Here is a 56,702-nt window from a genome sequence, read left to right on the forward strand (position 1 = left end):
GCGCCATTTTGTTTCATCGCGGCGTTTGTGCGATCTCGCGCCTCGCCTGCGGGCAAAATTTCACTTCCTGCGCCCGCCGCGATCGCAGAAATTTTAAAATTTTCATCTCGCTCATCGTTTGCGCCTGTCGCCTCATCGCTTACGTAAGCGAGCAGATAGGGGTATCTTTGCAGCGTTTGCTCGATGCGCTCCGCAAATTCCGCGGCGCCGGGCATGTCGTATTCGAAGCTGATCGCCGTTTGCTTTACGTAAGGCGCGTAAATTTCAAGCAGCGCGTCCGCATCTTGCGGCGTTGCGAGCCGCAGTTTTATCAGCACCCGATCTCCTTTAAATTTAGCCGTTTTTGCATAATTTCGGTTTTAAGCTTATCTAAATTTACCGCCGCGACCGGCTTTTAAATTTAGCGGGAATTTTATCTCGCGCGCAAAACGGCTAAATTTCAGAGGCGTGTTTAAGCGCGTAAATTTTAAAATTTAACCCGCGCCGTCTATTCGCCGAAAAGCCTCCAAAACTCGGGCGCAAATTTCGTCGGCGTAAATTCTATGATCTCGTATTTTGCGACGCCGTTTTGAAAGAACGGATCTTGCGCGATGATCTCATCAAGCTCCGCGCGGTCTTTGGCGTTGATTAAGATGATGCCGCCGGTGCGAGGGACTTTGCGCCCCGAGCAGATAAATTTATTTGCCGCATAAAATCGGTCTAAAAACGCGTTGTGCTCGTTGATGAAGCGATCGATTTCGCTAATTTCTTTAACGTAGGTGAGGTTTGCAATAAACATTTTGATCCTTTGTGAGATTTGAAGCGCGATTTTAGCATAAAATTCCAACGGATAAAATTCCCACTGGAATTTTCGCGCGCTACGTTATAAAAAATATCGGCGAAATTCCGATTATCGCGCACGCAACTGCTGCGTAGCGAAGCTTAATCGCAGCAAGCGCGCAGATGTTTGCGAGCGCGAAAAGAAGCGGCGAAATTTGCGCCTGAAAGCTCGGTAGAGCAAAGTTTAAAAACGCAAGCAGCGGCGTATCGAGCGCGCCGCCAAGACCTAATAGATGCAAAAATATGCTTAGCGGATAAAAGATCACGAAAACGTATCCCAGCGGCATGACGCTAAGCTGCTGTAGCGAAGCGGTCGGGAAGAAATAATAGACCGCTACGTTCATGCTGAGCCAAACGTAGAGATTGAAAAGTATGACGTTTTGCCAGAGTTTAAATTTAGGCGCGAAATGGTGCAGGTAGAGGAAGATATACAGCACGCCGAGGCAGGAGAAATAAAATCCGATCGAAAAGGCTAGGTGCGGGAAAAACGCAAGCAGAAGCGCGATGGTGAGAAAAAGGTTCGTAAATTTAAGTACATAGAAATTTCGCATCGCGAGGTAAAACCCCACGCAGCACATCACAAGCGAGCGCAGAAAGCTCGGCGTGAAATCAAGCACGAAGAGATATCCGCTCATCAGCACGATCACAAAGACGCTAAGATCGCGCTTGGCGCTGCGGTACGGAAAGTAGCGATCCTGAAAATAGCGGTAGATCGGCATTGCGAGCAGAAAGACCGTGCTAAAGATGATGCCCAGATGAAAGCCGCTGATCGAGATGATGTGCGCTATGCCCCAGTTCGTCACGCTAGCGCGCAGCGGTTTTGAAATTTCGGTCGCAAAATACAGCGCGGAGTAAAGATCCGCCGTCATCTCATTTTCGTGCTGGGCTCGGACGAACTCTATGGCGCGCCATTTTGCCCCGGAGGGCGCGGTCTCGGCTGAAATTTTAAAATTTGGCGCGTAAAAGCGCTGCTTTAAAAAATCTAAAAATTTTACGTTTTTCGTTACGATGCCGATATTTACGCGAGCGAAGCGGTGAAATTCCCGCCCGAGTCCAGCAGTCGTGTAGAGAGTGAAATCCGCCGTTTTGAGCTTTAGCACCGTGTAGGTGCGGCCGCGCTCGTTCGTTTTGGCGTAAGCGTTTAAAATTTGCGCGTCGTAAAAAGCGTAGTTTTTCGCGCGAAATTCTCTGAATTCATAAAATTTAAGACCTAAATTTAGCGATAAAATTCCAAGCAAAATGAGCAGAAAGTATAAAATTTCACGTTTGCGGTAAAAGAGTTGAAGCTTCACGGGCGGTATCTAAGTTCGCGCGACGGAATTTTAAAAGCTCGCGCGCGGCGAAATTTTAAAATTCCAAGGCTCTATGCCGCACCGTCTCGTAAAAATCGGGCGGCGCGGCATAAAATAAGCCCGTCTTAGCACGAATAATTCGTCGCAAACTCAAACGGCGTAGGGCGCGCCTCGTAAGGCCAAACCTGAGTTTCAAATTTAAAATGCTGATAGGTCTCGATAAAAAGCTCGCTCATTATCGGGCGCAGATACTCGTTATCGCGGATCACTGCCTCTAGACTGCCGCGAAGCGTGTGCGGAAGCTGCTCTATGCCGCGCTCGCGGATTTCGTCAAGGTGCAGCTTGAATAAATTTTCATCCATCGGCCCCACCGGCTCGGTTTTGTTTTTGATACCGTCGATTCCAGCCATCAGCATCGCCGCGAACGCCAAATACGGGCACGCCGTGCTATCAGGAAAGCGCATTTCCGCGCGCACCGAGTGCTCGCCGCTGCCGTAAGGGATGCGGATCGAAGCGGAGCGGTTTTGGCTAGAATAAGTTAGAATGGATGGCGCCTCAAAGCCCGGGATTAGGCGCTTATAGCTGTTGGTACTAGGATTCGTAAACGCCGCGACGCTGCGCGCATGCTTTAGCACGCCGCCGATATACCACCTCGCCGCGTCGCTTAAATTTGCATAGTTGCCCTTTTTGTAAAAGGTGTTTTTGCCCTTTTTCCAGATTGATTGGTGTACATGCATTCCGCTGCCGTTATCGCCGTAGAGCGGCTTTGGCATAAAGGTCGCGGTCTTGCCGTTTAGGTGCGCGACCATCTTTACGACGTATTTGTATTTTTGCACGTTGTCGGCGGCCTCGACGAGAGTGCCGTATTTGACGCCGATCTCGCCTTGTCCTTGCGCTACTTCGTGGTGGCAGATGAAGGTCTCAAGCCCGATCTGTTCTAGCACTTTTAGCATCTCGGCGCGCAGATCGACCATCGAATCGACGGGCTGGACGGGAAAGTAGCCGCCCTTTACGCCCGGGCGGTGGCCGCTATTAAAGCCGTCTTTGTAGTTTTTGCCGCTGTTCCAATGCCCCTCTTCGGTATCTACCTTAAACATCGCGCAGTTCATATCGTCGATGATCTTTACATCGTCGAAAACGAAAAATTCATTCTCCGGCCCGAAATAGCAGGTATCTCCAAGACCCGTGGTTTGTAGAAACTGCTCGGCTTTTTTAGCGATCGAGCGCGGGCATTTTTCGTAAAGCTCGTTTTTGTAGATATCGTAAACGTCGCAGATGACGATGATCGTAACGTCCGCGGTGAACGGATCCAAAAACGCCGTTTGCACGTCGGGCTTTAGCATCATATCGGATTTATCGATTGGCTGCCATGCCGCTACCGAGCTTGCGTCAAATGGAATTCCGTCGGCGAAGTCCTTCGGCAGGCGCTTGTAGTTGTAAGCGACGTGGTGCCAGGTACCCTTTAGATCGGTAAATCTAAAATCCACGAACTCGACCTCGTTTTCATCGCAAAATTTAAAAAATTCCTTCACGTCATTAACAAATTTTCCCATATTTTTTCCTTTTTTCCGCCCGTATTTGGGCTAAATTTAATGGCGGATTTTAACATTATTTAGTTGAAATTCGACTTTATCTGCGCCGTTTTGCGCGCCGCGATTTTTAAAATTTTGCGCCATCGAAGTTTTTGAAATTTGAAATTTTCACGCCGCCGAAGCTTTTGAAATTTTAAAATTTCTCGCCGTCCGTGCCTTTTAAAATTTAGCAGAGAGCGGCTGCCGTTAAAATTTACGCCAGCTTTACGAACTGCCGTTCGCGGTTTTTGAAAACGGCGATCCGCTCGTAGCCGAACTCGCGCGCTTTGGCATAAATTTTATCGTAATTTAGCGCTACTTGGGCAACCGAGTGCGCATCCGAGCCAAGCGTGATCGGCACGTCTGCATCCGCAAGCACCTCTAAAAGCGCGTCGCTCGGATAAATTTCATTTGCGGGCTTGCGAAGCCCCGCGGAGTTTAGCTCCACGACGATGCCGCTTTTTTTGATCGCATTTATCGCGCCGCCTGCTAAAACTCTGATATCTTTTTTTGGAGTAAATTTAAAAATTTTAATCAGATCCATATGCCCTAAAATGTCAAATTTGCCGCTTTTGCACAGCGCGCAGATCAGCGCAAAGTATTCGCGATAAACGTCGTCTATTTCGCGCCCGCTCCACTGATCTAAAAATTCCTCGTTATCAAAGCCCCAGTTGTTTAAAAAATGCACCGAACCGATGAGATAATCTACCTCGCGCGCGAAAATCCGCTCATCCATTAGCTCTTTTTTCGTCATAAAATCGACCTCGTATCCCAGCCGCACGTCGATCCGCCCGCTAAACTCATCTCGCAGATCCCTAATCATCCGCTCGTAAAGCTCCATCTGCTCGAAACTCATTCGGTATTTTTGATCGAAGTTCATCGGCGCGTGATCCGCAAAGCCGAAAATTTCTATGCCTCGTGCGATCGCCGCTTCCAAATACTGCCGCGGCTCGCCGTTAGCGTGGTTGCAAAGATAGGTGTGGTTGTGTAGATCGGCTCGCATCAACTGCTCCTTAAATAAAATTTTGGCTAAATTGTAGTAAAATCGCGCTTAAAAAATCACTAGGAATGTATTTGAAAAAACCCGAACTCTTAGCTCCTGCTGGGAATTTAACGAAACTAAAAATCGCCCTGGCTTACGGCGCGGACGCCGTGTATGCAAGCACGGGCTCATTTTCGCTGCGCCAGCGAAGCGCGAAGGAATTTAGTAAGGAAAGCTTTGCAAAAGGCGTCGCGTACGCGCACGAACGCGGCAAGAAGCTTTATGCGACCGTAAACGGCTTTGCGACCAACGGCCAGCTTGAAAACATCAAAAGGCATTTGGAATTTCTTCGCGATCTGCGCGTGGATGGAGTTTTAATCGCCACTTTGGGCGTCGCGAGCCTCGCGCGAGCCGTAGCTCCAGAAATCCCGATTCACGTCTCTACCCAAGCTAACGTGCTAAATTATCTCGACGCGCAGGTTTGGGCGGAGCTGGGCGCCGTTCGCATCGTCGCGGCGCGGGAGATGACGCTCAAAGACGCCGTAGAGATTAAAGAAAAAATTCCAAACCTGCAGATCGAAATTTTCGTGCACGGCTCGATGTGTTTCGCATACAGCGGGCGCTGTCTTGTTAGCGCGGTGCAAAGCGGACGCTTCAGCAACCGCGGAAGCTGCGCGAACGACTGTAGATTTAACTACGAGCTTTACGCGAAAAATCCCGAAACCAGCGCGCTTTTCCGCTTGCAAGAGCGCGAAGGGGAGGGCACTTTCGTAATGAACGCGAAGGATCTTAGCCTCATTTCGCACGTGCAAAAGATCATGCAAACGGGCGCGATCGACAGCTTCAAAATCGAAGGGCGCACTAAGAGCGAATACTACGTCGCGTGCGCTACAAATGCCTACCGCGCGGCGATCGACGATGCCGCGGGCGATAAATTTGAGGCCGGCGTTTACGAGCGCGAGATCGCGACGCTTAAAAACCGCGGCTTTAGCGACGGATATTTGATAAAGCGCCCGTACGAGCGAGAGGATACGCAAAATTTAGACCGCAGCATCGAGCTTGGCACGCATCAGGTCTGCGCGATCTCGCAGGACGGCGAGTTTATAAGCGTCAAAGATAAAATTTTGCCAGGCGTTTCGTATGAAATTTTTGCTCCGCGCGGCCTTAAAATTTGCGCTTGCGATAATGAAATCGGCGAAATTTACGAGCTTGACGGCAAGCCATATTTGAAATTTAAGAGGTTGCAAAGCCGCAGCGGTAAGGAATTTAGCGAGATTCACAGCGGCAATCTAAATGAGATTAAGCTGCCTGCGAAGCTCGCGGAGTTTTGCTTTTTAAGAAAGGAGATGGAATGAAATTTGTTTCTATAATAATGGGCTCAAAGAGCGATTACGAGGTCGTTTACGAGGCGGCTAAAATTTTAAACGAATTCGGCGCACCGTACGAGATGATCGTATCTTCGGCACACCGAAGCCCCGCCCGCACGGCTAAATACGTCACGGACGCCGAGAAAAAGGGTGCGCAGGTTTTTATCTGTGCGGCGGGCATGGCGGCGCATCTTGCTGGAGCGGTCGCTGCGAATACGACCAAGCCGGTGCTGGGCGTCCCGCTCGGCGGCAGCGCGCTTGGCGGCGTAGATGCGCTGTATTCGACCGTGCAGATGCCTGCGGGCATCCCCGTCGCGACGCTTGCGATCGGCAAGGCGGGCGCAAAAAACGCGGCGTATCTGGCGGTACAAATTTTAGCTCTAAGCGACGAGGTGCTAAGCTCGAAGCTAAAGGCGGATCGCGCCGCAAAAGCGGAGGCGCTAAAAAAGGACTCCGAGCAGATCGAAGTGCTGCTTGAAGATTAATCTATGAAAATTTTAAAATTGCGCGAAGGCTTTGAAATTTGTGAGCCAAAGACTCGCACGAACAACGCAGATGAGATGAGCGGGCGAGGGGTGATCGCAAATTTGTGGGGCGAGTTTTTAAAATTTAACGCTAGTAGAAGCAGCGCCGAGAAAAACGAAATTTATGCTGCGTATTACGACTATGAAAACGGCGCGCAGGGCGAATACTCCGTGCTAATAGGTACTTGCTCGAAAGAACAGCACCATAAAGAAAGCCACGACGAAGCTTGCAAATCCGCGAAGCAGTGCTGCAAAAATGAGCGCGATGAAACCTGCGAAAAATTACATATCGAAGCGGGCGATTACGCGGTTTTTGATTTTGCGAACGAGCCTACGAGAACTGGCGAATACTGGGCTGAAATTTGGAAATTTTTTGAAAGTTCGAAGCTTCAAAGAGCCTTTAAAATAGACTTTGAAAAGCACTCGGAAGATAAAATTGAAATTTACATATCGATAAAAGGATAAAAATGACGTTTTCACAGATTATTTTGACGCTTCAAAACTACTGGCACGAGCAGGGCTGCTTGCTCGTTCAGCCCTACGATATGCCCGCGGGCGCAGGCACCTATCATCAGGCTACCTTTTTGCGCAGCCTAGGAAGCAAACCTTGGCGCGCGGCATACGTAGCACCCTCGCGTCGCCCCACAGACGGGCGCTACGGCGAAAACCCAAACCGCCTCGGCGCGTATTATCAGTTTCAGGTGATCTTAAAACCGAGCCCGGATAATATCCAAGAGCTCTATCTAAAAAGTTTGGAAAAGCTCGGGCTAGATCTTAAAAGCCACGATATCCGCTTCGTAGAAGACAACTGGGAGAGCCCGACGCTAGGAGCCTGGGGGCTTGGCTGGGAGGTTTGGCTGGACGGCATGGAGGTGACGCAGTTTACCTATTTTCAGCAAGTAGGCGGCATCACGTGTGAGCTCATAAGCGGCGAGATCACCTACGGGCTTGAGCGCTTGGCGATGTATCTGCAAAACAAAGACGACGTTTACGACATCGTCTGGGACGACAAGGCGGGGCTCGTAACCTACGGCGATGTGCATAAAAGGGGCGAGTTTGAGTTTAGCAAATACAACTTCGAGCTCGCGGACACCGCAATGCTTTTTAATCAGTTTGAAAACTGCTTCGGCGAGTGCAAAAGTATCCTAAAGCACGGCCTGGCGCTTCCCGCGTATGATTACTGCATGCTTGCGGCACACACGTTCAACGTCCTTGACGCGCGCGGAGCAATCTCGGTCACGCAGAGGCAGGATTATATTTTAAAGATCCGCGATCTTGCCAAAAACTGCGCGCTTTGCTATGCAGATCCGCAAAAATATGTCGCCGAGCTGGACGCCGCAACGTGCAGTGATAAAAAAAGCGGTAAAGACGGCGGCGCGGCAAATGAGAGGGGAAAGAGCGAGAAATGCGGCGTTAAAGAGGGTGTCTCGGCGCCCGCAAACTCGGCAGGCACAAATTTAAAAAACGCCCACGGCAAGCAAAACACCGCAGACAAAGCGGATGAAAGCGCAAAGTAGGATTTATGAAAACGGGCGAAATTTATGAAATTTTAAACGCCGCCGCGCCTTTTTGCGACGCGGAGGCGTGGGATAATAGCGGGCTAATGCTCGGAAACTTGGATGATGAAATTTCAAAAATCTATCTAAGCCTCGACGTTACTAGCGAGCTGGTGCGCGAGGCTGAGGCGGGCTCGCTTTTCGTGGTGCACCACCCGCTGATTTTCAGCCCGCTAAAATCGCTCGATCCGCGGCTATATCCTGCAAATTTGATCTATGAGATGATCCGCAAAAACATCTCTCTCATCGCGATGCATACGAATTTTGACAAGCACGTTTTAAACGGATTCGTAGCGCGCGAAATTTTAAAATTTGAAATTACGGATGAGCGGGAATTTTTGGTTTTCATGCGCGCGGATTTGAGCTTTGAGCAGCTGTGCGCACAGATAAAGCGCAAGCTTGGCATCGAGCATCTGCGCGCCGTGAAGACGAAAGATTTCATCCAAAATATCGCGCTTTGCACCGGCAGCGGAAGCGAACTAAATCAAAGCTTAGGCGTGGATTGCTTCATTACGGGCGACATAAAATATCACGCGGCGCTTCAAAATTTAGAAAACGGCGTGAGTTTGATTGATATAAATCATTTTGAAAGTGAGCGCTATTTTGGGCGCGCACTCGCACCTTTCTTGCAAAAAAGCGAAATTGAAGTTATAATAAGCGAGCAAAAAAATCCATTTACGTATTATTAAAGGAAAAAGATGAACAAATATTTAAGCCAATTGGTAGAGCTTTGCGAATTCGATAAGCAGCTGGACGGATTTAAGCCTAAAATCGAGGCCGCGCAGGAGAAGCTGAGTAAAAAAAGCACTGAAATAAACGGCGCAAAAGAACAGATCGAAACTCTAAATGCGGAGATCGCCGAGCTAAAATCTCAAATTTTACAAGCAAACGCGCAGCTTAGCGCATTTTCGTCCAAGCTAAAAAGCACGGGCAAAAAAAGCGGCGCGGCAAAAACCGAAAAGGAGATCAAGGCTCTTAGTGTCGAAGAGGACATCGCAAAAGAGCAGCTCGAAGCCACAAACGAGGAGATCGAAAGACTAGAAAAAATCGTAGCCACAAAGGAAGCGCTCGTAAAAGAGCAGAGCGAAAAGCAAGAGGCGTTTGAAGCCGAGCTAAAAAGCCTGCAGGAGCAGGTAAGCGCCGAGATGGGCGAGGTCGAAGTCGCTCGCGGCGCGATCTACGCCAAGCGCGATAAACTAATGCAGGCGATGAACCCAAAAACCGTCTCATTCTATGAAAAGATCCGCAAATGGGCGGGCAACACGGCGGTCTCGCCGGTGCGCAAACAGGCCTGCTATGGCTGCTTTATGCGCATAAGCGACAAGACCTATTCCGCGGTCATCAAAAGCGACGACATCGTAACCTGCCCGTATTGCGGCAGAATTTTATATAAAGAAGCCGAGTGATCTACACCGCCTTGGCGTTTTTGGCGTGGCTTGTAGCTGCGCCTTTTATTTTTATCCTAAGCTTTAAAAAAAAATACCGCACGAGCCTGAAGGCGCGATTTTTTCTATACAAAAACCCTAAATTTAGCCCCGCTGCGGTGCACTTTCACGCTTGCAGTTTGGGCGAGGTAAACGCTCTTGCGCCGCTAATTTCTAAATTTGAGAGCGTCGCGCTTAGCACGACCACGCAGACGGGCTTTGACGCGGCGCGTGCGCTCACGCCGAACTCTCGCTACCTGCCGTTTGAAAACTGGCTTCCATTTTGGCTTGCAGGCAGCCGCGTGCTGGTGATTTTCGAAGCGGAGCTGTGGCTAAATTTGATCCGTTCCGCTAAATCGCGCGGAAGCTACGTGATCCTGCTAAACGCGCGCATAAGCGATCGCTCGTACGCGAGCTATCTGCGCTTTAAGCTTTATTATCGCAAAGTGTTTGAAAATATCGATCTGGTGCTTGCGCAAAGCGAGCTTGATGCGGCGCGGCTGCGGGAGCTCGGCGCAAAAAATATAAAGGTCGCCGGTAACGTGAAAAGCGCGAATATCGCCGTTGCGACGAAGGACTATTCCGCCGCGTCCGCAAATAGCTTCGTGCTTACGATCTCAAACACTCACGAGGGCGAAGAGGAGCTTGTTTTATCGAATTTAAACGATTTTATAAAATTTCGCAGTTCGCAAAATATGCCCGAAAAATACCCGCGCGCAACGGGCTCTCATGGCGATAGAAGCTTGCCTGGGGCTGAGCTTCGCGACGAGCAGGGCTCGACCGAGCCGGTAAATTTAAACGCAGCTTCTTCGGGCGCAGTGCCTTCAAGCGACGCTTGGTTCGCCGTGCCGAATACGGCGCCTTTAAACGGCGCGTCTTTAAATTTTACCGCACCGAATACGACGTCTTCGACCGCCGCGCCGCACAAGCTAAAAATCATCCTGGCGCCGAGGCATCCGGAGCGCTTCGAAAAGGTACGTGAAATTTGCAAGGCTTGGGCGCGCGAGCATGGGCTTAGCTTTGAGCGATTTAGCGACGGCGCAGGGCTTGAAAGCGATTTTATCTTGCTCGATGCCTTCGGCGAGCTAGCGAACTTTTATAAAATTTCAAACGTCGTGATCTTGGGCGGCAGTTTTTTGCGCAATATCGGCGGACATAGCCCGATCGAGGCGGCGAGCTTCGGCGTACCGATCATCAGCGGGCGATTTTTTTATAATCAAAAGGCGCTGTATGCGCTCGTACGAAACATCGCTCTGTGCGACGCGGATGAAATTTCAAGCGCTTTAAAAGAGCCGCTAAAGGGCACGCGGATAGATAAAATTTGCGATCTACAAGAGATAGAAAATTTAATCAAGGAAAGAATTTAATGCAAGAAAAAGCCTACAAACTGTTAGCGGCGCAGGAAAATATATCGCACAACGAAGCCAAGGCTCTCATCGACGCGGGGCTTGTGAGCGCGCGCGGCGCAAAGATCGCTCTAGCGCGCGAGATGCTCGGCGAAAATACTAAATTTAGCGTGATGAAGCCTGCAAAACCTGCGATCATTTACGAGGATGAGAACGTTTTGGCGATCAATAAGCCGCCCTTTATGAGCAGCGAAAATTTGGAAAAAATCTATAAATTCGGGCTTCTAAACCGCCTGGATAAGGAAACCAGCGGCGTCGTGCTGCTGTATAAGAACGAAGAATTTCGCGATGCGGCGATTGCGGAATTTAAAAATTTGCGCGTGAAGAAAAGCTACATCGCGATCGTAAAAGGGATCGTGAGCGAAGAGATGAAATTTGACGAGCCCATTTTGACGATAAAGACCAGAAGCGGCGCGTTTTCTAAAATTTCGCCAAACGGTAAGAGCGCATTTAGCGAGGTTTATCCGCTGATGGTAAGCGGCAAAAAATCGCTCGTAAAAGTGCGGATCGAGACGGGCAGGACGCATCAGATCCGCGTGCATCTGGCAAATGCGGGATTCGGCGTAATAGGCGATGAAAAATACGCTAAAAGCCGCGCGAAGCGGATGTTTTTGCACTCGTACGAGACCGAAATTTTAGGGCTTAAATTTAAAGCTCCGCTAGGTAAAAGCTTCAACGAATTCGGCTTTGAAATTCCTAAAGAGCTCTGATATTCAATGGCTTTTAAGTTAATTTTAGGTAACATCGCAAGTTTAAAAATTTTATAAGGGATCAAAGTGTTTGAGATCATAAGCGAGTCGTTTAAAAACGCGGTCAATAAATTAAAAACAATCGATGACGAAAAAGCTTTAAAAAACGCCTTGGAGACGCTAAAAAAGGCGCTTTTAAAGGCCGACGTGCACCACAAAGTCGTAAAGGATTTTTTGGCGCTCGTCGAAGCTGATCTTCGTATCGGTACGATAGGGCAGAAGCCGTTTTTACAATCCATCAAGACAAATTTGACTAAAATTTTAACGGCGCCTAGAGGCAGTAGCCAGGGATTTGTATTCGCTAGCACGCCTCCTACGGTAGCTTTGATGACGGGACTTCAGGGAAGCGGAAAATCCACAAGCACGATAAAACTCGCAAACTATCTTAAACTTCGCAAAAAAAAGGTCTTAGTCGCAGCGTGCGACTTGCAGCGCCTAGCCGCGGTCGAGCAGCTCCGCCAGCTGTGCGAGGCGAATGAAATCGAGCTATTTTTCATCGAGGGCGAGAGCGATCCGCTAAAGGTTGCCGAAAAAGCGCTAAACAAGGCTAAAAGCGGGCTTTATGACGTACTGCTCGTAGATACGGCGGGACGTCTTGCGATCGATGAGGCGCTAATGGCACAGCTTGCGGATATGAAAAAAGCTCTGAATCCGCATGAAATTTTTTACGTAGCGGACGCTATGAGCGGTCAAGACGGCATTAAAACGGCCGCTAAATTTGATGAAATTTTAGGCCTTACGGGCGTGATCTTAAGCAAATTTGACGCAGATACCAAAGGCGGCGTAGCTCTTGGTATCGCGCAGCAGCTTGGCATCCCGCTTCGCTTTATCGGAACCGGCGAGAAGGTGGCCGATCTGGAGGGCTTTATACCCGATAGAATCACCGGCCGCATTATGGGCGAGGGCGATTTAGCGACGTTAGCCGAGAAAACAAGCGCCGTTTTCGACGAAAGAGAAGCGAAGGCTCTAAACAAAAAGATCAAAAAGGGCGAGTTTAATTTCAACGATTTCGTAAATCAGCTCGAAAGCGTGAAAAAGCTCGGCAATATGAAAAATTTAATCGGCATGATCCCGGGACTTTCCGGCATGGCGAATAAGATAAAAGATATCGATTTGGAAAACTCAAAAGAGATACTTCATATCAAAGCGATGATCAGCTCTATGACGCCGAAAGAGCGCGAAAACCCCGATCTGCTAAATAATTCGCGTAAGCGCAGACTTGCTGCTGGCGCGGGGCTTTCGCAGGTGGAGGTGAATCGCTTCTTAAAGCAGTTTGCGGGCGCTTCAAAGCTTGCGAAGAAATTTTCGGGCAAGGGCGGCATGCAGGGGCTTGCCTCAATCGCTCAAAGGCAAAATTTACCGAGATAGCCTCTCGGTAGAGTTTGCAGATGTTTAAGTTTTAGCCATCTGCAAGTTCTAAAACTTACAAAAATTTAAGGAGAAAAAATGGCAACAGTTGTTAGGCTTACAAGAATCGGAAGAAAGAAGCAGCCTTTTTACCGCATCGTGGTAACGGATAGCAGAAAAAGACGCGACGGCGGCTTTATCGAGACGATCGGCTTTTATAACCCGCTAAAAGAGAGTGATAATATCAAATTCGACGCGGAGCGTTTGGCATACTGGAAGAGCGTAGGCGCGAAGTTAAGCGATAGGGTCGCTCAAATCACAAGCAAATAAAATGGTAGAAAATTTTATAAAAGAATACGCAAAGTTGATCGCCGACTATCCGCAGTCCGTCTCTACGCAAAAGCGGGTCGGTGAAAACTTTACCGAGATCATCGTCTATGCCGACAAGGCCGACACCGGCAAACTCATCGGCAAGGACGGCAAAATGATAAACGCCATAAAGACCGTCATCATCGGCTATAAAGCAAAAGATCCGATCAATTATAAAATTACCGTCAAAGCCAAAGATGCCTGATGATCTTTTAGAGGTCGCGAAGCTCGGTCGGACTATCGGCCTAAAGGGTGCGGTTAAAATTTTTGATCGCAGCGACTTCCCCTCTCAGTTTAAAAAAGGCGCCAAATTTTATCTGCGAAACGGCGAAATTTTAGAAATTCTATCCTTCAACGGCGCAAACTTTAGCGCTATTTTTAAAAATTACGAAAGCGTAGAAGCGGCGGCAAATTTAACCAACCAAATCCTTTACCGAAGCAAAGAGGACACGCGGAAATTTTGCAAATTGCAAAAGGGCGAGTTCTTTTACTTCGATATTATCGAGCTTGAAATTTATGAAGACGGCGCGATTTTAGGGCGCGTAAAGAACATATCGCAGATCGGAAGCGGTTATCTTTTTGAGATAGAAACGGATGAAAGCTTAATCTCGCAGGCTTTGCCGAAAGAATTTTTCATTCCCTACGTGGACGCCTATGTGAAAGAAATTTCGCTTAGCGAGCGTAAAATTTTTACACAAAATGCGCGCGCGATTTTGGAAAACTCATGAATTTTATCTTCATCTCTCTATTTGAAAATCTCATCGCGCCATATTTTGAGGACTCTATTTTAAAACGCGCGGCCGATAAGAAAATAATCTCGACGCATTTTTTTAACCCGCGAAATTTCACGACAAATCGCTATAAAAAAGTAGATGATTATATGATCGGCGGCGGTGCGGGGCTTTTGATCGGCACGGAGCCGCTTTCCGGGACGATCGAACACGTAAGAGTTAAATTTAAAAACGCCAAGTTTATCTACCTCTCGCCCGCCGGTAAAAAATTTAACCAAAACGATGCCAAGCGTCTAAGCGGCGAGGGGAGCCTATGCTTTATCTGCGGACGCTACGAGGGGATCGATGAGCGCATAGTCGAAAGATATGTAGATGAAATTTTTTGCATCGGCGATTTCATCCTTACCGGCGGTGAGCTCGGTACGCTTTGTATGTGTGATGCTATAAGCCGCAACATAAAGGGCGTTTTAGGCAACGAAAGCTCCCTTGTCGAAGAAAGCTTTGAAGGCGGAATTTTAGAGGCGCCCGCATTTACAAAGCCTGATGTTTTTGAAAATTTACCTATAGTTTCAGAGTTTTTAAAGGGTAATCACGCTAAAATACGCGATTTAAAAAACCAAATGGCGCTATGTAAAACGAGGTTCTTCCGCCCGGATATGTACCGAAAAATCGCCAGAAATAAAGGAAATTTATGAAAAACAAGTATATCCAAGCGTTTGAGGACGCTCAGATCACAAGCAAAAGTGTGCCTGATTTCCGTGCCGGCGACACCTTAAAGGTAGCCATCAGGATCAAAGAGGGCGATAAGAGCAGAATTCAAAATTTTGAAGGCACCTGCATTGCGCGCCGCGGAAACGGCGTAAGCGAGACCTTCATCATTCGTAAGATCGGTGCAAATAGCGTCGGCGTAGAGAGAATTTTCCCGATCTACAGCGAGAGTATCGAAAACATCGAAGTTCTAAGAAAAGGACGCGTTCGCCGCGCGAAGCTATTTTACCTACGCGACAGACGCGGTAAAGCGGCTAAAATCAAAGAACTTAGAAAATAGCTTTTTAAATTTACGCTTCCTAATTCAAAAAAGTAGCTCCTTTTATAATGCGCGAGATTTTAAAAAATTTCGCGCAAAATCTACTCGCATTAAATCTAAAATTTTACAACTTTTCCATTAAAATTTTTAATTTTGAATTACCTAAAAATCGCCTTTTTCTATAGAAAAAGATAAAATATATCCTGATTTTATTTGCGTTTAAAAATATTACTATAAAATGCAAATTTTAATTTAGAAAACTCGCGCTAAATTCGAGAATTCGGCCGAGTAAAATTTATTCAGTAAAGAGCAAGATGTGATTTTTTTAGGCATTGACGTAGGATCAACCACTGTTAAAACGGTAGTTTTAAACGAAAAATATGAAATTTTAAGCAAGAGCTACGAGCGGCATTTGGCAAAGCCCAAGGAGCTGGTGCTGGATAAAATTTTGCAAATCCAAAAAACCTATGCAGGCGAGCAATTCAGCGTCGCCATAGCGGGTTCGGCGGGCATGGGCATCGCCAAAAATTGCAAAATTCCGTTCGTCCAAGAGGTTTTTGCTACCTCGCTCGGCGTCAAACGAATGTTTCCGAAGACTGACGTCGTCATCGAACTCGGTGGGGAGGACGCTAAAATTTTATTTCTCACGGGCGGACTTGAAGAGCGTATGAACGGCTCGTGTGCGGGCGGTACCGGCGCATTTATCGACCAGATGACCAATCTTTTGCATCTGGATATTACGGAGCTTGACCGTCTAAGCTTTGCAGCTAATAAAATTTACCCGATCGCCTCACGCTGCGGCGTGTTCGCCAAAAGTGATATCCAGCCGCTGTTAAATCAAGGCGTACGCAAGGAAGACATTAGCGCCAGTATATACGCCGCTGTCGTCGAGCAGACGATCTCGGGGCTTGCTCAGGGGCGCGAGGTTAAGGGAAATATCCTGTTTTTGGGCGGCCCGCTATTTTTCCTAAAAGGCCTTCAGGCGCGCTTTAAAGAGGTGCTAAAACTCACCGACGAAACCGCGACCTTCCCCGACATCGCGCCTTATTTCGTGGCTTACGGCAGCGCGCTGTACGCAAAGGATACGGGCGAGACTCTAAATTTAGAGGAAACGATCGCACTTTTAAAAAAGGAGCCCGACAGAACCGCGCTGGAAGCCGAGCCGCCGCTTTTCAAAGACAGAGCGGAATTTGACGAGTTCACCGCTCGCCATGCCCGCGCAAGCGTGCCTAAGATGGATATCCACACCTACAGCGGAGATGCGTATTTGGGCGTGGATTGCGGCAGCACTACGATCAAAGTTGTGCTTATGGGCGCAAACTACGAGCTGCTGTATAAATTTTACTCCTCCAATAAAGGCGATCCGGTCGACATCCTGTTGCCGCGACTTAAGGAGTTATACGATCTTTGTGAGGGTCGCATCAAGATCAAGGGCAGCGGCGTTACCGGATATGGCGAGGATCTCATTAAGACCGCCTTTCGCTTCGATTACGGTATCGTCGAGACGATCGCGCATTATAGCGCCGCGCGCCACTTCAATCCAAAGGTCGATTTCATCATCGACATCGGCGGGCAGGACATCAAGTGTTTCTCTATTAAAGATGGCAATATTGATTCTATCGTGCTAAATGAAGCGTGTAGCTCGGGCTGCGGCTCATTTTTACAGACCTTTTCAAATTCTTTAGGCTACGACATTAAAGATTTTGCAAGCTTAGCCCTTTTTGCGACCCATCCCGCCAAGCTTGGTAGCCGCTGCACGGTCTTTATGAACTCTTCGGTCAAGCAGGCTCAAAAGGACGGCGCTACGATCGAGGACATCAGCGCGGGTCTTGCCATCAGCGTTATTAAAAACGCGATTTACAAGGTTATCCGCGTGCGAAATGCCGACGATTTGGGTCAAAACATCGTAGTGCAGGGCGGGACATTTTTAAACAACGCCGTGCTGCGCGCTTTTGAAAAAGAGCTCGGCAAGGACGTGATCCGTCTAGACATAAGCGAGCTTATGGGGGCTTATGGCGCGGCGCTTTTTGCCAAAAATAACGCAAACGAGCGTACCGATATGATCAGTCGTGCAGAACTTGAAAATTTCACTCATCGTAGCGAATTTAGCGTCTGCAAGCTCTGTACGAACAAATGCCCGCTTACGATCAGCTACTTCGGCGATACTAAATTCGTCTCGGGAAATAAGTGCGAGCGCGGCGCAGGCAAGGAGATCCGCCACGACATTACGAATTTATTTGAGTTTAAAAACGAGCTTTTGCGAAAATATCGCAAGCCACCGAAGCAGGATGCGCCGCGGGTTGGAATTCCGTTTGTTTTGAATATGTTTGAGATGATCCCGTTTTGGAGCGCATTTTTTGAAAATTTAGGCATGAGCCTCGTGCTGTCGCAAAAGCCGCGAAAAGAGACGCTGTTTTTGGCAAGCCAGAGCATCCCGAGCGATACCGTCTGCTACCCGGCTAAAAGCGTGCACGGCCACATCTATGATCTTTTAAACAAGGATGTGGATTTTATCTTTTATCCATGCATGAGCTACAGCCTGGATGAAAATATCAGCGAGAACTGCTACAACTGCCCCGTAGTCGCATATTATCCGGAGCTGATCCGCTCAAACGTAGGGGCGCTGGAGGAGAAAAAATTCCTCTATCCGCACGTGGATCTGAATATGCAGGATTCGTTTGCAAAGACGATGCAAAGCGAGCTTGCGGACGCCGGGTATAAATTTAATGTCGATGCGATCAAAAATGCCGTATTTCAGGGGCTAAAGGAGCTGCAAAATTATAAAAACACCGTCCTAATCAAGGGCGAGGAGACCCTAAAAGAGGTACAAAGCAGCGGTGCTAGCGCCGTCGTGCTTGCGGGCCGTCCGTATCATATCGACAAGACGATCAACCACGGCATCGATCGCTATCTAAATTCCTTAGGATTTGTAGTTCTTAGCGAGGATTCGCTGCCTTTGACGCAGGTGCGCACGAAATCGCTAAATCAATGGACCTATCACGCCAGGCTTTATAGCGCGGCGCAGCTAGTTTGCAAATATCCGCGCATGCAGCTGGTGCAGTTAGTCAGCTTCGGCTGTGGGATCGATGCGATCACGGGCGACGAGGTGCGCGACATACTGCGCCAAAACGGTAAAATTTACACTCAACTTAAAATCGACGAGGTTACGAACCTAGGTGCGGTTAATATCCGTCTGCGTAGCCTAAAAGCGACTATGATAGAGCGCGAAAGGCAAGGCGCGCAACAAGAAGCAAGAAAGGATGCGCGCTAATGTTTGCTAAATTTACGAAAGATATGAAAGCGACCCACACGATCTTAATCCCTACGATGATCGATCCGCACTTTCGCTTTATGCAGGGGGTGCTGCGCGATGAGGGCTATAAGAGCGTCTTGCTCGGCGAAAATCGTCAAAATATCGTCGAGGAGGGGCTTCGTAGCGTGCATAACGATATGTGCTACCCCGCGTTGCTCGTCATCGGGCAGTTTATCGACGCGCTAAAAAGCGGCGAGTTCGATACGCACAAAGTAGCGCTTCTCATCAGCCAAACGGGCGGCGGTTGCAGAGCGAGCAACTACATAAATTTGCTTCGCAAAGCGCTTGAGGACAGCGGTTTTAGCTACGTCCCCGCGATTTCGTTAAATTTCGGCTCGCTAGATGAGAATGAATTTAGCCTCGGCAAAAAATCGCTTCTAAAGCTCTTCGCCGCGATATTTTACGGCGATTTGATGATGGGGCTGTATAATCAGTGCAAGCCCTACGAAAAGATCAAAAATCAAACGAATGAAATTTACGAACTCTGCGCCGAGCGGATCAAAAATTTGACCGATCAAAGATCGTTTTTCAATCTCAAGAAAAATTTCAAATTTATCCTCTCGCAGTTCGCTAAAATCGAGCGCGACGATAAGCCGCGAGTAAAAGTAGGCATCGTGGGCGAAATTTATCTCAAATACTCGCCCATCGGCAACAACGGCTTAAACGCCTACCTCATTCGCGAAAACGCCGAGCCCGTAAATACGGGGCTGATGGACTTCGTGCTTACCTGCATCTACGATGCGGTCTACGACAAGCAGCTCTACGGTAAGGGCGGCGCGGCGTATTACGGCTCGCTTGCGGTCGCTAAAGTAGTGGAATTTTTCCAGCGCATGATGATTAAGCAGATGAAGCGCTTCGGATTTCGCGCGCCGAGCCCATTTAGCGAGGTTCGTGCCGCCGCCGATGGCTACATCGGTCATGGCGTGAAGATGGGCGAGGGCTGGCTGCTGACGGCGGAGATGGTCGAGTTTATGCGTCACGGCATACAAAACGTCGTGTGCGCGCAGCCCTTTGGCTGCCTGCCAAACCACATCATCGCGCGCGGAATGATCCGAAAGATCAAACAGAACTACCCGCAAGCAAACATCGCCGCGATCGACTACGACCCGGGCGCAAGCGCAGTAAATCAGGAAAACCGCATAAAGCTGATGCTTGCTAACGCAAATCGAAAGTAGCGCGCCGCATATCAAAAAGGGCTTTGGAATTTTAAATTCTAAAGCCTGTCGTAAAATTTTAAAATTTAAAAGCAAGCTCGCGATGACGGTTAAATTTTTGACGCACAAATGGCTCGCTTCCTTTCGCGAAATTTCCTCGAGATTTTAAAATTTTAAATCTCGATAGCGCTCTTGTGCTTCTTTTACCTCTTCCGCGCATTCCGGCTTCAGTTCTTGTGAAATCTCATCGGAATTTCATAAAAGTCCGCGCGAAATTCTACGCGTCGCCGTCGCGAAATTTCGCGCAGAATCCCATTTTGCCACGTCATAAAATTCCACTCTCATTAAGGCAAAATTTAATACAATCCGTCTTTAAATTTTACGAAGGAAGTTTATGAAATTTTGGATTTGCGGCGTGGTTTTGGCACTATGCTGTGGAGTTTTTAGCGGATGCGCGAGTAAGAATTTGCCGGGCTACATGCAAGGGCGCGAGCATATCATCGCTATGAGCGCGGCGTCCGGCGGTCAGCTGCGTATGAGTGGTGAGATTTACGATTATGTATTTGATGCGAATCTTAGCGCCGTGCGCGCCAAGGTCGCAAGTCTGGCGTCGCTGAATAAAGACGCGATAAGGCGCAACGTAAGCATGCTCACGATCGACAGATATAACGAGGGTAGCGATGCTGCGTATATCCAGCATGAAATCGAGCTTGTAAAATACGATCTACCGCTATCCGTGCAGGCTAAGCTGATGGACGACCCAGAGCAGCTGGAGCCCGCGTATAGTTCTACGTTTCGCTACTCTTATCTGATCAAAGGCAAATATTTTAAGCGCTTAAAAGATCACGACGAGCTGCGCAGATCGCACCGCCTAAGCGTGCCGATCGAGTATCCCGCGCGTATAGCGGTCGATAGCGGGATCAAAAGCGAGCGCGATGCGAAAATGGATACCGATATACAAGGACTCATCGTAATGCCGCTAATGATGCCGGTGCTGCTTTTAGGCAGTATCCTAGACGGCTAAAATCGATTGAATCACGGAAGTGAAATTTTATTGATTTAAATTCTAAAATAGTGGCGGACAGAGAGGGATTTGAACCCTCGAGCCCCGGTTAGAAGCTGCACCCTTAGCAGGGGTGTGGTTTCGGCCACTCACCCATCTGTCCACAAAAAGAAATTGCATTATACATAACTAATCTAATAATGGGCTTAAATTAGCTCAGCTCGCAGAATTTATCACCACTCGGATATTTTGAGCTGACGGCACAAAGAGATATAACGAGTCAAAACATTCGACGTAGATAATTTATACTTGCTTACATAGCTTCTGCGAAACTTGAAACTTACGCGAGCTTTTAAAGTATGTGCGAGCAGAAATTTTGCGTTCATGCGTTATTCTGCGGCGAAATTTTAAAATTTTAAATTCAGTCGGGCGCGAATTTTAAAATCCGGCTTACAAACAAAATTTCAAAACCCCGTGTAAGCGCAAAATTTTGGAATTTAGAGTTTTACGGTTTACGTAACTATGAGATTTTAAGCATAGTTAAGCTTTAAAATTTTGAAAATTTTAAAATATAAAAATTTCAATAATTTTGGTTGCGAGGATCTTAAAATTTGGAATTTTTTAAAATTCTAAATTTTAAGATTAAAGACACTCTAAGATCTCGCAAATATAAAAATCTTTAAAATTCTAAGAATTCCAAAGGCTAGAAATTCTAAAATTTCAATATCAATCGGATTCTAAAACCCCGTCAGCTAAAGCGTTTTAAATTCCAAGAATTCCAAACGTGCGCGATTTATTCGCCTAGAGCTTTGTCGATAAGCTTGACGTCTTCGCTTGCGCTGCCGTCAATGACTAGGGCTTGATCGCCGCCACTTACCGCACTTTTTCCGTTAAATTTCGCGCCCACTTCGATGCCGAAGCTTTGCGATAGCACGTCGCCTACGAGCACACCGCCGCCTAGCAGCTCGACGAGCTCGGCTTCGATATTGCCGAAAAATTTGCCGCTGATTACGATATGTTTGGCCCTGATCGAGCCGCGCGCGGTACCATTTTTACCGATGACGACGGTGTTATCGGAGATCACGTCGCCTTCGACATTGCCATCAATATGCAAAATGCACGACAGGTGCAGCTCTCCTTTGATGAGCGTGCCTGACGAGATTATTGTTGTTTGAGCGGTGTTTGCATCGCCTTTATTAAAGATTGCCATGGGACATCTTCCTCCTTAGTAAAAATTTCTTTGTAATTTTTTTCGTTCCAGTTAATGAAATTTAGCGGATCTAGTGGCAGCTGCAAAAATCTAATCTCGTAATGCAGATGGGGGCCGGTGCTAAGCCCGGTGTTGCCGCTAAAAGCGATAAGATCGCCTTTGTTTACAAACTCGCCTACTTTGCGAGTTAAATTTGAATCCAAATGCGCATATCGTGTCGTAAAGCCGTAGTTGTGGCGAATCTCGACTAGATTGCCATAGCCAGTAGCACCCGCGCCGCTGTATTGGATGATACCGTCTGCAGGCGCGTAGATAGGCGTTTTAGGCGGCGTACGTAGATCAACGCCCGGGTGAAACTGCTTGCGTTTTAAGATAGGATGGTTGCGCCAGCCGAATTTCTCGCTGAGCTGATAAGTGCGCATTACCCTGCCGTTTGGGATCTGCATAAAAATTTCTTTTATCAGCGCGTCGGAGAATTTTTCGTTGATGATCTTTTGCGCGCGCTCTTTGATCTCTTGTTCGGAAGTAGGTTTGATGTGAGATAGGCGGTCGATCGCGCGCTCATCCTCCTCAGGATCAAGCCCAAACTGATGCTCCAAATCCGAAATTTTACCCTCGATGGCTTCAAATTCCATCTGACTTGCCGCGATACCGTCGCGAAGTTTTTGATTTAGCTCGTTAAGCTCGGTTTTGGTTCGCGAAAGGCTATCGATTTTAGAGCCCAGATACCTGATATATAGCGCACCCGTGACGAAAACGGTAAAAACAAATAGCACCAAATATAACGCGATCTTTTTGATGATTTGCGAAAGCAAAAAATTCCTAGAGCCGTTAAGGTCGGTTATAGTTATCATAAATTTGTTTTTCATAATGCGGCATTATAATGCAGCATAGCTGAAATTTCAAAAAAATTGTAGATAAATTTAAAAGCCATTTAATTTCAAAATTTCACTAAAAGATAAAATTTATTACTTAGTATAATTATAATTTAAGCAAATCTTGCTATAATTACAGCAATTTTAAATAAAGGAGACACAATGTCAAAAACAGTAAAACAACTAAACAAACTTCAGGCGGACGCTCATGCGTTCTTTGTTGCATTCCACGATTATCACTGGAATGTTAAGGGCTTACAATTCGCACAGGTTCACGCTTACACCGAGAAAGCATACGACGAGATGGGCGAGCTTTTCGACGATATGGCTGAGCGCGCGCTTCAAATAGGTGGCAAGGCCGTAACTAAGGCTAAGGATCTAATTGAGCTTTCAAAAGACGCTCCGATTAGCGTAAAAGACAGCTACGGCGTAACCGAAGTACTTGAGAACGTCAAAAAAGCCTACGAGTATTTGGTAGAAGAGTTTAAAAAGCTTCAAGAGGTAGCCGAAGCGGAGGGCGACGATACTACTTCAAACATCGCGCAGGATCACTATGGCGATTATGAGAAACGCCTATGGATGCTAAGCTCAATGCTAAGCAAATAATCCTCGTAAATCCTTTCAAAATTTTTAGGGGCGCATGCCCCTAAAATCTATTAAAGCTAATATTGAAATTTCAAAAAATTTTAAAATTCTAAAATTACATTTTCACGCTAAAATTTTAAATTCTACTTGAAAACTGAAGTAGAATCGCTCATTAAAAGTAAAATTCATGTAGGTTTTAAATTTCATATCATCGAAATTTAACTTATTCGCCATGTAAAAACACAACTCTTTTTATAAGGCTCGGTCTAATTTAAAATTTTGCCGTGTCGTTAAAATTTCTTGTCGATTTCAAATTTCATAGCCGTAAAAATTCTAAGAGCTAAGGCTTTGTAGCTAAAGAGTGGCATTTGCTAAAAGATATTTATATTTCTTTTTAGCGTCTGATGATAAATTTTAGCTTGTAGTTTTACTATTTTGATTATTTTTAAAACTTCGGTGTTTATAAATGAAGCGGAATTTTAAAAATTTCAAAGAATTTCGCAAATTCCGTAAAATTTTATAATTTCACGGAATTTTAGTTTTTATAGAATTAAGCTCTAGTCTTAAAAATTCTCTTCGGTATTGCGGTCGCTGACATGGTCCCACGGTAGTTTTATTCCGCCTAGGATATGAAAGTGCAGATGCATCACCTCCTGACCCCCATTTTCGCCGCAGTTGCAAACAAGACGGTATCCACTCTTATCAAGCCCCATTTTGCGAGTTACTTCTTGGATAAAAGCGCTCATTTTGCTCATCACTTCGGGAGGCGTTACTTGGAAGTTTTCGTAGCATTTTTTAGGGATCGCCAGGATGTGGATCGGCGCTTTTGGGTTGATGTCGTGGAAAGCCAAAAATTCATCGTTCTCTAACACTTTGTTGCACGGGATTTCGCCGTTTACGATCTTTTCGAAGACGTTCATTTTAGATCCTTTTATGAGGGTTGAAATTTAGCCGCGATTATAGCCAAAAAATCCAAACACGCAAATTTACCTAGCTTTTATCAAATTTTAACTACAATCGCGCCATTAAATTTAACTACAAGGATAGAATTTGCAAGAGATTAAAGCAAAAATCGACGCCGCATCGAGCCTAAGCGAGCTGGAAGCCGTGCGCTTGGAGCTTTTTGGCAAAAAAGGCATCATAACAGCGCTTTTTTCCGAGCTCAAATCCGCAGCGCCCGAGCAGAAAAAAGAGCTTGCCGTAAGCGCGAATGAAAAGCGCGATTATTTTAGCGAGCTCATCGCCGCAAAAAAGGCGAGCCTGGAAGAGGCGAAGCAAAAAAAGGCGATGAAAAATGAAGCAATCGACGTCACGCTTTTTAACGAAAACGTAAACTGCGGCGCGCTGCATCCGGTGATGGAGACGATGGATAAGATCATAGACTACTTCATCGCGCAAAATTTCAGCGTCGAAAGCGGCCCGCTCATCGAGGACGACTTCCATAATTTTGAAGCGCTAAATTTACCCAAATACCACCCGGCGCGCGATATGCAAGATACGTTTTATCTGAACGACGGGCGGCTGCTACGCACGCACACCAGCGGCGTTCAGATCCGCACGATGGAAAAATTTAAAGCTCCGCCGGTGCGCATGATCGCCCCCGGTGCGGTATTTCGCCGCGATATGGATCTAACTCACACGCCGATGTTTCATCAAGTGGAGGGTCTCGTAGTCGAGCAGGGAGACCGCGTGAGCTTTGCGAATTTAAAATACGTTTTAGAGGAATTTTTGCGCTATATGTTTGGAGACGTAAAGGTGCGCTTCCGTCCGAGCTTCTTTCCGTTCACGGAGCCGAGCACTGAGGTCGATATCAGCTGTATTTTCTGCCACGGGCATGGATGCCGCGTCTGTAAGCAGACGGGATGGCTCGAGGTACTAGGCAGCGGTGTGGTCGATCCTAATGTCTTTAAGGCGGTAGGCTGGAAAAACGTCAGTGGATACGCATTCGGGCTCGGCGTGGAGAGATTTGCGATGCTGCTACATGGTATCCCCGATCTGCGCTCGCTATTTGAAGGCGATATTAGATTATTGGAGCAGTTTAAATGATAATAACGAGAAATTGGTTGCAGGAGTGGATCGACATAAGCGAAATTTCAAGCGAAAGGCTGCTTTCTACGCTAAATTCCATCGGTCTTGAGGTTGACGCTCACGATAAAATTTCGCTTCCTAAAGGCGTCGTAGTAGGACTCGTAAAAAGCAAGCGTCGTCACGAGAATTCCGATCATCTAAATGTCTGCGAGGTTGATGTCGGTAAGCAGAGTCTGCAGATCGTCTGCGGCGCGAAAAATGTCGAGGCAGGGCAATACGTCGCGGTTAGCCTAATCGGCGCCGTGCTGCCTAGCGGCCTTGAGATAAAGCCTGCCAAACTTCGCGGTGTGGAGAGCTTTGGCATGATCTGTTCGGCAACGGAGCTTGGACTTGCTAAGACGAATGACGGCATTATGGTGCTTGATAGCAGTATCGGCGAGCTCGTGCTGGGCAAGGAGCTGCGCGAGTATGAAATTTTTAATGATGATCTTATCGAGATTGAGCTTACCGCTAATCGCGGCGACTGCCTTAGCATCTTAGGCATAGCGCGCGATCTAGGCGCAGCGCTTGATCTGCCGCTAAAGGAAAAGCACGAATTTGAAGATGCCGACGGAGCACCTGGTATCGGTAGAATTTTAAGCGTGCGTGCAAGCGATGAGGTAAGCGCTAAATTTGCTTTTCGAGCTTACGAGATCAAAGGCGAGCTGAAGTTAAATTTAAAGCAGACCTTGCGTCTTGCAAGCGTTGGTATTTTGCAAAGCTGCGCGGTGCAAAATTTCATCAACTACGCTACTCACTCTACCGGAGTATTGCTGCGCGCTTATGATTTTGAAAAGATCGCTTCCGCAGATGGCAAGGTAGCGCTTGACATAAAGCCTATGCCAAACGGCGAGTTCGGCGTTTATGCGGGCAAGAGATTGCTTAGCGTAGCAGGGATTTGCCAAGACGCGGAGCTAAAGGCGTGTTGCAGTAGCAAAGTGGTGCTATTAGAGGCAAACTACACCGCGCCACTAATTATCGCCAGAGCAGTAAACGAAAACAAAGGCCTAAAAGGCGACGAGCATGTGTATCGCTCAAGTAGAGGCAGCGAGCCAAAGCTAAGAGCGGGGCTTGATCTGCTCTTTAGATTGCTAGTAAAAAACAGCGCCGTTAGCCTATATGCGGGCACACAAAAGATTTCAAATGCTTTGGAGCCGCTTATCGTGGGCTTTAGCGAAAAAGAGATAAACTCAATGATCGGCGCGCAAATTCCACGCGACAAGATCGTAAAAATTTTAAAAAGGCTGGGCTTTGATGTGGGCGTCGAAGCCGATCTCATCACCGCCAAGGTGCCGCCTTTCCGCCACGATATCGTAAATTCTCACGACGTGTGCGAGGAGATCGTGCGTATCGTGGGCATCGATAATATCGCCGCCGCGCCGCTAAGCTTCTACGAAAAAAACCGCCTAAACAATACCTACGTAAGCTTATGTAATGGGCGCAAGCTTCGCAGCAAGGCGGCAGCAGTGGGATTTTTTGAATGCGTGCACTATGTATTTGACGACGGCAAGGCGCTAGAAAACTTAGGCTTTGCGCCGTGCAAGGTTAAAATTTTAAATCCGATAAACGGCGAGCTGGACGCGCTAAGACCGACGCTGATTAATCATCTGCTGGAATCTGCTGAGCGAAATTTAAAGAATTCTCGCAGAAGCGTCAAGCTTTTTGAGCTAGGAGAGGTCTTTGACGAAAGCGGCGCGCAGAGCTTAAGGCTGGGCTTTATCGCTAGCGGACTAAAGGCGGAGCCCTCTATCGCGGCCGGCGCGAAACCCGCCGCGGCGGATTTTTTGTATTTTGCAAATTTAATCCAAAGCGTCATCGGTAAATTTAATGTCAGGCTGCCTGGCGAAAATTTGAAATTTTTAAGCGAATTCGAGCAAGCCCAGATCGAGCAGGGCGGCGAGATAGTAGGCTTTATCGGGCGCGTGGATTACGCCGTAGAAGCAGGGCGCGATCTGGATAAAAGCTATCTGTGCGAGATCGATTTTTCCAAGCTTAAATTTGAAAATATCGTAGCGGACGCTTATTCGAAATTTCCTAGCGTATCGCGCGATCTAAGCATTTTGGTGCCGAGCGGAATGCGTTTCGAGCAGATCAAAGAGTGTATAGACTCCCTTAAAATCGAGGCGCTAAAGGAATTTATCCCGAGCGATCTTTACGGCGACGAAAGCCTGGGCGATTCAAAGAGCCTGACGATCAGGCTTGTATTTCAAGACCTTCAAAAAACGCTCTGCGACGAGGAAGTGGCGGGCTTTACCGATAAAATTTTAGCCGCGCTTAGTAGCGAGCTGGGACTTGGGCTGCGATGAGAATTTTTGCGCAAGCGGGCCCTTTGCGAGCGGAGATTTCAAACATCGCCGCGGATAAATCGATCTCGCATCGTGCGGCGATCTTTTCGCTGCTAGCGGAGGGGACGAGTAAAATTTCAAACTATCTAGCCGCCGAGGATACGCTAAATACGCTAAAGATCGTGGAGCTTTTGGGCGCTTGCGTGCAGCGCGACGCGAGCGAAATTTTAATCACTCCTCCCGCCGCTATCAAAGAGCCTAACGTTCCGCTTGATTGCGGCAACTCCGGTACGGCGATGCGGCTATTTATGGGCTTTTTGGCGGGACGCGAGGGCTTTTTCGTGCTGTGCGGCGATCGGTATCTAAGCGAGCGCCCGATGAGGCGCGTTGCGGATCCGCTTTGCAAAGTAGGCGCTAAAATTTACGGACGAGCAGGCGGCGAAAAGGCGCCGATTGCGGTGCTCGGACAAAAGCTCGGATATTTTGAATACGCGAGTAAAATCGCGTCCGCGCAGGTAAAGACCGCTCTAATTTTAGCGGCCTTGCGCGGCAGCGGGTGCAGGTTTAGCGAGCCCGAGCTTAGCCGCGATCACAGCGAGCGGATGCTAAAAGCGATGGGCGCGCAAATTTCGCAAAACGGCCTTGCGATCGAAGTCGCGCCGCTTAGCTCTCCGCTTAAACCGTTTGAAATTTTTATCCCAAACGACCCCAGCTCGGCGTTTTTCTTCGCCGTCGCCGCGGCGATAACTCCTGGCTCGCGTATCGTGCTAAAAAATATGCTGCTAAATAAAACCCGCATAGAGGCGTATGAAATTTTAAAACGCATGGGCGCCGAGGTAAAATTTCATAAAACGAGCGAAATTTATGAGCAGATCGGCGATATAGAGGTCGCTTACGCGCCGCTTCACGCCGTGGAGGTAAGCGAAAACATCTCCTGGCTTATAGACGAAGCGCCTGCGCTTGCGATCGCCTTTGCTTGCGCGCAGGGAAGTAGCGTGCTTAGAAATGCCGCCGAGCTGCGCGTGAAGGAGTGCGACCGCATAAAGGTAACCTGCGAAGGGCTTCGTGCCTGCGGTATCAAGGCGCGCGAGCTACAGGACGGCTGGCAGATCGAAGGCGGCGAGGCAAACGCAGCGATTATCACGCCGTGCGGAGATCACCGCATCGCGATGAGCTTTGCGATTTTGGGCTTAAGATCGGGGATGATCATCGAAGATAGCGATTGTATCGCGACGTCGTTTCCAAATTTTGCCGCGATTTTAAGACAGATCGGAGCCGGCGTTGAAGATTGAGATGGCCAAAAGCTACGGCTTTTGCTTCGGCGTCAAGCGCGCGATCAAGATCGCAGAAAGCGCCGGTGAGGCCGCTACGATCGGTGAACTGATACATAACGCCGAAGAGATCAATAGGCTAAAGCAAAATTTCGGCGTCAAAACCCTGGAGGGCGTTAGCGAGATCAAGGACGAGCAAAAGCTCATCATCCGCACGCACGGCATCCAAAAGGACGATCTGCAAAACCTAAAAGCGCAAAACAAGCAGCTCATCGACGCTACCTGCCCCTTCGTGACTAAGCCGCAGCAGATCGTAGAAAAGATGAGCGCGGAGGGTTACGACATTGTGATCTTCGGCGATAAAAATCATCCCGAGGTAAAGGGCGTGAAATCCTACGCCAAAGGAAGAGTTTACGTAGTGCTGGAGCCTGCGGAGTTACTACAGATTAAGCTCGGGACTCGCGTCGCGCTCGTTTCGCAGACTACGAAAAAGATAGAAAGCTTTACCAAAATCGCGGATTTTTTGATGCAACGCGCAAGGGAGCTGAGAATTTTTAATACGATTTGCAATGCGACGCTGGAAAATCAAGAGGCCGTAAAAAGCCTGTCGCAAAAGGCCGACGTGATGATAATCGTAGGCGGGAAAAATTCCTCCAACACCAAACAGCTTTTTTTAATTTCGCAGAATTTTTGCAAAGACAGCTATCTTATAGAGAACGAAAGCGAGCTTGAACGCTCGTGGTTTGAAAACAAAAGCCTCTGCGGCATCTCCGCAGGAGCTAGCACGCCTGATTGGATCATCAAAAAAGTAGTGGCGCAAATCGAAAGTCTAACGCAGAATTTATAAGCCCTCTTATCAAATTTACTCTTAGAAATTTATCAAATCGAAAGCAAATTTTGGCTAGAATCGCGCATTTTAGTTCTTTTCAAAAAAGCACAAATAAATTTAAAGGAAGCATATGGCTGAGGTGAACGAGAAGGTTCAAAACCACGCAGAGGAAGATTTTGCGACATTGTTAGAGGAGTATGACGCCGGGAAGTCTCGCGACGAGGTCGTCACAGGTAAGGTTATCGCCCTTAAGGACGGCGAGGTTTTCATAGACGTAGGCAGGAAGTCGGAGGGCATTTTGGACGCCGCCGAGGTTAGCGACGATCAAGGAAATCCGCAGGTTAATGTAGGAGATGACATCAAAGTCGCTATTATCGGAAGCAGAGGCGGTCGCCCGGTCGTATCGTATAAAAAGGCTCTAAAGAAGGAAAAAGTAAAGGCGTTCATCGACTCCTATGATGAAAACGCAGAAAATGTTTATGACGTTAAAATTCTATCGTTTAATAAGGGCGGTTTCGTTTGTGCTAACGCAGATGATGTGGAATTTTTTATGCCTCGTTCGCAAAGTGCGCTTAAAAACCCAAATGGCGCTGTCGGTAAAAATTTCAAAGTAAAGATCATCAAGGTCGATAGAGATGAGCAAAGCGTCGTCGTATCGCGCAAGAAGCTGCTTGATGAGGATCGTAAAGCAAGCAAAGAGGCGATCGAAAAGGTAGTCGCTACCGAGGGCATCATCGAGGGAGTCGTCAAAAAGATCACCACCTACGGTATGTTCGTAGACGTGGGCGGCGTGGACGGACTCGTGCACTACAGCGAAATTTCATACAAAGGCCCGGTAAATCCGAGCTCGCTCTACAAAGAGGGCGATAAGGTTCCGGTTAAGGTTATCAAATACGATAACGATAAAAAGCATCTCTCTCTTTCGATCAAAGAGGCGATGCCCGATCCTTGGAACGAGATCAAAGATAGCCTGGAAGTGGGCGATACTATCCGCGTAAAAGTAAGTAATATCGAGCCTTATGGCGCGTTCGTCGATCTTGGCAACGACATCGAGGGCTTTTTGCATATCAGCGAAATTTCATGGGATAAAAATATCAAAAATCCGAAAGATTTCATCAGCGAGGGCGAGGAGCTCAACGTCGAGGTCGTAGAGATTAACCCTAGCGAGCGCAGGCTGCGCGTGAGCCTTAAAAATTTACTCACCAAGCCGTTCGACGAGTTTGTCGCTAAGCATAAAGTGGGCGACGTGCTAAAAGGCAGCGTCACTACGATTACAAACTTCGGCGCATTTGTGAGGATCGACGGCGTAGAGGGGCTTTTACATAACGAAGACGCTTCGTGGGATCGCGGCGAGAAGTGCAAAAATTTATTCAAAGTAGGCGACGAGATCGAGGTTAAGATCATCAAGATCGACAAAGATACTCAAAAAATTTCTCTAAACCACAAAGAGCTCGGCGATAGCCCTATTAGCGAATTTGCCAAGAACCACAATCAAGGCGATGTCGTAAAAGGCAAGATCCGCGATATTAAAGAGTTCGGAATTTTTGTCGAGCTTGGAGGCGGTATAGACGCGCTTATCCGCAAGGAAGATCTTGGCAACGTAAGCGTAGATAGCCTAAAAGTGGGCGACGAGATCGAGGCTGCGATCGCTTTCATCGACGAGAAGAAAAATAGAATCCGCCTAAGCGTGCGCAGACTGGCTCATCAGAAGGAGCGCGAGGCGCTAAACGAGATCAATAGCAACGACGACGAGAAGCAAAGCCTAGGGGATCTGATCAAAGATCAACTAAATAAATAAAACTCTTTCCGCAAGGCATCTCCGCCTTGCGGACCTACTTCAAAAGGTTAAATTTAATGAAAACTATCATAGTCTGCGACGCAATCCACAAAATCGGTTTCGATCTGCTTAAGCAGGAATCGGACGTTAAAGTAATCGACGCCACGAGCGTGCCCAAGAGCGAGCTATACGGAATTTTAGGCGATGCTGACGTCGCGATTACCAGAAGCTCTACGGCGGTGGATGAGAAATTTCTAAATGCCGGCACCAAGCTAAAAGCGATCGTGCGCGCGGGCGTAGGCGTCGATAACTGCGACATCGACGGCTGCTCCAAGCGCGGCATTATTTTGATGAACGTACCTACGGCAAATACCATCGCCGCGGTCGAAATGACCATGTGCCATCTGCTGAATGCTGCGCGCAAATATGTAAATTCCTGCAACGATCTGAAAATTAATAGAATTTGGAAGCGCGAGAAATGGTATGGTACCGAGCTTTATAAAAAGAGCCTCGGTATCATCGGCTTTGGAAACATTGGCTCGCGCGTAGGAGTGCGTGCGCTCGCGTTTGGGATGAACGTCATCGCCTACGATCCGTATATCGAGCCCGAGAAGGCCACGAAGCTCGGAGTAAAATATACGAAAAATTTCGACGAAATTTTATCTTGCGATTTCATCACGATCCATACGCCGAAAAATCAAGAGACGATAAATATGGTAGGCGAGCCGCAAATAGCGAAGATGAAAGACGGCGTGCGCCTAATAAACTGCGCTAGAGGCGGGCTGTATAATGAAAAAGCGCTCGCAAACAATCTACGCAGCGGCAAGATCGCGTATCTCGGCATCGACGTTTTCGACAAAGAGCCTGCGACCGATCACGAGCTTTTGGATATCGAAAATTTAAGCGCGACTCCGCATCTTGGCGCAAATACGCTCGAATCGCAAAGCAATATCGCCCGAGAAGCCGCAGAGCAGGCGATCAGCGCCGCACGCGGCTTAAACTATCCAAACGCTTTAAATTTGCCGCTTAAGCTCGAGGATCTGCCGCGCGGTATCGAGCCGTATATAAATTTGGTCTCGAAAATGGCCTATCTTGCGGCGCAGATCAACAAAGGCCCGATCAAATCGATCACGATCGAGGGCAGCGGCGAGGTGGTGCAGTATCTAAAATCGATGCTCGTTTTTGCGATCGTCGGCGCGCTGCACGATTCTTTGGGCGATTCGCTAAATTACGTCAATGCTAAATTTCTTGCGGATGAAAAGGGGATCGAGACGAGCTTCGGCGAGCTTGCAAACAGCGTCTATAAAAGCGAGATCGCGGTAAAAATTATGACCGACGAGGCGATCTCAAACGTCGCAGGTACGGTCTTTGACGGCAGCGAGGAGCGCATCGTAAATATCGGCGGATTTAAGACCGATTTTAAGCCGAAGGGCAAGATGATAATCTTCAAAAACACCGACGTGCCGGGCGTTATCAAATCTGTAAGCACGATCCTAGCCGACGAAAACATCAATATCGCGGACTTCCGCTTAGGCAGAGGCGAGGAGGGGGACGCTTTGGCGGTCATTTTGGTCGATTCCGAAGTGCAAAAAAGCACGCTTGATAAGCTGGCGGCGCTTCAAACCTGCCTAATGGTGCGCTACGCGGCGATTTAATCCTTTTCCGCTTAGGAGGCGGAATTTTAAATTTCGCCTCATCTAATTCTTTATAATTTAAATTTACAATCCTGCGTGTAGAGCCGTCGCTTGAGGTCGTTGCAGTATGCGCTAGGCAGATATGTTTTGGTGCACAGCTTTTTTTGTAAGCGCCGCACGTTCTAAATTTAACTCTCATCGCGGTTTTGTTTTTAAATTTAAATTTCGTCCTTGCGGATCTACTTTTAAATTTCATCATCGCGGGCGCCGCCGATTAAATTTCGTCGCTATGCGAGTTTGGCACTAAAAGCTAGAGGCTGCGATACGAGACGCGGTCAAATTTTATTTTGAGCATGAAGAGCTAAGCAAGAGTCGCTTCCAGGAAGCATCGGAGCGTTAAATTTTATTTATAAGACAACGGCAAGGCGTTTTTGCTTCAAATTTATGCGCGATAGGCACTTTCATCTCTAATCGTATCGCCGTTTAAATTTCAGGTAGCTACCGAGAGATTGCATTGCTGATTAAATTTAGGACGGCTGCCGAGAGATTGCGCCGCTGATTAAATTTTACGGTTTTGCCGAAATTATGCTTCGCCGGAAAACTCCGTCTAGCCTAAAATGAGCAGGTACAAAATTTCAGCTGTAATGCGTCCTGCTAATTTGTGGTCCCAGTGTCTCGATTAGGCTTAAAATTTTGCGGATCTGCGTTTGGTATTCGCGCGCGAGCTCTATACTAGCGGGCCTACCAAAAAGCGTAGTTTCAAAAAGATCGGGCGCACCGTTTAAAAATAGATATAAGCGCTCATCCATAAATACCGCGCTCAAGCTGAACTCGCCGCTCGTTTCGCGATTTATTTCGCGCAGACGCTCCATAAACGCGGGCGTTAGCAAATAGCGCGCTTCTACTTTGTCATCCGCAAACACGCGAAAATCGCGCATAAAATCCACATCGTCCATCATCTCTTTTTCGCCGAAGATCTTGGCGTTTAGCTCCCTGCTTACCACTATCGTTTTGCCCGAGGTTTTTTTCGCGAGCTCGCAGATCAGTACGTTGCCGTCAAAGTCCATATAGTTATCGTAGAATATTTTGATCAACATAATCGCCGCTATGAGCGGATTATCCGTTTTCATGTAAAACCTACCATTACTATGTACCTCGCTGAGGCTAAATTTAATCCCGCAGTGCGCGCCCGTAATCTGATCCTCGCTTTTGATCCTAGATTTCCTATAAATTCTAAATTTTTGAAATTCCTCTTCTTGCATACCGGTATATGGATCATATTTTAAACCGGCATCTATATCGTTTATTACGGCGCGGACGAATATCTCTTTGTAAAATTTGTAGTAGCGAATTTCTGCTTCAGTTTCTTGGCCGGCGCAATGCATAAAAAATATCCAAAAGATCTGAAAAAGGATCAATACGCCCAAAAATTCGGCAATTTTTATTAGAGGAGTGTCTGCTTTAACGCCGTCTAGAGACATTATTGCGAATAGGACCGCAAAAAAGGCGGCTATACTGAGGTAGCGGTATCTATTAAAAGCTCTAGCGCACGCTTTTTGTTCGGTTAAAGTCTGCGAAACGACATCTTGCAGAGCAGGCAGCATATCTATCCTTGAGAAAAATTTCGCCCGTATTGTAGCGAAATTTAGCGGAATTCATAAAGAGCGAATTCCGCCGCATAATGAATAGTCGAGATCGGAGCTTAATTTACGCAGTCCTTGCGGCGTAAATTTTAAAATCTTACTATTCTGAAAACAATTCGCACCGGATTTAAAATTTAACGCATTGCGTAAACTTATATTTCACGCGAGCTGCCTTTGTAAATTTGCGTTTAAATTTTGCGATCACAGCACCCTGAGGCTGTCTGAGAGGAAATACATAAAAATCCCGAGCCCGAACATCACGAAAAGCCCCAAAAATTCGACGTAAAGCTTCAGGCTTACGAGCCGCTTTGAGCTTAGCTCGTTTGCTTTCGCGCCGAAAAGCGCGGCTAAAAATATCACGACGCTCATTCCAAAACCGATGAAAAGCGCACTTGCGACGCTAAGCGCGAAGCTTCCGAGGCTGAAGGCAAGCACGAAAATAAGGATCGTACCGGGGCAGGGCACGAGCGCCGCTGCAAGCGCGATAAGCCACTCCTGCCCTTTCTCACCGCCGCTAGTCGCTCCATTTTGCAGCGAGTGAGATGAGGTTTGGTTTTTTAAATTTGCAGAATTTAAAGTCTGTTTTTGCTTGTTTTGGCTAGGCGAGTTTTCTTCCAGGCTCGCATTTAAATTTAAATCTAAATTTAGCTCTGCCGTTGCGGCGTCGCCCGAATTTTCAGCATCTAAATACTGCGCGGATTCGCCGCTTTGAATATTAAATTTAGAAAATTTATAGCTCTTTGACGCTGCGTCAGCGGAATCCCCGGCGTTTGCAAATGCCGTATTTTTTAAGCGGGAGTCCGTATCTGCGGTCTTTGCGGCGGAAGCGCAAGCGGCGCAGGAGCAGCCCGCATCGTGGCCGGCGCCCGATCTTACGCGGCGAGCTTTGTCGTAGATGATGAGCGCGGTTATGACGATGATCAGAAGCGCTGAAATTTTCGTGGTGATCGAGGCGGAGTTTGCAGAGACGAGCCCTGCGACGTTTTGCAGCACGAACATGCTCGCACTTACTAAAACGAGCGCTCCTAGGACGTGCAGAAGGCCGATTTTAAGGGCAAATCCAAAGGCCTTGATGTAGCTGCCGCCATGGGCTAAGAAATAGCTCGCCGTTAGCAGCTTCGCGTGCCCAGGACCCGCCGCATGGAAAAAGCCGTATATGAAAGAAAGCGCCAAGACCCATAGGATCGTGCTCGCGCTTGCATGCTCGCTACTTGCGCGAAACGCCGTTTTGAGGCTTTTCATAAAATCCATCGTCTTTTGCGCGACAAATCCCAGCGAGACCTCTTTGTGCTGCTCGCTTGAAATCTCGTCGCTACCGGATGCGGCTCCGTTTTTCTCCGCTCCATTTTGCGCTAAATTTAAAGAACTCTCCTCGGGCGGCGTCGCGAGATTTTGCGTAAAATGCGCGGAATTTAAAGAATTATCTCGCCTCGCCGTTAAATTTTCGCTCACGCCTTTATATGCAGGCGCCGTAGAATTTACGGGATCGTTAAAATTTATCGCAGCGCTTCTGTCGCCTCCGTTTTGCGCTAAATTTGAATTATCGCCTAAAGGTGCGGCGTTTTCGCTATTTTTCGCGGCGGCCTCTAAGTTTTCGCTGCCTAAGCGGTCGGAATTTGCGGGACCACCTTTTGCCTGCGCGTCCTTTTTGGCGGCTTTATTAATCTGCGCGATAGTATCCGAAGCGGCTATATTTTTTTGCGCCTCTGCTGCAGCCTCCGAAACAATATCGCCGACCGATCTTTGGTTTGATCTGCGTGCTGAGCTGGAATTCGGTTTAGCTTGGCCGCCTTGCACAAGTTTATCCTCTGAGCTCGCAAGGCTCTGCTGGCTAGATGCAAGACCGCTCTGCGTTAAATCAGAGCTCGGCGCGCTTGAAATCGGCGGTTTTTTATCTGCGATCTTTGGCTTTTCGCCGCTAAATTCTATAAAAGTGGTGGCTAAATTTGAATTAGGCTTCGCTACAAAGCCCTCGCCCAGATTAATGGGCTTATCGTCAAGCATTTTGAAATTGAAAAATCCCTGATCGTCGTTAATGGAAATTTTAAGAACGCGGCCGTTTCGCAGCTCGAAGCCGACCTTTTGATCAAATTCAAACACGAGTCTGCCCTTTTTGATGAGGCTTATTGCGTTTTTAAAATTTCCCTTGATCTGCGTGCCTACGAGGTTGCTAAGCGCAGGCTTTGCGTTTTTTGGCGCTTGATCGTAGAATTCCGCCTCGCAAAGATAGTTTTTGGGGGTTAGATAATCGGTCATCGCCTTAGTTATCTCGGCAAGCTCGCTATTTTCAAGCTTGCCGTTGGAATTTATATCGTAGGTCTGCATTATGACGTCGGTAAAATTTTGAGAGAAAAGCCACGAAAAATGCAGGCTCACGATCTTGCCGTCTTGTGCGACAGGGGTAATGCTAACGTGCGCAGTAGGCGTGTATAGGGCGCACAGAGCGCACGCAAATATCCGCGAGCTAAAGATCGCGGATAAAAGTAAAATTTTAATAAATTTCATCAACTACAAATTTTCTCCGAAAACGTCGATCGTCTTTTTCATCGTCTTGTACCAATCTAGCGGCAGCTGATCGATCTCCATTACCTTTGCGCCTGTTTGCGCGGCGATAGTTTGCGCTGCCTTTTTGGAAAACTGCGGTGCGACGAAAATCACCTTGATCTTTTCCTCTTTGGCTTCCTCGATTAGCTCGGCTAAATCCGCAGGCTTAGGCTCTTTGCCCTCTACTTCGACTGCGATCTGCTCCAAATCGTATCGGTGCGCGAAATAGCCCCAAGACGGATGATAAACCATAAATTTCTTTCCCTTGACGCCCGCTAATTTCTGCTTTGCGTAAGCGTCCAGCTCGTCAAGCTTTTTAGCAAATTTATCGAAATTTGCTTCGTAAATTTTAGCATTCTTAGGATACTGTTTGGTTAACGCGTCTTTAATATTTTTAGCTTGAATTTTTACAAGCTGCGGATCGAGCCATATATGTGGGTCTAAGCCGCCGTGATGGTGATGGTGCTCGTGCGCCTCGTGGTCTTTGTCGCCATGCTCATGATGCGCGTCATGATCGTGATCATCGTGATGTGCGCTATGATCATGTTCGTCGTGATGGTGATGCTCTGCCATAGCCATTTTGGTAATGCCATCTTCGGTGCGGATTATCTTCATCTTCGGATACGATGCGGCAAGCTTTGGTAGCCAGACTTCATCAAATTCTATACCGACTGCAAAATACAGATCGCTATTTTCTAGCATTTTCATCTCCGAAGGCTTAGGCTCGTATGTGTGCGGATCAGCGCCTTTACCAACCATCGTATTTACCTGCAGGGTATCACCTGCGATCTGTTCAACAAAATACTTCGTAGGAAGTATGGTCGTGGTGACCGTAGGTTTGGCGAATGCTACGCAACTAGCTGCTAAAAGCGTGAAAACAAGCTTTTTCATAAAATTCCTTTCCAAAAAAAAATTGCGGAAGTATATCAAAAGCAACTTAGTTGCAACTTAATATAAATTTATCTAAATTTCGCTATCATCGCTTAAATTTTAAAAAAGGCGTAAAATGGATCCCAAAGATTTTTTAGCGAGTCACGATATCGCTCCTACAGCGCTTAGAGTGCAGATCGTGCAGATCCTAAGCGAGAAAAAATACCCGGTAAGTTATGATGAACTAGTAGAACTAACAGGTGCTAATAAAACCACGATATATCGCAATATAGCGCTTTTGGAAGAGAAAAATTTGATAATTACCAGCGAAAATAATCATAAAAGCTTTTATGAGCTCACCGACGGCGCAAAAGCGTATTTTGTCTGCGAAAGCTGCCATAAAATGGAGGAGATTTCGATGCCAGCTTTGCCACAAAAAAATGTCAAAAGTGTGCTTGTGCGAGGATTGTGCGAGAAGTGCGGCGGCTGAGGCGGGAAATTTAATAAAAAGCGCTCAAAGAAACTTAGCTAAAACGCTAGGGCAAAATTTAACCGATTTTTAACGGATTTTTATAAAACAAACGATATAATCCGAGCGTTTCATATTTTAAAAGGGAAAATTTAGTGAATAAAAACGATACGATAAAAGCAATAGAGAAGTTTGTAAGTTCTCAAGAAATGACGATGTTTCGCCTGAAAAAGGGTATCTACGGCGATGCGATGAAAAACCTGGATCAGGTTTTTACGCCGTATAAGGAGTTTGCCGAGTTTTTCAAAAATCCCGCAAATAGGTTGCAGGAGCTGTTAGGCAACATCGCGTACGAATCGATTTTAAACTACACTGAAGCAGGGCTATCGCACTGCGAGAAGATCCACTCGATCTATTTTGTGGAATCCAAAGGGTTTTTCAAAAGCGGGCTAAAGTATATCGAGCCTGATGCGACCGCTAGAGAGAGGGCCAAGAGCTATTACGACAAATTGCTGGAAAATAATGAGAAGCTTAACGAATATATCGATATCGGCTTGCAAAGGCTACATGGCTTAGAAGCGAAGGTTTTCGAGTAGGCCAGGTTAGTTTTGGGATTTGATTTGCGTGGCGAAATTCTATCGCAAATTCTTGGCGCTTAAAATTCTATGATTAAATTTCATACCTTTTGCAGATCGCAAACTTATACTATTTAATTCCGCGTTAGCGCCGCTTTTAATTGCGCATATAGCAAATAGGGTGGCTTGAGCAATTCCGTGCCGGCAGGCATTATCCGATACGATCAAAGAAATAATCTAAATTTTTAAAGCTCAACGAAGCGGGTTAAAATAAGCAAGCTTGGCTAAATTCCGTGGAGCTACCAAAAGCAAGCTCTAACATAAACTAGCGCTTGGTTGGAGTCTGCGAATTTGAAATTTCGCGGCTAGCGCGAACGGGAATTTAAAATTTTAGCGCTTTTAAATTCCTTCGAAATGCGGAATTTTAAAAATAGGTATTGCGCCTGCAACAAGCAAAACGCAAGATTTGAAATTTACTAGAAAATGCTCGCTGCAAAGTAAAATTTAAGAGCCAGGCTGCAAGGCGATGCGGCGTAAATTTTAATTTACTCTGTAGCGCAAAATATATTCAGCAAGAGATATTTTCGGAAACAGAAGGGGCGATAGAGAGCCGAGATGAGTTATATTTATTATGCTAATATTGCATTATAGAATATCTACAGTTATGTAGCCGATACGTAAAAATTATTTAGAGGTGTCAATATGGTAAAGCGTGCGGTATAAATTTTAACTCGTTTTGGTGCGCTGTTTTTATTTATTGCACGCAGCAAATTTAAGCGGTTAAACTTATTGAGATTAGAAAATTCTAAACACGGATTAAAGCTTAGCGGCGAAATTAGCCTTGCTAGCATTCTGCTGCATCTTAATTTCGCCGCAAGCAACTTTATTTATCTGCCTTTTCGGCTTTATATTGCGCTAGCAAGCTGCCTAGCTCATCTTTTATGCGAAGCTTTTCTTTCTTCATCGCATCGATCTCCAGATCGCTCATATGCACTCTGCCGGCCTGCGCGTCGGCGATCTTGTGATCCAGCTCGTCGTGCTTCTCAAATAGCGAATCAAATCGCGCGTTTTTGCCTTTTAACTCAGTGATTAAATCTCTGTATTCATGAAACATGCCTACTCCTTTGAAAAATTTATTCAAGTATATCAATAAAGCGCTTAAAACCTAATTTTAGCTATCAAATTTAGACTGAATTTCACGCATGAGATTCCAAATTTTAAGAGGTAAAATTTTAGTATTTAAAAATTTAAAACAGGCAAATTTAAATGATAAAATTTTAGGGCAGAGCTTTAAAGCCCTGCCGCTATTCGCTATTTTCGAGACGAGATTTTTATTATGAAAGAGTAAGCTGTGAATCTTTATGATCTATAATCCGCGTTGATTTTTACGTAGTCGTAGCTAAGATCGCAGCCGTATGCACTAAACTCGCCGTCTCCGAGCCCCAAATCGCACCAGATCGTAAAGCTTTTTTGCTGCATCACGGCGTGAGCCGCAGCCTCGCGTGCGGCGTCCAGCTCGCGATTTTGTGCATCATAAAGTAGCACGTCATCGTATTTGATACGCAGCTTTTCTTCGTCGCATTCGATACCGCAGGCGCCTATGGTGGAGGCTATGCGACCCCAATTCGGGTCTTCGCCGAAGATCGCCGTTTTAACAAGCGGCGAATTGCTTAGCGCCTTCGCCGCCGTGCGAGCGTCTTCGGCGTTTGCGGCACCGCTTACTTTAAATCGCACCAGCTTGGTTGCGCCTTCGCCGTCTTTTACCAGCATCAGCGCAAGCTCGCGCGTCAGGGTGTTTAGCGTGGAGGCGAAGGCGTCCTTTTCGTAGGCGCATTTCGCGCTGCAGCAGAGCATAATCGTATCGTTGGTGGAGGTGTCGCCGTCGACGCTTACTGTGTTAAAGCTCTGCTCCGCCGCCTTTTTTAGCAGCTCGTCCATATCTGCGCGCGGGATTTTTGCGTCGGTCAGGACGAAGCAGAGCATGGTCGCAAGCGCAGGATTGATCATACCCGCGCCCTTGCAAACGGCTGCGATGTGAAATTTCTCGCCGTTTTCTAAAGAAATTTCATACGCAAGCTCCTTTTTTATCGTATCTGTCGTCATAATGGCGGTGGCTAGGGCGTTCGAGTTTCGCGCCGAGAGGTTAAAATTTTGCGCGGCGGCGATAATTTTTTCCTTTTTGAGGCGGTATCCGATGACGCCGGTGGAACTCATAACGGGGTTTATCAGAGCGGTCTTTTTGCCAAGCTCGCTAAAAATTTCATCGATATCGGCGATTCCTTGTTCCCCGGTCATCGAGTTTGCGTTTTTAGAATTTACGAGGATAAAATTTGTTTTAAGCTCCCCGCCCGCGCGCTCCTGCGCCCTTTTGAAATGCCTAATCGGCGCGGCTTGAAATTTATTGCTCGTAAAGATCGCGCTTACGGCAAAGGGCTCGTCCGCGCGGATAAATCCCAGATCGTTCCCCTCTTTTTTAAAGCCCGAATTTATGCCGTCGAAATAAAAGCCCTCGACATTCTGCAAGCTGCCCTCGAGCTTAGTAATTTTAAACATATCTCATCTCCTGCGGCTTGTATTTGCTGCGGATGAGCTTTTTGGTGTTGCGGATGCCCTCTGCTGTACCAATAACTAAAAATTTTACCCCAGTACCGATGAGATAGTCGCCATCGGGCATCGGGATAAAGCGGCTGTTAGGCTCTTTGATTCCCACGACGTCGGCGTTTGTAAAATCGCGCAAGCGAGTTTCTTTTAGACGCTTAAAGCGGATCCACGAAAAATCGGGCACCGTAATCTCCTCGATATCGATGAGTGAGTCTTTTTTATACAAAAATCGCTCCAAAATATTTTCCATATCGGGACGCACGCTGATCGCAGAGAGCCTTTGTGCGGCGAGCTTAGAGGGTGAGACGATAGAATTTGCGCCGAGTTTTTTTAGCCTCTCGGTGTCGCTGTCATCATCGCTATTTGCCATGATGAAGTAGGGGGTGATGCGACCAAGCTCCTTTTCGTAGAGGCGCACCAGCGAGATTATTGCAATATTATCGGCTAAATTTGAAGCCAGCGTGATGACGCATTTGGCCGATGAGAGGTGGGCTTTTAGCATCGTGGTTTCCACGTGCGGCTCGCCTACGATGAAGTAGGGGTAGCGGTTTTCTTCGGCGATTTTGGCTAGAGCGGGATCGGGGTCTATCACGACAAAAGGTAGATGATTTTCGCGAAACTGCTTGGCAAGCTCGGCGCAGTAGATGTTGTTGTAACAGATAATGTAGTGGTTTTTGAGCCTTGCGATGTTATTGATCATTCGTTGCTCCCTAAGTAAATTTTGAAGTTTGCCGTTTTTTATGACCTCGACGACGACGCCCAGGCAAAACGAAAAGGTTCCAAAGCCCATGAGGATGAATAGCACGGTAAAAATTCTACCCGCGGGCGATATAGGCGCTACTTCGGTAAAACCCACCGTCGTAAAGGTCATGCCCGCCTGATAAAAGGCGTCCACGAGCGAAAAGCCCGCTATAAAAACATAGCCTAGCGTGCCGATTAGCATCATCAGTACGATGGTTATCAGCGGTAAGCGGAATGGGCGTAGCTGGTCGTAAATTTCCGTGTAGAGGTTTATGTCCGGCTTAGTCGAGCCGGACCAGTCGAGGAATCGCTTGATCTTGTCCAAGATAGACATAAATTCCTCTTTAAGAGGTTATTTTGATAGCTTTTTCATAGTTCTTAGAGTAGAGGCGGCGACTTTGATCCTTTTGGTCGTGCCGTCTTGCAGCTGTACGCGTATGCTGCGTAAATTTACCTGAAATTTCTTCTTCGTCCTGTTGTTTGCGTGGCTGACATTATTGCCTACCATCGCACCTTTGCCGGTGATTGCGCATCTTCTTGCCATAATAAATCCTTGATGATTAAAATAAATGGCGATTATAGCGAAAAAATTTCAAATTATGCTTAAAATCCGCTGCGGTTTAAATTTAGCGAAATTTATGACAAAACTAAGTAAAATTCCACATCTTGAAATTTTAAAGGAATTTTAATGTATGTCGCACCCAGCATTTTATCGGCGGATTTCGGAAGGCTTGCGGAGGAAATTCGCGCAGTCTGCGAAGCGGGCGCCGATCTCATTCACGTAGACGTGATGGACGGGCATTTCGTACCCAATCTCACGATCGGACCGCTCGTAGTAAGCGCCGCGGCAAAGGCGAGCAGCAAGCCTTTAGATATCCATCTGATGGTTAAAAACGTGCCGTTTTTCGTCGATCTTTTTTTGCCGCTAAAGCCGAAATTTCTTAGCTTCCACATCGAGGAGGAGACCCATCCGCTGCGCCTCATAGATCACATCCGCCATAGCGGCGTCTCGCCTGCGGTCGTGCTGAATCCGCACACCCCGCTTAGCGCGCTGGAGTTTATCTTGGGCGAAGTGGATATGGTGCTTTTGATGAGCGTCAATCCGGGCTTTGGCGGGCAGAAATTTATCCCCTCGGCGCTTGAAAAAATTAAGCAGCTGCGCGAGCTGATCGATCACAAAGGCGCAAAATGTCTCATCGAGGTCGACGGCGGCGTAAATGGGCTCAATATCGCAGATATCGACGAAGCGGGCGCCGACGTCGTGGTGGCGGGCAACTACATATTTTCTTCAAACGACTACGCGGAGGCGATCCGTGCGCTTAAAATTTAGGCGCGGCACAGGGGTAAAATTTTGACGCATAGAATCGAAAATCTCATAAATTTACTGGCTCAAAAGAGCATAAATTATTACGATTTTATCTCAAAAGCAAGCGATATTGCCGAAATTACCGAGCTTTTCGAGCCCAAAGACCTCTCGATGTGGCGGGCGCTGGGCATAGAGATAATAAAACTAGATAGCGGCAAAATCACGCTCAAGACCCGCGAGACGGACATTTCGGATGAAATTTTTTGCTTCGTGGACATCGAGACGAACGGCGGGCTCTCAAACGGTCAGATCATCGAAATTGGCGCGATAAAAACGCGCGGCACGCAGGAGCTCGATCGCTTCGAGAGCTTCGTTTACGCGCCCGTCGTGCCCGAAAATATCACGGAGCTTACGGGGATCTGCGCGGACGATCTTGTAGGCGCACCGCCGCTAGCTAGCGTGCTGGAGCGCTTTAGACTGTTTTTAGGCGATAGCGTTTTTGTGGCGCACAACGTCAAATTTGACTACGGCTTCATCGACGCGAGCCTGCAAAAATGCGGCTTTGGGATGCTTTTAAATCGCAGGCTCTGCACCGTCGAGCTCGCGCGCCGCACGATCGAGGCGCAAAGATACGGCCTTGGCTCGCTAAAAGAGCTTTTAGGCGTGCAAAACGTCCACCACCGCGCATTTAGCGACGCCATTTCCTGCTTTGAAATTTTTAAATTCGCACTCTCGCGGCTACCGTGGAGCGTGCAAAGCACCGAGGACCTGATACTTTTTAGCAAAACCGCAAAGAGCCTGGCGCTGCCTAAGCCGCAGATTTCGGGGTGCGGCGAGGGCGAAATTTTATAAATCGCGCGCCGAATTAAGAGATGAAATTTTAGTGAAATTTCGCGCCGCCGTTTGAGGGGTAAATTTTACGCTTTTAAGCGGCGGCGCTTTAATCTGCGCGGATTGAGGTAGCGTAAATTCGATCCGAGCGATTTTGGCGGGCAAATCGGCGCGTATGGACCTGGATTTTGAAATTTTACCCTTGCCGTAGCGATTTGAATGCTCACAAATCGCGGCGGCGCAAATTTAAAGCGCTACTGCGGCGAGATGTGATTGCGAGCGAACCGAAAGGGCGCGAATTTAAGCAGGCGCAGTTTTAAATCGCATTGCGATCGCACCGGATTTAAGTGTAAATGCCCGCAGCGGCGCACTCCGCGTATGCCGACTAGGCGGATCATGCGATTTTAATTTACTCGGGCGGGTGCGGCAGCGAGCGCTCGTGGAGCCTTTTTGCTTTCGCGGTTTTGACTTTTGCGGCGATAAATTTTGCGCCCGCCCGCGGTTTTACAACCTTGCTTCGGGCGAATTTTATGAGCGCTTGCAGTCGCGCGGATGCGTCCGAAGCGCCGCGCGCTCTAAATTTTAAATTAGCCCAGGCGCGCGAATTCGATGCTTTAAACTCTAAAATCAATAAATTTTGCCTGCGCCTGCGCGTCTTTTGCGTCCTAAAAGCGATAAATTTAGCGTGCCCGCACTGCCGCCGCAGATACACTAGGCGCGAGGGTCTTCTGCATTCGCCGCTTGGAATTTTGATATTTGATTTTAGCTTGACGACCTGATCGGTACGTGCCCGTGCGGCAAATTTTAAAATGGAGCTTTATAAAATTTTTTGGTGCCTACCGCAAATGAAATTTTATAAATTTTTATCGCAAAACACAGCGCGATCGGAGCAAATTTAACGCAAACCTAAATTTACCGCAGCGGCGTACGACGACCGCATCCGCATTAAATTTAGCGATAAGCAAATCTGCGATCTTAATAATACAAATTTACACAGACGCAGCCCGCCTCTCATCAAAGCGTCATCGGAGGGCTGATGGGCTTTGCGAGCGAGCGGAGTAATGCGCCGCCGCCATCTTTGCAAGAAGCGCGATCTTGCGATTGAGCGGTCCTTCCGCCTCAAGACGGACATATCGTAGGCTAAAATTTAAATGGAATTTTAAAAGAGGATAGCTGCTTTTAAATTTACGTTGCAAATCTCATAGGCTGCGAATATGGCGTTAAATTTTAAAATTCTATCTGCTTTAATCACGCCTTGAGGTTGTATTGTGAGGGGTGCGCGAGCCGCTTGATTGGAAAATGAGTTTTAGATCGCGCCTTGCGTATGTATCGCGCGGTAAAATAAATTTTTGCGCTGAAAATTTCGCGCCGCTGTGTTACTGCCGAGCCGCTCGCCGTCTTACCTCTCGTCCTATCGCTCCGTATTTTCAAACGCGCTAGAATTTCGGCAAAGCTACGTTTTAATGCAAAATTTATTCGCTTGCCGCAGACTGCGGCGGATGAAATTCTGCCGCCCGTCGCAAGCTGCGCGCGGTATTTACTTGCCGCGCATGCATGTCATAGCCCGTATCCTCTTGCCGCGGCTGCTACTTTACTAACGTCCATCGTTGTAGGCTCTCGCCTGCTTCTTCGCGTATATTTTTGCGCCTTGTAAGCTGCGCGTCACCGCATCTGCGTCAATATCACGCCGTGCCTTTAAAGCACGCAAATCTATCCTGCATAAAATTTCGCTTCTTCGTCGCACTCGCTGCCTGCCACACTTTGTCGTGCTTGTTTGTTGTGAGCCGCCGCCGCGCCGTATCCCTGCCCGCACTCGCCGTACCCGCTGCAAGTTTTAGCGCCCGCGTCTTAAAATTTCAGTCCAAAATCCCTATTTGGCGCCGCGTCCTAGCAGAAACAATCTCACCGCTTGTTCGGCGACGCGGGCTAAATTTTGTGTTGCGGTCTCTTTTTCCATCGCGCGCTCAAGGCTCATCGGTTCGTTTAGGATGCAAAAAAATGCGCCTATGCCCCGCTCGTTACAGCCACCGGCACAGGGCGAGATGCCGCCTGCCAGCGCGATTACGGGCACGCCGTAGGAAGCGGCGATCTTTGCGACGCCGCAAGGGGTTTTGCCCATCGAGCTTTGAAAATCGAGCCTTCCTTCGCCTGTGATGACGAGCTCGGCGCCTTGCATATCGCGATCCAGTCCGATCTCTTCGGTGATGATGTCGATGCCCGGCTTAAGCGTCGCGTTTAGAAAGCTCACGAAGCCAAAGCCCAGCCCGCCGGCGGCTCCTGCTCCGGGGCTATTCCAAAGCTCGCGTCCGAGGTGCTTGCTTACGACGCTTGCGAAATTGATAAGTCCCGCATCGAGTTGCTTTACCATCGCCGCATCCGCGCCCTTTTGCGGGGCGTAAATATATGCTGCGCCGTTTTCGCCAAAAAGCGGATTATCCACGTCGCAGGCGATGAGAAACTCGCATTCTTTAAGATGCGGCAGCACCGAAGTGCAATCTATCGTGGCGAGTTTAATCAGATCCTCGCCCGCTCCCGCAAGCTCTGCGCCATTTGCATCTTTAAATTTAAAACCAAGCGCGCGTAGCATCCCCATACCTGCGTCATTTGTAGCACTTCCGCCGATGCCTATGATAAACTTTCGCGCGCCGTGCGCGATCGCATGCGCTATCATCTCGCCAAAGCCATAAGTGCTCGTTTTTAGCGGGTTACGGCGCGATTTTTCGATGAGCGGCAGACCCGATGCGGACGCCATTTCTAAGATGCCTAGCTCGCCTTTTAAGGCGTAGCGTGCGGGCGTTTTTTCGCCTAACGGATTTGCTACGATAACGTCCATGAACTTAGCTTTTAGCGCGTCGGCAAGGGCTTCAACGCTTCCTTCGCCGCCATCTGCGATAGGTTTGACGAGCACCTCGCAGCCTAGCTTTTCGATGCCTGATTTTACGGCATTGCCCGCCTCAAGCGAACTAAGCGAGCCCTTAAACGAGTCGATCGCGACTAAAACTTTCATATTTTTCCTTTAGCTGGTATTTTAAAATTTTGGAATTTTACAGCGCGTAGGCTAAATTTACGATGACAAGACTGAAGCAAGAGTAGAATTTTAAAATCTCGTCGCCAAATTTATGGGGCAAATTCTAAAATTTCATGTCGTGGAATTTTAAAATTTTGTAAGCCACAGAATTTCGGCTAAATTTTAAAATTCTGTAGCGATAGAATTTTAAAATTTCGCTCCTTGAGACTTTCTGTGTAAATTTAAAACTCCGCTATACGAAATTTTAATACTAGGGCATTTGCGCGGTATGGCTAGCTACGTAAATTTAAAGAATTTTTGTAGCTAGCCGCTAGTAGATGCCCGTAGCACTCCGCACTGATTTAGCGCGGTAGCGGCTAGAAAATAAGCTAACCTAGATCAAAAACAGCGACAAAACCCACACGCTGATCATACCCGTAATGCCCATAATTAGGGTTAGCATTGTTTGAGTGCGGTAGCCTTGTTGCGGGTTCATCTTACTAAAATTCGTAACGACCCAGAAGTAGCTGTCGTTAGCGTGCGAAACCGTCATAGCGCCCGCTGCGATCGCCATTACCACAAGCGCGCCGGACATTTCGGAGGTGAAGCCCAGTACCTGCATCAGTGAGCCATCCGCGTTAAATGCGCCCATAATCGAAGCTGTAGTGATGATCGCCACGGTGGAGCTTCCTTGCGCGGTTTTTAGGACTGCCGAGATTAAGAACGGGAAGAAAATCCCCGCGGCTTTAATGGCGGTCGCATTATCCTTGATGTAGGTTACGAAGCCGGCGTCGGTGATTACCTTGCCTAGCACTCCGCCCGCTGCGGTGATGAAGAGGATCGGGCCTACTATCTTTAAGGATTCGTTGGTGATCTCGCTAAATTCACCTAATTTGCCGGTTTGCATGAGTAAAAATACCGCAAAAACTACGCCCAAGGCTAGCGCGATGATAGGATTTCCTAAAAATTGCGAAATTTCACCCGCAAACCCGCCTACTTTTAGGATCTTGGCGACGGAACCCAGCGCCATAAATAGGATCGGCACCAAAATAGGGGCTAAGCTTAAAAATCCGCCCGGCAATTTGCCGTATTGTTTAAGCAGATCGTCGTAGCTTTTTGCGATGACTTCATTCGCTTCAGCCTCGCTTATATGGACATTTTTAGCGACTTTTTTTGAAAAAAAGTATGTAGCGATCAGCACCGGCAAGGACACTACCGCGCCCATTGCGATTACGAGCAGTAGATTGCCGCCTAGACCCACGGCGCCTGCTGCGGCGATCGGCCCTGGAGTCGGCGGGATGAATACGTGCGAGGCATAAAGTCCGCCGGAGAGCGCTACTGCAAGAGCGATCGGATTTTCGCCGATTTTTTTGCTGATCGCTTCTCGGATCGGGTTTAAAACGACGAAGCCGCTGTCGCAAAATACGGGGATACCTACGATCCAGCCCATTATGAGCATCGCAAGCTCGGGGCGCTTTTGCCCGACTACGTTTACGACCATATCGGCGAGTTTGAGCGCCGCGCCGGTCTTTTCGAGCACGGTGCCGATGAGCGCGCCGAAGATTATGACGATACCGATACTCTTAAACGTGCCGCTGAATCCGTCGCCGATAATCGCGGGGATCTTGGCTAGCGGTATGCCCGCGACGATCGCGAGCGCCAGGGAGATAAGCATTAGCGCCAAAAACGGGTGAACGCCTGCTTTGGAGATCAAAAAAATCATCACGACGACCGCTATGGCGAAGCAGATGATTAACGCAACACCGCTCATAAAAGCTCCTTGAATGGATTTAATTTGCCCGCAAGCGGTTTAAGCTAAGCCGTTTGCGCTTCAAATTTAATGCGGTAATTTTAGCGAAATTTTAATATAAAGCAAGAAAGGCGGCGTTAAATTTATGGAAATTTATGATTTATGCGGAAATGATGGACTAGCTAGCGGAATTTATCGGTTGGAATTTATCGGTGCCGCGCGGCGAGAGGCGGTTAAAATTTTAAAATTTGCAGCGTTTGGCTTGACGCACTGCGCGGCGGCGGAAATTTTATCGCAGATCTGTCGTCGCGGCGCAGCAATGGCGGCGGTGTGCTTGCGCTTTACGCGCATCTTTGGCAGCTAAAAGGTTGGACGGATTTGCGGCGCTTGCTACTGCGGCAGCGGCGATTAAAGGCGTAGTATCGGCGGCAGCGATGAGGCAGCGGTGGCAGGACCTTCGATATACAATCAGCGATGATAGAATTTTTGATCGTAATACTTGCAGCGGCGATAAAATTTTAATTGAAACTATCGGTAGCAGCGGCGGTTGAATTTTATTAAAACTATTGGCGCAGCGGCGAAATTTTGATTTTGGCGGCGTCAGAGAAGCTTTTCTTAAAGATGAAATTTTAATCAAAGGCAGGAGCAGCGTCAGTAGAACTTTGATTAAAAACGGTGCGTAGCGACTCTGGTAAAAACTAGCGGCAATGCCCGATCTCTAAAATTTTAATCAAAAATGCTCGGGATGCAAGAATTTCTAGCGACAATCTTAGCTCGCCCGAGTTGGAATTTTGATCGAGAGTATCTGGCGATAGAATTTCATCCAAAGCTAGCAGTAGCGAAATTTTACGGCTTCGAAAACGGCAGTAATTTTACTGCTTAAGGATAGTAGGAATGTGCATTTTCTATATGATTTTTTGCGAGTCTGCCGTGATCTTTTCACGATTTTTTAAAATTCCAGACGGTATTTGCGCGGTTTATATGTGACGAAATTTTACGGTTCGATAAATTTATAGAGCAATTTAAATTTACAGTCGCTTAAATTTATAAGCTACTGCGCCTCTTTTTTGAGCGCTCTTTGCGCGCGTAAATTTTTAATCGGCAGCTCTATCTAATCCGCAAAATTTTAGTTTTTGAAATTTTATAGATTTTCGAGCTTGCGTTTTGGCTGAAATTTTGATCCACGACCTGATCCGCCGCTGCTTTCGCCCACTCTTCGTCGAAGCTTTGTCCATTTAAATTGGCGCTGCTGGAGTAGAGCCAGTCAAATTGCCTCAAAAACTCCTCGTGAGCACACCCTTTTACGACGCGCACGGCCTTGGCGTTCGGATATAAAAACGTCGTTTTTCTCGCGCGGCGCACTAAATTTTTAAATTTAGCGGGCACGCGAGCGAGATTTTTTAGCTCGCTAAGCTTTGCCGTCGTTATGAGGCAGGGTTTGTCCGCCGCTCGGCGTTTTAGCGCGTTTATCTCGCGAAAATCCTTACTCAAAAATCCAGCCGTCGTATCGGTCTGCGCCAAATAGATCATCTCTCCTCCAAATTTACGCCTTTTTCCTATCTTTAGCCAGCAAAAATATGCACGAGATAATGAGCGTAAAGCCCGCAAAATCAAGAAACACGAACTCCGTCCCCAGCCAAAAATAGGCAAACGCCGCGGCGCTCACCGGCTCGATGCACGCTATCATGCTCGCCCTGCTCGCGCCTATTATCTTTAGCCCCGTCATGTAAAAGCTAAACGCGCATATCGTGCCTAAAATCACCACCGCGGCAAGCGCCGCAAAGCCCTGCGCGTCGCTCACGCCGCCTAGCTGCCAAACCCGCGTGTAAAGCGCGAGCGCGCCGCCGCCGATGACCATGCCCCAGCCTAAATTTAGCGCGACGGGGTATTTTTGATTTAGCTTCGTTGGGATGAGACTATAAATCACGACGCCAAGCGCGCTAATGAGGCACCAAACCAGCGCCTCCGCGCTGATAACCAGCGAGCCAAGATCGCCGTGGGTGGCGAGCAGCACGACGCCCAGCACCGCGAAAATGAGCGCGATGAGCTCGACCTTTTTAGGCACGCGTCGTTCTAAAAAGCAAACGACGGCAAGGATGAGCGCGGGCGCGGAGTACTGGATCACGGTCGCGACGGCGGCGTTTGAGAGCTCGACACCGCAAAAGTACGAATACTGCGTCATCATAAGCCCAAAAAACGCGTAGATGAGCAGCTGCGGCAAAAGCACGCGATCTTTTAGCGGCGCAAAGGCTAGGCGCGGCGAGCGAGCGACATAATACGCTACCATCGCAAGCCCCGCAAGGCTCAGGCGGTAGGGCACGAGCCAGTCGGCGCTGACGCCTTTTTGCGTGAACAGATACTGCCCGCAAACACTGCTAAATCCCCATAATACGCCGCCAAGAAGCGTGATGAAAACGCCGAAAAATTCGTTCTGTGATCTCATTTGCCGCCTTAAATTTAAAGCCAAAGTATACAAGCTTATGCTTAAGCTGGGGTTAAATTTGGGCGAGAGCTAACAGGGCAAAGCTAAATTTGATTAAGCCAAATTAAATGGCGAAAAACCTAAAAATTTAAAAACAAAAAGGAGAAAATTTGAGCGAAACGACTTTTGCGATTATATTTTACTGCGCTTGCGCACTGTTTTTGGCGGCAGTAGGATACTTAGCTTTGGGCGTTTTGGCGAAATTTTACTCTTTTATCAAATTTGCCACGCGCCTTTGCTTACAAGACCCCAAATTTAGCCTCGCCATGTTTGTGCCTGCGTGTATTTTATCGCTTTATATCGCACTGTTTTCGACGAAAATTTTTAGCATTATCTCGCCTGCGCATAGATTTTAGTTGTATTTTGCGTATGTTTTGACTTTTTGTGCCTAAGCGCGGCGAAAGCAAATGCAAAGCTGTTAGAAGAGCTAAACGCGAAAAAGGATTTAAGAGAACCCGAAAAAACTCGCCAAAAAGGCGCTAGAGTGGCTCACAAACTCGCTGAATTCGGCTAGCGTTGTCTAAATATCCGTCCGAAAAACGCAGCCGTTTGGCGAGCCCTAAGCAAAACAAACGCTCGCAGCTGCCTACAAATCTGCATAATAAGATACGCCGACATCATCACGCAAAAATTTGCAATGCCAAAGCCGATCATTTCATAGTATAAAAATAATTCTAGCCTCATCTGTGCTATGAACTCTCGCGTCGGGCGATAAGTGTGCCATATTCTATAACCCGAGAAAAAATCATCAAGTCCGCCGAATACCAAAAAGCATACGATAAGCGCAAATAAAATAATGCCTTGTGAAAGAGCCTGGGCGTTGTTTTTGTTTTCCTCAAGCCTGCCGGTAGCTCCTTTTGCCACGCCGTAAAGCCCCGCAAACAGCAAACAAACGGGCATAAAAAAGCATAAATAGCTAAGATGAAACGCCGCTACATCGCCAAAGGTTGTTTTGGTTCGCGCTACGTCTATAGCCGGGTAAAAGCCCGCCATAAACGCCGTAAAGTCTCTAAAAACTGCGTGAGCGGACAAGATATCTTCGGGCACGGCAAATAAGCTCAAAGCTGCCAAAACATAAGCGATCAGGCTAACAAAAAAGGCGATTTCAAGCTTCCTTGCGGCTAGTCTTAATCTTGCTTTTAGTCTTATCATTTTCTTGCTTTATATTTTGATCGCAAACGGCACAAGCGGGAATCTAAAGAAATTTTAAATTCCGCGCGCCATGCGGTAGGATTTTAAAATTTCAGAGTCTGTGGTAGTGCTCAGCCAAATTTAGAATGCGAATTTAACCTCTAAATTTGGCTGAATTTACGGACGTCAAATTTGCGGGCTAAATTTGACGTCTGAATTTACGGTTTTAGTTTCTTAACCTCACTCGCCGCTCAGATACTCCTGCGAACTCTTGGCCTCCAACACGCTGCTAAAGTGGCAAAATTTAAAGTGGCGCTTTAAATTTAAACGAGCGCCAGCTTCAGCACCTCTTCGATCCGATCTACCGGCGTTATTTTCAGATCGTTTTTGACCTCGTCCGGGATCTCCGCCAGGTCGCGCTCATAGTTTTTGCGCGGGATCAGCACTTCGGCGATTTTGGCTTTGTGCGCAGCGATGAGCTTCTCCTTAAGCCCGCCGATCGGTAGCACCTTGCCGCTTAGCGTGATTTCGCCCGTCATCGCTAGATCTGCGCGCACCTTGCGCTCGCTTAAAATCGACGCGATCGCCGTGCTCATCGTGATGCCTGCGCTCGGTCCGTCCTTCGGCGTCGCGCCCTCGGGCACGTGGATGTGAAGGTCGAATTTATTATAAATCTGCTCCGAGCTTTCGGAGCTTTCCTCCGCGCCTAAATTTCGCGCTGCCACAGGGCTTTTAGACGCTGCGACGCCGTTTGCGCGCAATGCGGAGTTTTTACCGCCGCGCGGGGCTTTTGCCGCGCCCGCCTTCGCGTCTTGAGCCGCTTTGAGCTTACCCTCGTCGATCAGCACCTTTACGACGCTAAAGGCGATCTGCGCGGATTCTTTCATCACGTCGCCGAGCTGGCCCGTGATCGTCATCGCGCCCTTGCCTTTGATCTTGACCGCCTCGATCTTGAGCACGTCGCCGCCTACCGCAGTCCATGCAAGTCCGTTTACGATGCCGATTTGATCGCACTTTTCGACCTCGTCGATCTCGAAAACCTTTTTATTTAGAAATTCGCTTAAATTTTTCGTCGTAACGACGATTTTTTTAAATTCTTTGTCTTTTAAAATTTTAACCGCGACTTTGCGGAAGATCGCAGCGATCTGGCGGCGCAGGTTTCGCACGCCGCTTTCGCGCGTGTACTCTTCGATGATCTCGGAAAGGGCGGCGGGGTTGATCGCTACGTCGGCTGATTTTAGGCCGTGGCGCTGCAGCTCCTGAGGGATCAGATAGTCTTTGGCGATCTGAAATTTCTCCTGCGGCGTATATGAGCTAAGCTCGATAAATTCCATCCTATCGCGCAGCGGCGCAGGTATGAGAGATACGTCGTTCGCCGTGGCGATAAAGATGATCTTGCTAAGATCGATGTTGAAATTTAGATAGTAATCCCTAAAGCTCGAGTTTTGCTCGGGGTCTAAAATTTCAAGCAGAACTGCGGTCGGATCGCCCTTGTATGAGCTTGAAATTTTATCGATCTCATCAAGCACGATGACGGGGTTCATCTGATTTGCCTCGATGAGCCCTTGCACGATGCGGCCCGGCATCGCGCCGATGTAGGTGCGGCGATGTCCGCGTAGCTCGTTTACGTCCTCGAGCCCGCCTAAAGCGACGCGGATAAGTTTGCGCTTAAGCGCGGTCGCGATGGAGTTCGCAAGGCTCGTCTTGCCTACGCCGGGGGGGCCATAAAAGCACAGGATCGCGCCGCCGTTTTTGCCTTCCTCTTTGCTCTTCTTGCCGCTTGTGCCGCGAAGCTCTAAAAGCTGCTTCAGCGCGAAATACTCCTCGATGCGCGCCTTGGGCTTTTTCAAGGAGTGGTGGTCTTTATTTAGCTGCGCGGTGACGCCGTCGATGGACATCTTATGCTTGGCGGTCTTTTCAAAAGGCACCTCCAAAACCCAGTCCAGATAGCTCTGCACGAGCCCCGCATCGGCGCTGTCGGGATGAAGGCGGGCAAATTTATCGATCTGCTTTTTGATCTCTTTGTAAGCATCCTCGCCCAAATAGGGCTTTTTGGCTTCCAGCTTTTTGCGGTACTCCTCGATCTCGACGTCGCGATCGGCATCGCCGCCGAGCTCCTTTTGAATCTGCTTGAGCTGCTCTTTTAAAAAATACTCCTTATTTGTCTTGTCGATCTTGGAGTGAACTTTGCTTTTGATCTCCTTTTCGAGCCTCTGCGCTTCGATCTCGTCGGAGATGTAGTTGATGAGGTTGAAAAGGCGCTTTTGCAAGTTGCTCTCGGTAAAAAATGAGTAGGCTACCTGTTTTTTTAGGCGCAGTGCGCTTAAAATGAGATCGCAAACGCGCGCGGCGTCAGTGCCGTCGTCGATGGTTTTTAGTAGATCGTTTGGGAAAAAATGCGTGAGCGTGCTAAGCGTCTTGGTTTTTTCCTTTAGCACGCTTACCAGCGCGTCTAATTTCTGGTCGTTGCCGCGCTCGTCGTGGATGATATCGACGGTAGCGACCAGCGGATCTTGCGAAATTTCTTTTACGATTTTGCCTTTTAGCGCGCCTTGAAATAAAATTTTAACCCGACCGTCGGGAAGTGGCACGGTTCTCATCACGGAGCCCACGACGCCTGCGTTATAGATGCCGCCGAAGCTTCTATCGCCGCTAAATTCCGACTTTGAGCTTACGACCAGTATCATAGATTCGTTTTTGGCGGCTAGATCGAGGGCTTTTTTGTTATGCTCGTCGCCGATGAAAAGGGGCGCTATCATAAACGGATATAAAAATAGCTCGTCCTCGACGATGATAGGCAGATCGCTCGGGAAGGTTGTATTTTGCATCAGTTGCATCGCTCCTCCTACTCAAAAATCGCGCGGTACCAAGGCGAGCGCGGTTTGATGACGTCGGTACCGTTTAGCGGGGATTCTTCGATGCGCTGCTCGTAAATTTTGGCAGAACTTTCGCGATCGGTGCGCTGGTAAAGATCCTTGATGTCGATATTTAGCTGATGCTCTGCAAGCCTGAGCTTCGTTAGCATCGTCTCAAGTAGCGGACGATACTCGCTCTGCGGGTATTCAGCTATAAATTTTCGAATTTCGTCTATGCTGTTTAGCATTAGCTTTTGGTTGCGATTTGGGCGGCTAAAGGAATCGAAATTTGCTCTAATTTTTAGAAATCTTGCGTATTCGATCTTTTGCGTCGTGCCGTAGAGGCGGATATATTCGTCTAGGTATTTGTTTGCTTTCTCGTAGTTTTCATCCTCCACAAAAGCCCACGCCATAATGAGTGTCATCTCCTCAAGCAGCGGAGAGGCGATATGCTCGCTAGAAAAGCTAGTGTAGTGCTTCTCGGCATCCTCCATGCTGGCGTTATTGATATCTTCTAAAATTTTAGAATACCATGCCTCGGGGCTTAGATTAAAAAGCTCGCCGTCGCCTTTGCCGCTGCAGCCGCCGATAAACGCGATAAATAGGAGAGCGGATAGAATTTTACTTAGATTTGTCATAAAAAATCCTTGGAATTTATTTAGCTCGTAATTTTATAGTCTTTGAGTAAATGCAAGCTTAAATTCCGCATTCAAATTTAAAAATGAAATTT

55 protein-coding genes, 1 tRNA gene and 1 pseudogene are annotated in these 56,702 nt (G+C 47.7%); 34 read left to right on the forward strand and 23 right to left on the reverse strand.

Annotated features, from left to right (window positions below):
- The 5 genes from Q0135_RS01485 to Q0135_RS01505 all read right to left on the reverse strand — a co-directional run.
- Window positions 1-317, reverse strand: a 317-nt coding sequence (locus tag Q0135_RS01485) for a GNAT family N-acetyltransferase (protein ID WP_297987697.1), incomplete at its 3' end; no start/stop codon positions are given.
- 170 nt (window positions 318-487) lie between these two features.
- On the reverse strand, window positions 488-778 hold the full coding sequence (locus Q0135_RS01490) for a YciI family protein (RefSeq protein ID WP_297963806.1): 291 nt from the start codon (window positions 776-778) through the stop codon (window positions 488-490).
- A 79-nt stretch (window positions 779-857) separates the two neighbouring features.
- Window positions 858-2,111 carry a ComEC/Rec2 family competence protein gene (locus tag Q0135_RS01495; RefSeq protein WP_297987698.1) on the reverse strand — a complete coding sequence of 418 codons (1,254 nt, stop codon included), beginning with the start codon at window positions 2,109-2,111 and terminating at the stop codon, window positions 858-860.
- 125 nt (window positions 2,112-2,236) lie between these two features.
- Window positions 2,237-3,664 (reverse strand): type I glutamate--ammonia ligase, encoded by a 1,428-nt coding sequence (gene glnA / locus Q0135_RS01500; protein ID WP_297881244.1) that lies wholly within the window; start codon window positions 3,662-3,664, stop codon window positions 2,237-2,239.
- 232 nt (window positions 3,665-3,896) lie between these two features.
- Window positions 3,897-4,685 carry a histidinol-phosphatase gene (locus tag Q0135_RS01505; protein ID WP_297987700.1) on the reverse strand — a complete coding sequence of 263 codons (789 nt, stop codon included), beginning with the start codon at window positions 4,683-4,685 and terminating at the stop codon, window positions 3,897-3,899.
- A 71-nt stretch (window positions 4,686-4,756) separates the two neighbouring features.
- Between Q0135_RS01505 and Q0135_RS01510 the strand changes: the two genes are divergently transcribed.
- The 18 genes and pseudogenes from Q0135_RS01510 (at window position 4,757) to Q0135_RS01595 (ending at window position 20,655) form a co-directional block, all read left to right on the forward strand.
- Window positions 4,757-6,019, forward strand: coding sequence for a peptidase U32 family protein (locus Q0135_RS01510; protein WP_297987702.1), 1,263 nt, complete (start codon window positions 4,757-4,759; stop codon window positions 6,017-6,019).
- Window positions 6,016-6,516 (forward strand): 5-(carboxyamino)imidazole ribonucleotide mutase, encoded by a 501-nt coding sequence (gene purE / locus Q0135_RS01515; protein ID WP_297987704.1) that lies wholly within the window; start codon window positions 6,016-6,018, stop codon window positions 6,514-6,516. The genes Q0135_RS01510 and purE overlap by 4 nt, the downstream gene beginning before the upstream one ends.
- A 3-nt stretch (window positions 6,517-6,519) precedes the next feature.
- The gene (locus Q0135_RS01520; RefSeq protein WP_297987706.1) at window positions 6,520-7,020 is read left to right on the forward strand and encodes an effector binding domain-containing protein; all 501 of its coding nucleotides are present in this window, start codon (window positions 6,520-6,522) and stop codon (window positions 7,018-7,020) included.
- Window positions 7,021-7,022: 2 nt separating this feature from the next.
- Window positions 7,023-7,859, forward strand: a pseudogene (gene glyQ / locus Q0135_RS01525) (glycine--tRNA ligase subunit alpha); the annotation flags it as partial.
- Between the two features lie 218 nt (window positions 7,860-8,077).
- A complete protein-coding gene (locus Q0135_RS01530; RefSeq protein ID WP_297987708.1) occupies window positions 8,078-8,800 on the forward strand; it encodes a Nif3-like dinuclear metal center hexameric protein in 723 nt (240 codons plus the stop codon).
- A gap of 9 nt (window positions 8,801-8,809) precedes the next feature.
- Complete coding sequence (locus Q0135_RS01535; protein WP_297922944.1) at window positions 8,810-9,517, forward strand: zinc ribbon domain-containing protein; 708 nt, start codon at window positions 8,810-8,812, stop codon at window positions 9,515-9,517.
- A complete protein-coding gene (locus Q0135_RS01540) occupies window positions 9,514-10,902 on the forward strand; it encodes a 3-deoxy-D-manno-octulosonic acid transferase (protein WP_297987710.1) in 1,389 nt (462 codons plus the stop codon). Before Q0135_RS01535 ends, Q0135_RS01540 begins: the two co-directional genes overlap by 4 nt.
- Window positions 10,902-11,651 (forward strand): RNA pseudouridine synthase, encoded by a 750-nt coding sequence (locus tag Q0135_RS01545; RefSeq protein ID WP_297987712.1) that lies wholly within the window; start codon window positions 10,902-10,904, stop codon window positions 11,649-11,651. Before Q0135_RS01540 ends, Q0135_RS01545 begins: the two co-directional genes overlap by 1 nt.
- Window positions 11,652-11,717: 66 nt before the next feature.
- On the forward strand, window positions 11,718-13,058 hold the full coding sequence (gene ffh / locus Q0135_RS01550) for a signal recognition particle protein (protein ID WP_297987713.1): 1,341 nt from the start codon (window positions 11,718-11,720) through the stop codon (window positions 13,056-13,058).
- Window positions 13,059-13,136: 78 nt separating this feature from the next.
- Entirely contained in the window at window positions 13,137-13,367 is a 231-nt protein-coding gene (gene rpsP / locus Q0135_RS01555; protein WP_297901685.1) for a 30S ribosomal protein S16, read from the forward strand.
- 1 nt (window position 13,368) lies between these two features.
- On the forward strand, window positions 13,369-13,611 hold the full coding sequence (locus Q0135_RS01560) for a KH domain-containing protein (RefSeq protein WP_005873158.1): 243 nt from the start codon (window positions 13,369-13,371) through the stop codon (window positions 13,609-13,611).
- Window positions 13,604-14,134, forward strand: coding sequence for a ribosome maturation factor RimM (gene rimM / locus Q0135_RS01565; RefSeq protein ID WP_297987714.1), 531 nt, complete (start codon window positions 13,604-13,606; stop codon window positions 14,132-14,134). Before Q0135_RS01560 ends, rimM begins: the two co-directional genes overlap by 8 nt.
- A complete protein-coding gene (gene trmD / locus Q0135_RS01570) occupies window positions 14,131-14,832 on the forward strand; it encodes a tRNA (guanosine(37)-N1)-methyltransferase TrmD (protein WP_297987716.1) in 702 nt (233 codons plus the stop codon). Before rimM ends, trmD begins: the two co-directional genes overlap by 4 nt.
- Window positions 14,829-15,185: a 50S ribosomal protein L19 gene (gene rplS / locus Q0135_RS01575; protein WP_297987718.1), complete on the forward strand. Its 357-nt coding sequence runs from the start codon at window positions 14,829-14,831 to the stop codon at window positions 15,183-15,185. The genes trmD and rplS overlap by 4 nt, the downstream gene beginning before the upstream one ends.
- Window positions 15,186-15,480: 295 nt before the next feature.
- Window positions 15,481-18,435 (forward strand): acyl-CoA dehydratase activase, encoded by a 2,955-nt coding sequence (locus Q0135_RS01580; protein ID WP_297987719.1) that lies wholly within the window; start codon window positions 15,481-15,483, stop codon window positions 18,433-18,435.
- Complete coding sequence (locus tag Q0135_RS01585) at window positions 18,435-19,652, forward strand: 2-hydroxyacyl-CoA dehydratase (protein ID WP_295098664.1); 1,218 nt, start codon at window positions 18,435-18,437, stop codon at window positions 19,650-19,652. The genes Q0135_RS01580 and Q0135_RS01585 overlap by 1 nt, the downstream gene beginning before the upstream one ends.
- A complete protein-coding gene (locus tag Q0135_RS01590; protein WP_297963833.1) occupies window positions 19,630-19,800 on the forward strand; it encodes a hypothetical protein in 171 nt (56 codons plus the stop codon). Before Q0135_RS01585 ends, Q0135_RS01590 begins: the two co-directional genes overlap by 23 nt.
- A 225-nt stretch (window positions 19,801-20,025) precedes the next feature.
- Window positions 20,026-20,655 carry a hypothetical protein gene (locus tag Q0135_RS01595; RefSeq protein WP_297987720.1) on the forward strand — a complete coding sequence of 210 codons (630 nt, stop codon included), beginning with the start codon at window positions 20,026-20,028 and terminating at the stop codon, window positions 20,653-20,655.
- Window positions 20,656-20,706: 51 nt separating this feature from the next.
- Here Q0135_RS01595 and Q0135_RS01600 read toward each other — a convergent pair.
- From Q0135_RS01600 to Q0135_RS01610, 3 genes are all read right to left on the reverse strand, one after another.
- A tRNA-Ser gene (locus Q0135_RS01600) sits at window positions 20,707-20,797 on the reverse strand.
- A 630-nt stretch (window positions 20,798-21,427) separates the two neighbouring features.
- Window positions 21,428-21,844, reverse strand: coding sequence for a polymer-forming cytoskeletal protein (locus Q0135_RS01605; RefSeq protein ID WP_005873147.1), 417 nt, complete (start codon window positions 21,842-21,844; stop codon window positions 21,428-21,430).
- Complete coding sequence (locus tag Q0135_RS01610) at window positions 21,796-22,716, reverse strand: M23 family metallopeptidase (protein ID WP_366112458.1); 921 nt, start codon at window positions 22,714-22,716, stop codon at window positions 21,796-21,798. Before Q0135_RS01610 ends, Q0135_RS01605 begins: the two co-directional genes overlap by 49 nt.
- 165 nt (window positions 22,717-22,881) lie before the next feature.
- On the opposite strand from Q0135_RS01610, the gene Q0135_RS01615 reads away from it, so the two are divergent.
- The gene (locus tag Q0135_RS01615; RefSeq protein ID WP_297987721.1) at window positions 22,882-23,325 is read left to right on the forward strand and encodes a DNA starvation/stationary phase protection protein; all 444 of its coding nucleotides are present in this window, start codon (window positions 22,882-22,884) and stop codon (window positions 23,323-23,325) included.
- Between the two features lie 542 nt (window positions 23,326-23,867).
- Here the strand turns inward: Q0135_RS01615 and Q0135_RS01620 are convergent.
- Entirely contained in the window at window positions 23,868-24,224 is a 357-nt protein-coding gene (locus Q0135_RS01620; RefSeq protein WP_297987723.1) for a histidine triad nucleotide-binding protein, read from the reverse strand.
- Between the two features lie 130 nt (window positions 24,225-24,354).
- Here Q0135_RS01620 and pheS point away from each other — a divergent pair, with 130 nt between their 5' ends.
- From pheS to serA, 6 genes are all read left to right on the forward strand, one after another.
- Entirely contained in the window at window positions 24,355-25,350 is a 996-nt protein-coding gene (gene pheS / locus Q0135_RS01625; protein ID WP_297987724.1) for a phenylalanine--tRNA ligase subunit alpha, read from the forward strand.
- Window positions 25,347-27,677, forward strand: coding sequence for a phenylalanine--tRNA ligase subunit beta (pheT, locus tag Q0135_RS01630; protein WP_297987726.1), 2,331 nt, complete (start codon window positions 25,347-25,349; stop codon window positions 27,675-27,677). Before pheS ends, pheT begins: the two co-directional genes overlap by 4 nt.
- Window positions 27,674-28,948: a 3-phosphoshikimate 1-carboxyvinyltransferase gene (gene aroA, locus Q0135_RS01635; protein ID WP_297987728.1), complete on the forward strand. Its 1,275-nt coding sequence runs from the start codon at window positions 27,674-27,676 to the stop codon at window positions 28,946-28,948. Before pheT ends, aroA begins: the two co-directional genes overlap by 4 nt.
- Entirely contained in the window at window positions 28,938-29,774 is an 837-nt protein-coding gene (locus tag Q0135_RS01640; RefSeq protein ID WP_297987730.1) for a 4-hydroxy-3-methylbut-2-enyl diphosphate reductase, read from the forward strand. Before aroA ends, Q0135_RS01640 begins: the two co-directional genes overlap by 11 nt.
- Before the next feature lie 112 nt (window positions 29,775-29,886).
- Window positions 29,887-31,554: a 30S ribosomal protein S1 gene (locus Q0135_RS01645; RefSeq protein ID WP_297987731.1), complete on the forward strand. Its 1,668-nt coding sequence runs from the start codon at window positions 29,887-29,889 to the stop codon at window positions 31,552-31,554.
- Between the two features lie 56 nt (window positions 31,555-31,610).
- The gene (gene serA / locus Q0135_RS01650; RefSeq protein WP_297987734.1) at window positions 31,611-33,188 is read left to right on the forward strand and encodes a phosphoglycerate dehydrogenase; all 1,578 of its coding nucleotides are present in this window, start codon (window positions 31,611-31,613) and stop codon (window positions 33,186-33,188) included.
- Between the two features lie 614 nt (window positions 33,189-33,802).
- On the opposite strand, the gene Q0135_RS01655 is transcribed toward serA, so the two are convergent.
- The 3 genes from Q0135_RS01655 to Q0135_RS01665 all read right to left on the reverse strand — a co-directional run bounded on the left by Q0135_RS01655 (window position 33,803) and on the right by Q0135_RS01665 (window position 38,245).
- The gene (locus Q0135_RS01655) at window positions 33,803-34,771 is read right to left on the reverse strand and encodes a DUF3137 domain-containing protein (protein ID WP_297987736.1); all 969 of its coding nucleotides are present in this window, start codon (window positions 34,769-34,771) and stop codon (window positions 33,803-33,805) included.
- 240 nt (window positions 34,772-35,011) lie between these two features.
- Window positions 35,012-37,315: a DUF1007 family protein gene (locus tag Q0135_RS01660; RefSeq protein ID WP_297987737.1), complete on the reverse strand. Its 2,304-nt coding sequence runs from the start codon at window positions 37,313-37,315 to the stop codon at window positions 35,012-35,014.
- 3 nt (window positions 37,316-37,318) lie between these two features.
- The gene (locus tag Q0135_RS01665) at window positions 37,319-38,245 is read right to left on the reverse strand and encodes a zinc ABC transporter substrate-binding protein (RefSeq protein ID WP_297987738.1); all 927 of its coding nucleotides are present in this window, start codon (window positions 38,243-38,245) and stop codon (window positions 37,319-37,321) included.
- A gap of 115 nt (window positions 38,246-38,360) precedes the next feature.
- Here Q0135_RS01665 and Q0135_RS01670 point away from each other — a divergent pair, with 115 nt between their 5' ends.
- Together Q0135_RS01670 and Q0135_RS01675 are read left to right on the forward strand one after the other, a co-directional pair.
- A complete protein-coding gene (locus Q0135_RS01670) occupies window positions 38,361-38,714 on the forward strand; it encodes an HTH domain-containing protein (RefSeq protein WP_297963390.1) in 354 nt (117 codons plus the stop codon).
- A gap of 134 nt (window positions 38,715-38,848) precedes the next feature.
- Complete coding sequence (locus tag Q0135_RS01675; RefSeq protein WP_005873131.1) at window positions 38,849-39,289, forward strand: hypothetical protein; 441 nt, start codon at window positions 38,849-38,851, stop codon at window positions 39,287-39,289.
- An 862-nt stretch (window positions 39,290-40,151) separates the two neighbouring features.
- On the opposite strand, the gene Q0135_RS01680 is transcribed toward Q0135_RS01675, so the two are convergent.
- The 4 genes from Q0135_RS01680 to rpmB all read right to left on the reverse strand — a co-directional run bounded on the left by Q0135_RS01680 (window position 40,152) and on the right by rpmB (window position 43,154).
- Complete coding sequence (locus Q0135_RS01680; protein WP_005873127.1) at window positions 40,152-40,382, reverse strand: YdcH family protein; 231 nt, start codon at window positions 40,380-40,382, stop codon at window positions 40,152-40,154.
- A 245-nt stretch (window positions 40,383-40,627) separates the two neighbouring features.
- Entirely contained in the window at window positions 40,628-41,821 is a 1,194-nt protein-coding gene (gene argJ, locus Q0135_RS01685; protein WP_297987740.1) for a bifunctional glutamate N-acetyltransferase/amino-acid acetyltransferase ArgJ, read from the reverse strand.
- Window positions 41,814-42,944 (reverse strand): potassium channel protein, encoded by a 1,131-nt coding sequence (locus tag Q0135_RS01690; RefSeq protein WP_297987742.1) that lies wholly within the window; start codon window positions 42,942-42,944, stop codon window positions 41,814-41,816. The genes argJ and Q0135_RS01690 overlap by 8 nt, the downstream gene beginning before the upstream one ends.
- Before the next feature lie 18 nt (window positions 42,945-42,962).
- The gene (gene rpmB / locus Q0135_RS01695; protein ID WP_297987744.1) at window positions 42,963-43,154 is read right to left on the reverse strand and encodes a 50S ribosomal protein L28; all 192 of its coding nucleotides are present in this window, start codon (window positions 43,152-43,154) and stop codon (window positions 42,963-42,965) included.
- 144 nt (window positions 43,155-43,298) lie between these two features.
- On the opposite strand from rpmB, the gene rpe reads away from it, so the two are divergent.
- From rpe to Q0135_RS01710, 3 genes are all read left to right on the forward strand, one after another.
- Entirely contained in the window at window positions 43,299-43,940 is a 642-nt protein-coding gene (rpe, locus tag Q0135_RS01700) for a ribulose-phosphate 3-epimerase (RefSeq protein ID WP_297987746.1), read from the forward strand.
- A 21-nt stretch (window positions 43,941-43,961) separates the two neighbouring features.
- Window positions 43,962-44,768, forward strand: a complete 807-nt coding sequence (locus Q0135_RS01705) for a 3'-5' exonuclease (RefSeq protein ID WP_297987748.1) — start codon at window positions 43,962-43,964, stop codon at window positions 44,766-44,768.
- 509 nt (window positions 44,769-45,277) lie between these two features.
- Window positions 45,278-45,526 carry a hypothetical protein gene (locus Q0135_RS01710; protein WP_297987750.1) on the forward strand — a complete coding sequence of 83 codons (249 nt, stop codon included), beginning with the start codon at window positions 45,278-45,280 and terminating at the stop codon, window positions 45,524-45,526.
- Window positions 45,527-46,617: 1,091 nt separating this feature from the next.
- On the opposite strand, the gene Q0135_RS01715 is transcribed toward Q0135_RS01710, so the two are convergent.
- Window positions 46,618-47,754: a glycerate kinase gene (locus Q0135_RS01715; RefSeq protein WP_297987752.1), complete on the reverse strand. Its 1,137-nt coding sequence runs from the start codon at window positions 47,752-47,754 to the stop codon at window positions 46,618-46,620.
- A 394-nt stretch (window positions 47,755-48,148) separates the two neighbouring features.
- Window positions 48,149-49,525: a GntP family permease gene (locus tag Q0135_RS01720; RefSeq protein WP_297987754.1), complete on the reverse strand. Its 1,377-nt coding sequence runs from the start codon at window positions 49,523-49,525 to the stop codon at window positions 48,149-48,151.
- Window positions 49,526-49,649: 124 nt separating this feature from the next.
- Between Q0135_RS01720 and Q0135_RS01725 the strand changes: the two genes are divergently transcribed.
- The 3 genes from Q0135_RS01725 (at window position 49,650) to Q0135_RS01735 (ending at window position 50,387) form a co-directional block, all read left to right on the forward strand.
- A complete protein-coding gene (locus tag Q0135_RS01725) occupies window positions 49,650-49,868 on the forward strand; it encodes a hypothetical protein (RefSeq protein WP_297987756.1) in 219 nt (72 codons plus the stop codon).
- A complete protein-coding gene (locus Q0135_RS01730) occupies window positions 49,858-50,055 on the forward strand; it encodes a hypothetical protein (protein WP_297987758.1) in 198 nt (65 codons plus the stop codon). The genes Q0135_RS01725 and Q0135_RS01730 overlap by 11 nt, the downstream gene beginning before the upstream one ends.
- Before the next feature lie 194 nt (window positions 50,056-50,249).
- A complete protein-coding gene (locus Q0135_RS01735) occupies window positions 50,250-50,387 on the forward strand; it encodes a hypothetical protein (protein WP_297987761.1) in 138 nt (45 codons plus the stop codon).
- A 224-nt stretch (window positions 50,388-50,611) separates the two neighbouring features.
- Here Q0135_RS01735 and Q0135_RS01740 read toward each other — a convergent pair whose 3' ends face one another.
- Window positions 50,612-51,034 (reverse strand): Sua5/YciO/YrdC/YwlC family protein, encoded by a 423-nt coding sequence (locus tag Q0135_RS01740; protein WP_177387616.1) that lies wholly within the window; start codon window positions 51,032-51,034, stop codon window positions 50,612-50,614.
- Between the two features lie 13 nt (window positions 51,035-51,047).
- A complete protein-coding gene (locus Q0135_RS01745; RefSeq protein ID WP_297987763.1) occupies window positions 51,048-51,947 on the reverse strand; it encodes a DMT family transporter in 900 nt (299 codons plus the stop codon).
- Between the two features lie 149 nt (window positions 51,948-52,096).
- Here Q0135_RS01745 and Q0135_RS01750 point away from each other — a divergent pair, with 149 nt between their 5' ends.
- Window positions 52,097-52,342 carry a hypothetical protein gene (locus Q0135_RS01750; protein ID WP_297987765.1) on the forward strand — a complete coding sequence of 82 codons (246 nt, stop codon included), beginning with the start codon at window positions 52,097-52,099 and terminating at the stop codon, window positions 52,340-52,342.
- Between the two features lie 154 nt (window positions 52,343-52,496).
- Here the strand turns inward: Q0135_RS01750 and Q0135_RS01755 are convergent, their stop codons facing one another.
- From Q0135_RS01755 to Q0135_RS01765, 3 genes are all read right to left on the reverse strand, one after another.
- On the reverse strand, window positions 52,497-53,138 hold the full coding sequence (locus Q0135_RS01755; RefSeq protein WP_297964653.1) for a hypothetical protein: 642 nt from the start codon (window positions 53,136-53,138) through the stop codon (window positions 52,497-52,499).
- A gap of 302 nt (window positions 53,139-53,440) precedes the next feature.
- Complete coding sequence (gene lon, locus Q0135_RS01760; RefSeq protein ID WP_297987767.1) at window positions 53,441-55,954, reverse strand: endopeptidase La; 2,514 nt, start codon at window positions 55,952-55,954, stop codon at window positions 53,441-53,443.
- An 8-nt stretch (window positions 55,955-55,962) separates the two neighbouring features.
- Window positions 55,963-56,610, reverse strand: a complete 648-nt coding sequence (locus tag Q0135_RS01765; RefSeq protein WP_295152470.1) for an outer membrane protein assembly factor BamD — start codon at window positions 56,608-56,610, stop codon at window positions 55,963-55,965.
- Window positions 56,611-56,702: the final 92 nt, after the last annotated feature.

Origin of the sequence: uncultured Campylobacter sp., from assembly GCF_937981295.1 — a bacterium.
In the GTDB taxonomy this organism is placed as follows: domain Bacteria; phylum Campylobacterota; class Campylobacteria; order Campylobacterales; family Campylobacteraceae; genus Campylobacter_B.

Bases quoted from the DNA above. Each gene is read 5' to 3' on its own strand.
- purE (WP_297987704.1), top strand. From the start codon at position 6,016: ATGAAATTTGTTTCTATAATAATGGGCTCAAAGAGCGATTACGAGGTC.
- aroA (WP_297987728.1), top strand. From the start codon at position 27,674: ATGAGAATTTTTGCGCAAGCGGGCCCTTTGCGAGCGGAGATTTCAAAC.
- pheT (WP_297987726.1), top strand. From the start codon at position 25,347: ATGATAATAACGAGAAATTGGTTGCAGGAGTGGATCGACATAAGCGAA.
- Q0135_RS01545 (WP_297987712.1), top strand. From the start codon at position 10,902: ATGCAAGAAAAAGCCTACAAACTGTTAGCGGCGCAGGAAAATATATCG.
- Q0135_RS01490 (WP_297963806.1), bottom strand. From the start codon at position 778: ATGTTTATTGCAAACCTCACCTACGTTAAAGAAATTAGCGAAATCGAT.
- Q0135_RS01520 (WP_297987706.1), top strand. From the start codon at position 6,520: ATGAAAATTTTAAAATTGCGCGAAGGCTTTGAAATTTGTGAGCCAAAG.
- Q0135_RS01505 (WP_297987700.1), bottom strand. From the start codon at position 4,685: ATGCGAGCCGATCTACACAACCACACCTATCTTTGCAACCACGCTAAC.
- Q0135_RS01735 (WP_297987761.1), top strand. From the start codon at position 50,250: ATGCAAGAATTTCTAGCGACAATCTTAGCTCGCCCGAGTTGGAATTTT.
- rpe (WP_297987746.1), top strand. From the start codon at position 43,299: ATGTATGTCGCACCCAGCATTTTATCGGCGGATTTCGGAAGGCTTGCG.
- Q0135_RS01755 (WP_297964653.1), bottom strand. From the start codon at position 53,138: ATGATAAGACTAAAAGCAAGATTAAGACTAGCCGCAAGGAAGCTTGAA.
- Q0135_RS01715 (WP_297987752.1), bottom strand. From the start codon at position 47,754: ATGAAAGTTTTAGTCGCGATCGACTCGTTTAAGGGCTCGCTTAGTTCG.
- Q0135_RS01620 (WP_297987723.1), bottom strand. From the start codon at position 24,224: ATGAACGTCTTCGAAAAGATCGTAAACGGCGAAATCCCGTGCAACAAA.
- rplS (WP_297987718.1), top strand. From the start codon at position 14,829: ATGAAAAACAAGTATATCCAAGCGTTTGAGGACGCTCAGATCACAAGC.
- Q0135_RS01725 (WP_297987756.1), top strand. From the start codon at position 49,650: ATGGAAATTTATGATTTATGCGGAAATGATGGACTAGCTAGCGGAATT.
- serA (WP_297987734.1), top strand. From the start codon at position 31,611: ATGAAAACTATCATAGTCTGCGACGCAATCCACAAAATCGGTTTCGAT.
- trmD (WP_297987716.1), top strand. From the start codon at position 14,131: ATGAATTTTATCTTCATCTCTCTATTTGAAAATCTCATCGCGCCATAT.
- Q0135_RS01535 (WP_297922944.1), top strand. From the start codon at position 8,810: ATGAACAAATATTTAAGCCAATTGGTAGAGCTTTGCGAATTCGATAAG.
- Q0135_RS01710 (WP_297987750.1), top strand. From the start codon at position 45,278: ATGAGCGCTTGCAGTCGCGCGGATGCGTCCGAAGCGCCGCGCGCTCTA.
- Q0135_RS01655 (WP_297987736.1), bottom strand. From the start codon at position 34,771: ATGCTGCCTGCTCTGCAAGATGTCGTTTCGCAGACTTTAACCGAACAA.
- Q0135_RS01720 (WP_297987754.1), bottom strand. From the start codon at position 49,525: ATGAGCGGTGTTGCGTTAATCATCTGCTTCGCCATAGCGGTCGTCGTG.
- Q0135_RS01530 (WP_297987708.1), top strand. From the start codon at position 8,078: ATGAAAACGGGCGAAATTTATGAAATTTTAAACGCCGCCGCGCCTTTT.
- lon (WP_297987767.1), bottom strand. From the start codon at position 55,954: ATGCAACTGATGCAAAATACAACCTTCCCGAGCGATCTGCCTATCATC.
- Q0135_RS01615 (WP_297987721.1), top strand. From the start codon at position 22,882: ATGTCAAAAACAGTAAAACAACTAAACAAACTTCAGGCGGACGCTCAT.
- rimM (WP_297987714.1), top strand. From the start codon at position 13,604: ATGCCTGATGATCTTTTAGAGGTCGCGAAGCTCGGTCGGACTATCGGC.
- Q0135_RS01560 (WP_005873158.1), top strand. From the start codon at position 13,369: ATGGTAGAAAATTTTATAAAAGAATACGCAAAGTTGATCGCCGACTAT.
- Q0135_RS01680 (WP_005873127.1), bottom strand. From the start codon at position 40,382: ATGTTTCATGAATACAGAGATTTAATCACTGAGTTAAAAGGCAAAAAC.
- Q0135_RS01665 (WP_297987738.1), bottom strand. From the start codon at position 38,245: ATGAAAAAGCTTGTTTTCACGCTTTTAGCAGCTAGTTGCGTAGCATTC.
- Q0135_RS01740 (WP_177387616.1), bottom strand. From the start codon at position 51,034: ATGATCTATTTGGCGCAGACCGATACGACGGCTGGATTTTTGAGTAAG.
- glnA (WP_297881244.1), bottom strand. From the start codon at position 3,664: ATGGGAAAATTTGTTAATGACGTGAAGGAATTTTTTAAATTTTGCGAT.
- Q0135_RS01670 (WP_297963390.1), top strand. From the start codon at position 38,361: ATGGATCCCAAAGATTTTTTAGCGAGTCACGATATCGCTCCTACAGCG.
- Q0135_RS01745 (WP_297987763.1), bottom strand. From the start codon at position 51,947: ATGAGATCACAGAACGAATTTTTCGGCGTTTTCATCACGCTTCTTGGC.
- Q0135_RS01595 (WP_297987720.1), top strand. From the start codon at position 20,026: ATGAAATTTTGGATTTGCGGCGTGGTTTTGGCACTATGCTGTGGAGTT.
- Q0135_RS01605 (WP_005873147.1), bottom strand. From the start codon at position 21,844: ATGGCAATCTTTAATAAAGGCGATGCAAACACCGCTCAAACAACAATA.
- Q0135_RS01690 (WP_297987742.1), bottom strand. From the start codon at position 42,944: ATGTCTATCTTGGACAAGATCAAGCGATTCCTCGACTGGTCCGGCTCG.
- rpsP (WP_297901685.1), top strand. From the start codon at position 13,137: ATGGCAACAGTTGTTAGGCTTACAAGAATCGGAAGAAAGAAGCAGCCT.
- Q0135_RS01585 (WP_295098664.1), top strand. From the start codon at position 18,435: ATGTTTGCTAAATTTACGAAAGATATGAAAGCGACCCACACGATCTTA.
- Q0135_RS01660 (WP_297987737.1), bottom strand. From the start codon at position 37,315: ATGAAATTTATTAAAATTTTACTTTTATCCGCGATCTTTAGCTCGCGG.
- Q0135_RS01765 (WP_295152470.1), bottom strand. From the start codon at position 56,610: ATGACAAATCTAAGTAAAATTCTATCCGCTCTCCTATTTATCGCGTTT.
- Q0135_RS01645 (WP_297987731.1), top strand. From the start codon at position 29,887: ATGGCTGAGGTGAACGAGAAGGTTCAAAACCACGCAGAGGAAGATTTT.
- argJ (WP_297987740.1), bottom strand. From the start codon at position 41,821: ATGTTTAAAATTACTAAGCTCGAGGGCAGCTTGCAGAATGTCGAGGGC.
- rpmB (WP_297987744.1), bottom strand. From the start codon at position 43,154: ATGGCAAGAAGATGCGCAATCACCGGCAAAGGTGCGATGGTAGGCAAT.